The following is a 50,469-nucleotide window of genomic DNA, read 5'->3' on the forward strand; positions in this document are numbered from 1 at the left end:
ACAAGCAAAACTAGACAGAATTCAAGCAAAAAAAGATATTGAACAAGCAAAAAGGGATAGAATTCAAGCAATAGAAGATAGAAAACAAGTAATAGAAGATAGAAAACAAGCAATAGAAGATAGAAAGCAAGCATTACGAGATAGAAAACAAGCGTTAAAAGATACCCAAACAGCAATTATGAAAGCAAACTAGAAAAAATCCGCAAATTTAGCTTTAAAAAAGAACAAGGAGTGGAACTTCAAATCCGCAAAAATATAAATCCAATAAAGACGGTCTATCAAGACCGTCTTTTTTTATATCTTTGTCCAAAACAACACCTTATGTATAAAATCCTGGCACAAATCAACAAAGTCATTTTACCTAGTTTCACCAAGCAGCGATTGGATTTGGCTAAAGCCAAGAAATGGCAAATGGCAATTATTGGTTTTAGATATTACGTAACCACACGTGCATTAGATTAATACGTAATCGCAGCAAAAATTTCATTTCCTTTGATTTTTGCTCTTCCATTTAAGAAAGCTAATTCCATCAGGAAATTGCATTGCACGATTTCGCCACCCAACCGTTCCACCAATTCGCAAACCGCTTTGGCTGTTCCTCCGGTTGCCAAAACATCATCGTGAATCAGAATTCGGTCTCCTTTTTGAATCGCATCGGTGTGAATTTCTAAAGTATCCGTTCCATATTCCAAATCATACGTTGCAGAAATGGTTTCGTAAGGCAACTTGTTAGGCTTTCGAACCGGAATAAAACCAACATTTAATTCCTGTGCAATCAGCATCCCAAAGAAAAACCCTCGACTCTCCACTCCTATTACCTTGTCTATTCTTTTATCTGCAAGGGATGAAACCAATATATTCAAGCATTTTTTCCTTGCTTCGGGATCAATTAGCAAGGGAGTGATGTCTTTAAACAAAATTCCTTCTTTTGGAAATCCCTGAATATCACGTATATACTTTTCTAGTGGCATATTTTTTAATTTTTATCTAAAATTAGTCTTGCAATTTACATATTTATTCCTATATTTGCACCCGCATAAAGGCCTTGTGGCGCAACTGAATAGCGCACTTGATTACGGCTCAAGAGGTTACTGGTTTGAATCCAGTCAAGGTCACTCTAAAAATCCTTAAACACACTGTTAATCAGTCGTTTAAGGATTTTTTATTTCTTAACTTGTACGATTTTTGTATTGTGGCTTGGAAGTTCCTTTAAAAAGTACCTTTTCAACAAAAATAAATGTTTTGTTTAGAGTGCATATTTTACACTTTTTGCACTAAACAAAAAAACCGCTCATTTCTGAACGGTTTCAATTTATTAAAAAACATCTTTACTCTACTTTCATTATCATATTTCCAAGAATATCATTTTTGATACGATAACCATACACACGGCAATTTTCTGAAAAATCAAATAAATGGTAGTCCACTATTAATCCAAGTTCTTTTGCCCTTGCAATATCCTTAAACATCCGTTGGCATAGTTCATAGGCTTCAATTTGCTTATCTGAATTGGTGTAGATACGGTGCTTTTCTTTAATCGCTTCAATACTTTCAGACGTTGGCTTTTCTTTGCTCCAATCGTTGGTATTTAATATTTTGGTGGCTTGGTTGTAGTAGGCTGTAAATCCTAATGATTCAAGATTAAACTCTTTTGATGCGTTCGGGAATTGAAATTTATCTTTTAACTTTTCATTCAGTTGGTCAATACTTTCAATATTCTTTGCATCTAATCCCATTTTTACCAATAGGCTTTCTAATTTGTTCCAGTTTTCGTGCTGTCTTTCTGCTATTCCAATGTATTGATTAGCTGTAAACTCATTCTCATTTAATAATATTCTTTTTTTCATTTTTTTAATGGTTTAAGTGTTGATAATAATTGCTTAGTTTTAATTGCTTTTAATCTGTCCCTCCACGGTAAAGGGGTTTTTCTCTTTTCTGTCATTTTTTCAATTTTAAATTGTTATTTTTATTCATCTAATTTGTTAATTGCTTTTGCCCTTTCTATTAATTCGGCTGTAGTCATTAAACTAAGGTCTATCGGTTTTTGTTTTATTTCGGTTTCAATCTCGATATAATTTTGCTTTGGTATTAAGTAAGGCAGTAACTTAATGACTGCATCAAAACGATCTTTGGGTTCTAATTTGTCCAGTAAATCGCTTATATTGTCCAATTCATTACCAACTATCTTTTGAAGTAGTTCTTTTGTTTCTGCTGTGGTTTTGTTTACCGTCCCAACGGTTCGCCCGCCTGTTTTAATTCTTTTTGTCATTTATTATAATTTTAAGGTTCTACTTTTATCTACTTTAGATAATAATCTGCTAAATCAAAACCGTTTTCAAAATCGGTTTGCTCAATCAATTCACTAACTGCAATTTTAAAACCTATTGCGTTTAACTCGGTGGCTTTGTTTAACCAGTTGAAATATTCGCCTTTGTCAGGAAACAAAACAATGTTTCTTTTTTTGATAGGTTTCAATAACTCAAACTTTAAATTTTGTTTGCTTCCTGTGGCTATCCAAATGTAATCAGGAATAAAAAGGCTCATTATTATTGCTGTCTTTTCACTTTCCACAATTGCAACGGTCTTTTGATAGTCTTCATTAACTCGGTGCAACCCAAACAAACATTGGCAAAGATTAAAATCAGGCTCTTTGATTGCATTATGTAGCCAGTTAATGTGATTGTAAGGCTTTTTTATTCTTTTGCCCGTATGCCTATCGTATTGCATAATCTTACAAGCGTGAATTTTTTCTTTGTCATCAATTTGCCAAAACGCTGTTGAGTTGCTCCAAAAATGGTTTGTTCCTGTAATGAAATAATTTTGCGTTGCTTTGAAAACCTCATCTTTTGAAAAATGGATTTTTAGAAACTCGGTTAAATTGTCAATATGTGGCTTTTCAAAATACATATTGTCTAATAATTCCAAACTGTGAAAACTCGGGGCAATCTTGGGCGGTGGTTCTTTGGCTGTAATTACATTTACAAAACCTATTTCATCAGTATTAAAATATTTACTTTCGTTTGCTAAATATGGAATAAGACTATTTTTTAAAAACCATTCCGAAATCCAGCAATCATTTTTTGTTTGCTCCAGTATTTGTGAGTTTGGCACTATCGAAATAATTCCGTTTTCATCAGTCAATTTGTATGCTTTATCTGAAATACTTTTCAAAGACAAAAAAGGAATATTAAAAACTTTTTTACCCTTTGGTGGTGCTTTGTGATAACCGCAATTTGTCGAGCGGTCACAACGTCCAAAGTCATCAGTTAAATGATCGCCCATTTCATTGTCCACATACAAAACAAAAGCACGTTTGTTACAAGCGGGGCAAATATGTTTTTTACTGCTTTTATCGAGGGTGTATTTATATTGTTCCATAAAATAAATGTTTTGTTTTGAGTTCACATTTTACACGTTTTACACTTTTGATTTTTGCAGTAGTGTAAGAAGTGTAAAATATGCACCTCAAAAAACAATCTTTTTTTTGCGTTAATTAGATAAATAAGCTACATTACCCACGTTAATACGATTGACAAATATTTTATAATGATTCAATCGTTGTATAAACTTGGTCTTCCCTACGGGTCTGTAACCGTCTTCAATACAAAATGTTTTATACCTTGGGTACAATTCCGAAATTAAAATATAGTCAGTAGTTGAGGTTTTATATTCCATTTCAGTAATGAATAACTGAACACTATCACTTTGCTTTTCGTAATCGCTTCGGGCATTGTCAACGGCTTCGCATTTACTGAATTTTTTTTGCTCCATTACCCTGTCAAGTCCTTGCAAAATCCAGTTGAATACTCCCGAAAGTTCGTTTTGTATTATTTTGTTTGGCAGTTGTTTGTCCTGTTTGTCTTCGGGAATAGTAACATCAAAACCAATAATCATAAACCGTCTAAAATAGGCGTTCGTGTGTTCTACATCCTTTGGCAATTCGTTACAGTTGAATATTAACTTTGCGTATTCAGTCAATATGAAAGGTTCGCCATAAGGTAAACGTGCCTCAATAGGTTCGCCACTTGCCATTTGTTTAAAAATATCGGTTTCAAGTTTGCCGTTTATTTCACTTGCATAATTCACTAGCTTATTGCCTATTTTGGCACGAAAATAACCGTTATCATTAGTAAGACTTTGTAATGAATAGTTGCTTATGTTTTCAGTTCCCAAAAGGGCGTTAAGTATCTCAAAAAATACACTTTTGCCGTTTGCTCCAGTTCCGAAAAGGATTAACATTTTTTCAAGTTTTAATACACTTGGTTTGATAAAAATGTAACCGCAATATTCTGCAAATATTCTTTGTTTGTCTTTGTCGGGCAAAACCTCATCCAAATACTTTTGAAATAGCGGGGCGGTTGCTTCTTGGTCATATTCAAAGGGCAATTGGTGGGTAATAAAATCTTTTTGCTCAAAGTTCCGTAAACCTCTATTGTTTGGTGTTATTTCAAATGTACCATTCACCAAATTGATTAAAATACAGTTCAATTTTCCTTTAGGTGTTGGCAAATAAGCATCTGCCATAAATTGTTTAAAAAGATCTTCTTTGAACGTGTGAATTTTACCTTTGAATTTTTCAACTCCCATTTGTAACGCTACATTACCCAAAAAGAATTGAAAACGTTCTTTGTCTATTTCATTCCAGTAACAACCATTATACAAATAAATAAAGCCGTTCTTTTTGCATAAACCCCATTTATTTACTGTGGCAATTTTTAAAAGTTGCTCAATACAAAGGATTAGATAATGATTTTTTGTGAGTTTGAAAGTTTTTAACTTTTTAGCCAGTTTATCAAACTCAGCTTGTTGACTTTCGGACAATTCACCACTTTTTAAAAGAATTGATTCTAATACTTTGTATTGTTTTTGAACGTCTTCACTATCAGGAAACGCCAATAATTGAAAATCTATTATTCCGATACTTTTTATAAGTTCCTGTAAAATATCATCATTAGAGTTTTTAACTACTTCAATATTATCAGTTAATTGATTAGTATTTTTAATAATTAGGTCTTTTAGATTATCTTTGTCTTTGGTTTTTGATAAAGATTTTACGGGGGTTTGGGTGCTACTACTCATAACCCCTTATTTATTTAATGGTGTGATTGTAGCCATCAACTCGGAACGCTTATAATAACACTTGTTAGCAAATTTATAGACGGTAATACGTCCTTTATTCTGCCAATGCCACAAAGTTGAAGCGTTTATTTGTAATAGTTCCAAAACCTGTTCCCTTGTCATCAGGGTTTCGTTTTCGGTTTGAGTAGTAAACTCTTTTTTGAAGTCTTCCAATTGGGTTTTGAAGACGTTTGTAAGTAGTTCCGTTAATTGGTCAGTACTTACGCTTTGTAGGATTGTTGATGTTGTCATAATGCCGTATCATTTAATATTGATAGGGCAAAATTGCACTGATTTACAATGTTTTAACGGCACGTTTTTGTGCTTTTATTGTGCTTTTATCGTATTTGGTTGATACCTCTCTTTTATTGAATTGTACAACTTTGTTTTATTATTCTTTCCACTTTGTCGGCTGTCTATTTTTTCAATTTCTATATTGTATTTTTCTTCCCTCAAAAACTTAAAAAATTCAGTTCCAGTACAAACTAAAAAATCTTTTTCCATTGCATAAAATAAAAAGCTAAAATTTGCGAGTGTATTTTTATTGTCTTTATGAATTTCAAACATTTTAGTAAATATTGTAAACCCAATATCATTTTTAAAAATATCGTCAAACTCATTTTTAAAAACCTCATTGTTGTCGGATTGTTTAGTTTTTGGCATAAATTTAGAAAGTTGATTTTCTAAAAAGTATTTTATTTTTAAAACGTCCAAATACATTAAACACAACAAATAAACTCTTTCGTGTTCCGTAGTCCTGTTTATTAAAATCATTACACTCTTTAATCTTCTAATTGTGCTAATATCTCGTTTATTCCCTTTAAAATCATCAACAAAATTAACCAACCTACTATTATTAAAAATTATATCTTCTTCCTCTATATGTTTTTTGTAGCTTTCAATTTCGTGTTTACTAATTTGACGAAATTCAAAAACATTTTCAATCCATTTTTTATAATATTCTAAAACTTTTAATTCATTAATAATATAACTGTATTCACCATTTTTATTAATTTCTAAATCATAATAAAAAATTGAATTTGTATAATTTTCAAAGTTTAAATTGTTAATCCAAATGCCTAAATAGGTTTTGTTTTCCAATTTAATAACATTAGTATCTTTTGTATGTGGACAACCGTAAATATTAAATCCCATTTTTTTTTAATTTATGTATTCGTGTAAAAAGTGTAAAATATGCACCTAAAATAAAACTTTTATTTTTGTTAAAAGTAACTCGTTATTCCCATTGCTAAATCCTTGTTACTTTTACCTAAATAATTTAAAAACATTGCTTCGGTGCTATGCCCTGTTACATTCATTAAATAGGTTGTTGGGATTGTTCCGTAAAAATTAGTTGCAAATGAACGTCTTCCGATATGCGAGGTTATCAATTCCCATTTAGGGAACATTCCCGATTCTTTACGATACTGTTTAACGTCCTCTTTTTTACTTTTCTTTTTGTCTTCATCTTTATTAAGGTCATTTAATTTACTGCCTTTTATCTTTTCGGTAATTTTGGCAATTCTGCAAACTTGCTTTATGTACAAATTATATTTCGGGTCTGAAATTACCTTTGGGAAATTACCGTTTCTTTTCTCCAGTATCTCAATAACTTTCGGGTGTAATGCAACGGTCATAATTTTATCAGTCTTAACTTGAGTAAACTCAATAAACGGCTTTAAAACCCCGTCTTTGTTTTTCTCATAACGTATCATATCTTTTGTAAAACGCATAAAATCTGAAATTCTTTGCCCTGTATAGCATGAAATAATTAACCAGTCTTTTGCATTGTCATAATTATCATTTAACCGCCTTTTGTCAATTTCTTCAATCTTTAAAAGTTCCTCAAAGGTTAAATAAATTTTTTCTGTTTTATAGTTCGGGGTTTTAATTGTTTCAAGTTGGTGGCTTGTTTTTATCCCGTTATGTTTGGCATGGTTGCAAACGGTTTTTAAAGTCCTTAAATCCTTTGAAATTGTGTTTGGTGCGTAATTATGCTTTAAACAATATTTTTCAAAATCTAATCTGAATTTGTCATTTACATCAATTATTTGAATTGCTGTTTTTTTCTCCTGTTCGTACCGTTGCAATAAGTGTTTAGAAACATTATACTTTTTTAATGTACCGTTTGTAATTTCATTTTTTTTGCATTCAATAAAATAATCAAAGTATTTTAAAAGTCCTTTTGGTAGTGGTTCGGCTTCCTGTGGTGGGTTGTAGTAATGGTCAATTTCGGTTTGTAGCCATTCTTTATTTATTGCATCAGGACTGAACGCATTGAAAGAGTTTAAAACGTGGTTTTCAATTTTATTGAGTTCCGTATTAACTCGGGTCTGTTCATTGGTTATAATTATATCCCTTGACTTTTTTTTATGGTCTTTGCTCCAATAGTCTTTTGTAGTTTCAAACTTTGTATTTGCACCAAAAACAAAATCATTATCATTGAAACGGTAAAGTAATCTTACTTGCAAATTTGCTTTGTCTTTTGTTGAACGGTATAAAAAATTAACTGTTGCCATAGTATTGATATTTTGAACAATACAAAAATAGTAAATTTGTACGATAACCGTACGATTAAATGCAATTAGTTACATTTTAAAACAATCTATTGAACAAATTTATTTTTATAAAATCGCTGTAAGCATTGTATTTATTGGTGTTTTTTCAATAATCAAAATGCAATTGATTTTAAATGATTGCAATCTTTGTAGTTCAGTCAAGGTCACAAAACTAAAATCCCATTTCTAGCGAAATGGGATTTTTTTATGTCTTTTTCAGTATATTCAACAAACTTTTGTTGGATCAGGAAGCTCAATTGTACGGATGCAATAACGAACTTATTTTATCAGTACCCTTTTATATTTAGGTATGTTTTTTAAGACAGTACCAGTACCTCTAACCACGGCTCTTAAAGGATCTTCTGCGATAAAGACTGGCAAATCCGTCTTCTGCGAAATCCTTTTATCAAGACCGCGTAGCAATGCCCCACCTCCTGCGAGATACAAACCCGTATTATAAATGTCCGCAGCCAGTTCTGGTGGTGTCAATGAAAGCGTTACCATAATAGCGTCTTCAATTCTCTGTATTGATTTATCCAAAGCTCTTGCAATTTCTCTAAAGGCAATCCTGACCTCCTTAGGTTTCCCGGTAAGCAGATCCCTTCCACGAACCGTTATGTCATCAGGAGCCTCCTCAAGTTCTTCCATTGCAGCGCCAACATCAATTTTTATTCTCTCAGCAGAAGCATCTCCAACATACAAATTATGCTGCGTTCTCATATAAAACAATATATCATTGGTAAAAACATCCCCAGCAATTTTTATGGATTTGTCACAAACTATTCCTCCGAGGGCAATAACCGCAATTTCCGTAGTCCCGCCTCCAATATCAACGATGATATGTCCCTTAGGCTGCATCACATCTAAACCAATTCCAATAGCAGCAGCCATAGGCTCATGAATTAAATACACTTCTTTCCCGTTTACACGTTCGCAGGACTCCTTTACGGCTCTCATTTCCACCTCGGTAATACCACTGGGAATACATACAACCATTCGCAGTGCGGGAGTGAAAAAATTTTTCTTTAATTCAGGTATATTTTTTATAAACCAGCTGATCATTTTCTCTGAGGCATCAAAATCAGCAATAACCCCGTCTTTTAACGGCCGGATTGTTTTAATATTCTCGTGTGTCTTACCCTGCATCAAACTGGCCTCATTACCTACAGCAATAATTTTCCCATTTCTAATATCTCTGGCCACCATAGATGGACTATCCACTACTATTTTTCCGTCATAAATTATTAAAGTATTAGCTGTCCCTAAATCCATAGCTATTTCCACTATCATAAAATCAAATAAGCCCATAATATAGTTTTGTTTAAGAACGTTATTGTTGCTGTTTTATTCTCTACAAAGATGAAAATTCGAATATCGCGATTAAAGTCCTAATTTTGCTTTATATCGAAGGCGGGTTGATCGCATTAGTGGAAAATAACGATCAGATTGAGATCGATGCACTGAATAATACGTTTAATCTAAATGTATCTAGCGAGGTGATCGAAGAGCGCCGAAGAAGATGGATTATACCTCAAGCAAAAGTACAGAGTCTGAAGGATGTGCGACAGATGAGGCACATCACGAAGCTTTTCAACTTGCTCTTTCGTGTCAGATATAACCTATTTGTGCAGAGATGACGTAAAGGCCGAAACCATTATTGAGTTTTTATTAGAATCACCGAAATTTATTCATTGTATATGCTTTAGAGATATTCGAATCAAAATAATTTACAATCTAGCAATCCTAATTCAATAGTACGTTCTACTCAATTTTCTCAAATCATCTAAAAAAAGGTTCGAAAATTGTCCCGACAGAGTCACAAAACCCCAACAAAAGTTGGTTTTTTTTTATGCTTATACCCCAGTACCCTTACTCCAGTTAGTACTGCCAATTTAAAAAAAAGTAAACCAAAAAACAAATACGATTCCTTTTTCAGATGAAGGATATATAATCCAAACATATAAACAGTAATTTTACAGCATAAATATATAAATCTATGTTATTTCTAATCTTAAGTATTATTTGCAGTGTAACCGTGGGCGTGATATTTAAAGTCGCCCGTAAATATACCATCAGCCACACCCAAATAGTCACTTGGAATTATGTGTTTGCATGTATACTTTGCTATCTGTCATTCAGCCCAGATTTAAATACAGTTAAAACTACAGCGCCATGGTGGCTTTATATAACCATTGGTATTTTATTACCTTCCATTTTTCTTTTTTTGGCTGCATCCATTAAACATATGGGAATTGTAAAAACAGACGCTGCCCAAAGACTCTCATTATTCATTCCTATTCTTGCGGCTTGGCTACTATTCAAAGAACAATTCAGTATGCTGAAAATTTCGGCTTTCGTATTGGCAATCCCGGCACTCTTGTTTATTCTCACTAAAAACACCGAAAACACTAAAAACAAATGGGGTTATCCAGCAGTAGTTTTGATAGGCTTTGGAGTTATAGACATTCTCTTCAAACAAATTGCCACTTATACTAGTCTGCCTTATACCACTTCATTATTTGTCATCTTGGGAATAGCAATGGCTATAATGATTACTGTGGTTGCTTATGAAGTGATTTTAAAAAAAGCAACATTAAATATCCATAACATTCTTTTTGGCGGTTTAGTCGGTATTTTCAATTTTGGAAATATTCTTTTCTACCTTAAAGCACATCAGGAATTTTCAAAAAGCCCCTCAACCGTTTTTGCAGGCATGAATATGGGAGTGATTATTTTAGGCAGTCTTGTGGGTACTTTAATTTTTAAAGAAAAACTGAGTAAAATGAATTTTATAGGTCTTTTTCTGGCTTTAATAGCGATTGTCTTAATCGTGCTTTCACAACACTAAAAAATAAGATTTACGAACTTACTACTAAACTGTAATCACATTCATTAAACCTTCTTTCGGGCTACTATAAACCTATCAAACAGTTAAAAAATCAATTCGTTTCTTGAGTCTAATGAGATACCTTTGGGCTTACTACCTCTTTTTAAAGACTTGACTAAACAGTACAAAAAAACCGTCAAGTTCTTTTAACGAGACGGTTTCTTGTATGGTATATTAATTTTTTAAATTTCTATAGTATTCAACTTACTGTTTTTATGGCTAAAGCTAAAATAGACTACTAATCCAATTAAAAGCCAAATCCCAAAATAAATCCAGTTCCAAACGCTAAGCTCTGCCATCATATACAAACAGCAAATCAAACCTAATAATGGGATTAAAGATAAATTTTCTTTGTAAGACCAAACCATCAATCCAGCCAAAACAATTAGAAAAATCCACATTGGGATTTTATGCTTAAACAAGTCAAAGCCACTTTCATATTTAACAGAATCTGCAATTGGCAAACCAGCAATTACTGAAGCATATTTTGCATCATCTTGTTGGTACTGACTTAACAAATGCTCTAAATCCGGCGTTTCATCTGTACTGTTTTTAGCATCGATACGTACTAAATAGTCGTATACTTTTTGGGTTTCCTCTTTATTTAAAGATGTAATTATATCCGCAGAATTATTGATTTGAGTTTCATTAGTAATAAAATCCATAGTCGCTTTCTTATTGTATCCAAAAGCAAATACCAATCCGATAAGAAGTAAAACCGGCATAATAAATTTTGAATTTACATACGGTGTTTTGAATTTCCCTCTTGGAATATCAGTCTTATTTTGCAAAGCCAAAACTCCCGCACAAACCAATACAAAAGCAAATAGCGTTCCTATACTACACAAATCTGTAACCAATGTTAAGTTCAAAAACAAAGCTGGAACCGCCACTACAAAACCAGTAACAATTGTCGCATAAGAAGGAGTTTTATATTTTGGATGTACTTTTGAAAAACGTTTTGGAAGTAATCCATCACGACTCATACTCATCCAGATACGAGGCTGTCCCATTTGAAAAACCAATAAAACACTTGCCATAGCCACAACCGCACTAACCGCAATAATTCCTGACATCCATTTCAGGTCTAATTTTTCAAACACAAAAGCTAATGGATCTCCTACATTCAATAGGTCATAACTCACCATTCCTGTTAGTACCAATGCTATAGCAATATATAAAATGGTACATATAATAATAGCCCACATCATTCCTCTTGGCAAATCACGTTGCGGATCTTTACACTCTTCGGCTGTTGTTGAAATAGCATCAAACCCAATGTATGCAAAAAACACTGCAGATACTCCTTTTAAAACTCCTGTAACACCATTAGGTGCAAAAGGATCCCAATTAGCGGTATCTACATAGAAAACACCTACAGCAATAACCAAAAGAACGATACATAATTTCACCACAACCATGATATTACTGGCATTTCGGGATTCTTTCATTCCACGGTAAATCAATGCAGTAATTAAAACAATAATCAATAAAGCGGGAAGATCTGCTACAAAATGAAACGAACCAATAACTGGTGAAGTCGTCCAAGCGGTATAAGCATCTTGCAAAGCAGGACTCAAGTTCACAAATTCTTTTCCACCTTGCATCAATGCAGTAGCGTCATCAAATCCTCTGGAGGCGGATAAAAAATCCATTTGAACCCATTTTGGCAAATGAAGACCACCACTTTCGAGTAAACTTGTAAAATAATCACTCCACGATATGGCAACCGTTATATTACCTACTGAGTATTCCATAATCAATGCCCAACCAATAATCCAGGCTATAATTTCACCAAAAGCAACATAAGAATACGTGTAAGCACTTCCTGAAACGGGAACCATCGAAGCAAATTCAGCATAAGCAAAAGCAGCAAAACTACACGCTATAGCAGTAAACAAGAATAGAAAGATAACTGCAGGACCTCCATCGGCACTCGCTTTTCCAATGGTACTAAAAATACCCGCTCCTACAATTGCCGCAATACCAAAAGCTGTCAAATCACGCGCTGTCAAGTGCTTACCTAAAGCATTATGTCCATCGGCATCCCTTTTTTCAACCTGTTTTAAAATATCTTGTACTGTTTTCTTTCTGAATAAACCCTTTAATGCCATATTGTAAATTTTATCATTAAAAATTAATATACTGTAAATTATATGCTCTTATCTTAAAAATAATGCAGATTATCTTGAAAAATCAAAAGTATAAAACAAATTGAACTAATAAAGTTTCTCAAGCTTTTTTTTTATATTATTTTTTAAAAAAGACAAAATGATTTTTTTTGTTAATTTAAAAAGTCAAATCGAATATAATTCACCCCATAAAAGAAAAACCCTTTAAATAGACAGAGAATTACTATTTCTTTTAGAATTCATTTCAGGCTGAAAATTATTTCACACAACTTCTTAGAATAGTAATCGGATGCAAGGCCTTTCTACTGGTTCCGTCAAAAATCTGGTGACGACAACTGGTTCCTGCAGCAGCAATGGCTACATTAGGATCTGTAGCTCTAATTTTAGGAAATAAAGTATCTTCACCCATTTGCATGCTGATCTCATAATGTTCTTTTTCATATCCAAAAGAACCTGCCATGCCGCAACAACCCGAATTATAAATGGTAACCGAACTGTTTTTGGGTACATTCAACATCGCAAAAGTCGCTTCAATCGTACTCAATGACTTTTGGTGGCAATGTCCGTGAATTTTTATTGTTTTCTCCTCATCAGAAAATTGCTCCGGATGAATTCTACCTGAAGTAATCTCATTTTTGAAAAATTCTTCAATAGTAAATACATTTTTGGCTAATTTTTCGGCACTTTCTTTATCATCTGCCAATCGAATGTACTCGTCTCTAAAAGTCAATATCGCCGAGGGTTCAATTCCTATCAACGGACAATCAGCCGTAATATAATTCGAAAAAACGGCAACATTTATATTCGCAATTGCTTTTGCTTCTTCGAGAAAACCTTTAGAAATAAAAGCTCTTCCGCTTTCCTCGTGATCAACCAGAATCACTTCATAACCTAATGCAGTCAATAACTCATACGCATCAATTCCAACCGAAACATCATAAAAATTAGTGAATTCATCACAAAACAAACATACTTTCCCGTTTACAAAAGAATCACTTGGCGCCTGATTCCAATTTTTTTCATACCATTTTCTAAATGTCATTGGAGCCAAAAGCGGCACTTCTCTTTTTGAGGCAATTCCCATGCTTTTTTTCACCAAAGGCAAATTCACCATGAAATTAGTAATCGATGGAAAAATACTTCCTAGCCCATTCAATTTAGCATTAAAAGCAAATACTTTATTTCGCCATGAAAATCCATTTGCTTTTTGATATTGGTACAAAAACTCCGATTTTAAAGCTGCCACATCCACATTACTAGGACATTCGCTGGCGCAAGCTTTACAACTTACGCACAATTCAAATACTTTATACAATTCTTCGTGATCGAACTTGTTGTCTTTCTCTGAATGCGTCAGATATTCTCTCAGCGCATTGGCTCTGGCACGAGTCGTATCTTTTTCGTTTCGGGTTGCGCGGTAACTTGGGCATAAAGTCCCGCCAGCCGAAGGTAATTTTCTGCAATCGCCGGAACCATTGCATTTTTCGGCAGCGCGCAAAATCCCCATACTATCGGAGAAATCCTGAATTGTTTGTATTTCCGGCTCCTCCCTTCCGGCTTCCACCCGAAGGTTTTCGTCCATTTTGAAAGCATTTACAATTTTCCCCACATTCAAAATGGTGTTGGGATCAAAAGCATGTTTGATTCTTTTCAACAATTCATAATTCTGGTTTCCTATCATGAAAGGCAAAAACTCGCCGCGAACAATTCCGTCTCCATGCTCCCCGCTCAATGAACCTCTATATTTTTTTACCAAAATAGCCACTTCGGTTGCAATGTTTCTAAATTGATGTAATCCTTCTTTTGTCTTTAAATTTAAAATCGGTCGCAAGTGAATTTCTCCAGCTCCAGCATGTGCATAATAAATGGCACTCTGCCCGTGACGCTCCATCATGGCGGAGAATTCAGCAATATAATTGGGTAAATCACTCAACTCAACAGCGGTATCTTCAATAGAATCTGCGGCTTTATCATCGCCAACAATACTTCCTAAAAGCCCGAGACCTGCTTTTCGCAACTCATTTATTTTATCAATATCAGCTCCATAAATTTTAGGCAAAGCATACCCGAAATTATTTCTTTCCAAATCTGCAATCAAATCATCAGCTTGTCTTTCGGCATCTTCTATACTGTGATGCGATGCCACTTCGAACATCATAACCGCTTTTGGTTCACCTTGTATAAAAAATCTGTTTTTGGCTTGTTCCCTGTTGGTTTTGGTACAATCTAATATCGTGTCATCCATCATTTCGCAGGTATACAAATGATGTTTCATAGCTGTAACTACGGCTTCTAAACTTTCCTGAATGGTATGAAAATGGGCCACTACCATAACATTATACATTGGTGGTAGATGGTCCACTTTCAGCGTAATTTCTGTGGTAAAGGCAAGAGTCCCTTCGCTTCCGCAAAGGAGTTTCCCTAAATTTATAGTATTTTCTGTTCCTCCAAAAAGTTCCGATTTTAATAATAAATCGATCGCGTATCCGGTATTTCTTCTGTGAATTTCAGGTTTTGGAAATTCCTTTATAATCTCTTTTTGGTTTTCTGTATTCGAAAGTTCCTCATAAATGGTCTTATAAATGGAGCTTTCGAGCGTGTTTCCTTTTGTTTTTTCGATGAATTCCGCCGAAGTTATTTCTTTAAATACTGCCGAAGTTCCATCACTCAAAACCGCTTTAATCTCTACTATTTTATCTCGGGTAACGCCATAACGAATCGACGTAGTTCCCGATGAATTATTTCCCACCATTCCTCCTATCATACATCGATTTGAGGTCGAAGTGTTGGGGCCAAAAAACAATCCGTGTTCTTTTAAATATAAATTCAGTTCATCCCGAATCACTCCTGGCTGTACTGTAACCGTTTTTTTAATGGAATCAAAAGCAATTATCCTCGCAAAATGTTTCGAAACATCTACAATTATTCCGTTACCTACTGTTTGACCAGCTAAGGAAGTTCCGGCAGTTCTAGGCGTGATTGAAATCTTGTTTTTTGCTGCAAAGCGAATAATTTTGACAATATCTTCTTCTGATTTCGGAATCGCAACAGCAAGTGGCATAATTCGATACGCGGAAGCATCTGTGGCATACAATGTCTTATGGAGATCATCATATAAAAGTGTCCCTTCTAATGATTGGGATAATTGCTGTAATTCGAGAGAGTTTGACATTATTGATTCATTGGTATTAATTCAGGCAAGGATGTATATTTTAGGAAAATTAAATTTATAAAATCCATACAGCAACTACTATTTAAGCTGTTGTTTTTTCTTTAAGACTCCAATTACCCCATAATCATTGCCTGTACTAATTAAGGTTACTATAGCAAATATAAAAAAAAGAAAAATAAAACAACGCTAATTTATGCGTTAATTAAAATAAAACCACGTAATAACGCACAATAACGCATTACTATTGTTAAACATTACAATACATGGACTCCTGCCTTGACATATTCTTCTAATCTTGAGTCCTTAGGATTCAAATCCGTAATTATTGTATGCAGTTGATTCAGCTCACAAACAACATAAGGCATCTTGGTGTTTAGCTTTTCAGAGGTAACCATAGATACCACTTTATCTGAAGCTTGCATCATCGCTTTTTTTACAACCGAAACTTCATATCCCATCTCTGTAAGCCCTAATTTCACATTGATACTACTTGCCCCCATAAAACAAATATCTGCTTTTAGTGTTGACAATACCTGCACCACATCCATACCTATAGTAACCATTGCATTTTTTTGCAGTTTACCCCCAATAAATATCAATTCTACATTGGGATGTTGTGACAATTGCATCGCTATCGGCAAACTATACGTATATATAGTCGCCTTTAAATCGGATGGTATTAGTTTTGAAAAAGCCAAATTTGTAGTACCTCCACTCATTATAATCACCTGTCCATCAGATAATAAAGAAAGCGCTTTACTTCCTATTATTTTCTTTTTATCTTCGTTGACTATAACTATATCAAAAATATTAGCAGGCTTATCCGTTACAGGAAAAGCCCCTCCATATACTTTTACAAGCAGTCCTTTATCATTCAATTCATTCAAATCTCTTCTAATAGTATCTTCTGATAACTTCAATTCTTGAGCTAATTCAATAGTATTGACTTTCTGCTCTTTAAGAATTTTAGCCATTATATAATTGTGTCTTTCTACTTTTAGCATTTTTATAAAATAAATTATGATATTACAAATATATCAAAAATATGCTTTATTATTCTGCTTTTAGTTTTTTAGTCACTTTATATGCTTATATATGATCTAAAAATGTGAAATTTTTAATAATAAATAGATTAATTAATGCGTTATTTTGCGTTATTTAAAAATAAAATGTGAAATATTGCATTTATACGCAATAAATAAATATATTTGCTTTATAACCATAAAAAACCAACTAATTATGAAAAAATCATTCCTAATTTTATTGTTGTTTTTATTCGTACAAACTGCATTTGCACAAACAAAAACAATTACAGGAACTGTTAAAAACAAAGCTGATGGAATTCCTATACCAGGAGCTTCTGTGATTATTCAAGGAACAAAGAATGGCAGCGTGACGGACATGGATGGGAAATACAGTATCACTGTTTCCACAGGACAAACACTTAGCTTTAGTTCTATGGGTTTTACAACTTCAGCAATTAAAATTTCAGACAACACTACTTCTATAAATGTTAGTTTATCCGAAGAATTAAAAGCTTTGAACGAGGTTATTGTTCTCGGTTCTACGCTACGCGCAACTCGTAAAGAATTAGGAAATGCAGTGACTAGTATTAAGGCTCAGGACTTAACCAGAGCCCAACCCATAGGAATAACATCTGCTTTACAAGGGAAAATTGCAGGAGCTCAAATCTCCCAAAACTCAGGAGACCCTTCAGGAGGATTTAGCATCAAATTGAGAGGTACTTCTTCTATTCTTGGTTCCTCTGATCCTTTATATGTTATTGATGGTGTTGTTATGAATAATTCAACAACTAATGTTACTAACTTAAATGTAACTTCAGGAAACTCAAATATCCAAATTGGACAAAACAGATCTTCTGATATAAACCCGAACGACATTGAAAGCATTGAGGTGTTAAATGGTGGTGCTGCTGCGGCTATTTATGGTTCCCGCGCTGCAAATGGTGTTATCTTGATTACTACCAAAAAAGGAAGGTCTGGAGCTACAAAGTATACTTTTTCAACAAGCTTAACTACAAATTCATTGCGCAAAAAAGTATATACAAATTTGGTAGGCAAACAATTCATGAACCCACTTACTGCAGGGCTTTATCCTATCAATAATGCTTCTGCTACGCCAACAGCGAACACTGTAAATGTATTAGGAAGAAATTTAGACACGAGAACTTTTGATGTGACAAGACATGATTATCAAGATGATATTTTTACAACGGGTTTAGGAAATGACACCTATTTTTCTCTACAAGGGGGAGATGATAAAACAAAATATTCGGCTTCAATTGGATACATGAAAAATGAGGGGATTGTTAAAAATTCTGATTTTAAACGATTGGGTACTAAAGTAAAGTTACAACATGAATTCAACTCTAAATTAACGGCTTCTTTTGGTATTAATTATATTAATTCGAGTTCAAATGAAAAACCAGACGGAAATGTTTTTTGGAGCCCTATAAACTCTGTAATAATTACAAATAACATTTACGATTTAAACGAGAGAGATGCAAATGGTGATTTAAAAGCCGTAGAGTTGGGTAGAATAAATCCTCTTTCTGTAATTGAAACTTTTAAAATTACACAAGAAACGGACAGAATAGTTTCGGATTTTCAATTAAACTACAAACCTTTTAAAAATTTCACTGCTGACTTTATTGTAGGGGTAGATAATTTTAATCAAAAAGGAAATGTATTTATTCCAAGATATCCTTATGCAAATGTAAATCCAAGTTTTTTTGACAACGGATATGTTTCTGAATCTTCCAATAAAGTAAATCAATTAAATAACGACTTAAACTTAAGGTATTTATGGGAAATCAACCCAGATTATAAACTAACAACATCTGCTGGTTATAATATCCAGACTTACAGAGACAAATTTTTTGCTGTAGAAGGCAGGGATTTAAAACCATTTGTAGAAACTATAAATGCTTTTAATACTTTGATTGCCGGTTCACCAAGTTCAGGAGAAGCAAAATATAATGTTTGGGGATACTATTTACAAGAAACAATAGGAATTAAAGATAAATTATTTTTTACTGCGGCTGCCAGATTGGATGCCTCAACGGTATTTTCTAAAGAAAATCGTTCTCAATTTTACCCGAAATTAAGTGCGAGTTACGTATTGTCTAACGAAGATTTCATGAAGGATGCTTTTGTCAGTTCTGCACGTTTGCGTGGTTCTTGGGGTGAATCCGGAAGTTTAACTGCAATTGGGCCTTACGCCCGTTTTACAAATTATGCTACAGGAAACTTAGTTGGTAACACTACTTTTACTATTGAAGGAAACAAAAAAGGAAATTTAGATTTAAGACCTGAAAAAAGTTCAACTTATGAAGTTGGTGCTGATGTTGGATTATTCAATGACCGCATAAATGTATCTTTAAGTTATTACAGGGCAGATATAAAAGATTTATTGTTACCGGTTCAATCTGCGGCATCAACTGGATCTACAAATACAATCCAGAATGTTGGAAAAATGAATAACAAAGGAGTAGAAATAGGCTTTAAATACAATGCTATCAGAAAAGAAAATATTAATCTTGATTTAAGTTTTAATTTCAGCAAAAATAAAAATGTTGTAACAGATTTACCGCAACCAAGATTTCAATTGGATAGTAATCCTGCTGGAGCACCCGTTTTTGTTGAAGTTGGCAAGCCTATAGGCATATACTACGGAACTTATTATGCTAGAAATGATGATGGAAGTTTTTTACTAACACCGTCAGGATATCCACAAGGTGAAAAAGGAAATCCTACAACAGGAGCAGCGCAGAGAGATGCATCGGGTCAGCCTACAGGAACTTTTCTTAACAAACAAATTGGAGATCCAAATCCTGACTATATCCTATCATTTGGAGCAAATTTAAATGTAAAGAAATTTAATTTTTCTGTATTATTTGATGGTGTTCAGGGTGTAGATGTTTTTGATGCAGATTATAGAACACGTCAAGGTGTTGGAACTGGGGAATTAGCAGCAAAAGAACTTACTGGTGAATTGCCAAGGGGATACATTTGGTCTATCTATCAAATACAAGAATTTAGAGTAGTTGACGGAAGCTATATAAAATTAAGAGAAGTTTCTTTGAGTTATTCTTTTGGTAAATTAAACAGCTTTTTTAATGATTTGACTATAAACGCTAGTGGTAGAAATTTATATTCTTGGGACAAATTTACTAGTTATGATCCAGAAACGAACTCTGGTGGGCAATCATCTGTAGCAAAATACAACTTTGGATCTATTCCAATTCCTAAATCATATTCATTAGCATTAAAATTTCAATTTTAATTTAAAACAACACTATCATGAAAAAAATAATTTTATTATTCCTATTTTTAGGTCTCTCTTTAACCTCATGTGATGATGAGTTTTTAGACCCTACAAAACCAACTGAAGAAGATGTATTTTCGAGCAGATCCGGTTTAATAGGAGCAGCAAACGGATTACAAAGTAAATGGAGCGTAGGAAGACAAAGTCCTGTATATACAATAATAACTGGAAGCGGCTTTACCACAAACGAATTTCGTTTATTAAACGCAGGTAATGCTGATGAAGCTGAACTTTTAGCAGGAGGCGTATCTGTATCTTCTAAAAATGCTTTGATCAATAACCTTTGGTCTCAAAGTTTGGTTATTAATGCCGAAGCTCAAAAAGTATTAGATAAAATTGATATTATTACTGTCCCTGCTGAAAAAGCAAGTGTGTTTGTACATGCTTCAATTTACAAAGCTTTAGCAATTGGAACACTTGTTCAATTCTTTGAGCAAGTGCCATTGGAAACCATGAAAAATGCGACATTCAGCTCAAGAGCCGAAGTTATTGCAGCAACTATTGCTACTTTGAAATCAACCGAACCGTATTTAGCAACTGCGAATGGCTTTTCGGGCTTAGTGGGTAATATCAAATACAAGAATACGGTTAATGCTCTTTTGGCTCGTTTTTATTTAATGGCCGGCGATAATGATAATGCTTTATTGTATGCAAACTTGGTTGATTTAACCTCTAAATCTACTTTTTTATACGATGCCATCAGTAATAATCCTATTGCAAACGTTGCTATCTTGACACCCAATAATTACCAACCTATTGATCGTACTTTTGGTTTGCCAGCAGCACTTGCCCCTACTTCATCTGATGGTCGAGTTAATTTCTATATAACACCAGGTTCTAATCCTACAACTGGAGCCGGTTTTTTTGATTCAAATTCAAAGCTGATTCCTTTATACCTTCCTGGCGAAATAATGCTTATTAAAGCGGAGGCATATGCACGAAAAAATCAATTACCAGAAGCTATTCTAGAGCTAAACAAAGTGCTGACAAAAACAGCAGCAGCTGATGCATTTGGTGTTGGCGCTAATTTACTTCCTTATACCGGTACTGTTAATCAAACCAGTATTTTGACAGAAATTTATAGAAATCGTTGTATCGAATTATACATGTCTGGTCTAAAACTGGAAGACAGTAAAAGATTTAATCGTCCTAATACCGAAAGAAATCGCGATTGGTATCCTTATCCCGATTCAGAAAGGTTTAACAACCCAAATACTCCAGCTGACCCGGCTAATTAAAAATGTAAAACACAAACGAGGCATTTAATCCGTTATTTCGCCTCGTTTTTTCATACAATTAACACCTTAAATGGCTATTTTAGTATACAAAAGTTAGCAATAACTTTCTATAAAAAATAGTTTTTAGAGGTCGTTTATGCCATTTTTTTTACAAAAAAATGAACATCCATTTTCTCCAAATCAATTAATTTACAAAGAAATGAAAAAGAACAACCCTGATACAGAACAAGAATCCCTTTATTCGAATTTAGATAAGATGAGTACTCATGAATTACTTTTAAACATCAACAAAGAAGATAAAAAAGTAGCGGATATCATTGAAAAACAAATCCCTAATATTGAAAAACTGGTAGACAGTATTGTATCCAAAATGAAGCTGGGTGGCAGACTATTTTATATTGGAGCAGGCACATCCGGAAGAATTGGCATTCTTGATGCATCAGAATGTCCTCCAACTTTTGGGGTTCCTGACAATTGGATTATTGGCATCATAGCCGGAGGGGATTCAGCCATTAGAAAAGCCGTAGAAAATGCCGAAGATGATATCAATCAAGCTTGGAGAGACTTATCAGCTTATGCCATTTCAAGTTTAGATGTAGTAATAGGAATTGCCGCTTCTGGAAATACACCTTATGTTATTGGCGGTTTAAATAAAGCTCGAGAAAATAACATCGTTACAGGAAGTATTTCTTGTAATAGTGAAAGTCTGATTTCTAAAGAAGCTGATTTTCCCATAGAATTAATTGTAGGTCCTGAATTTCTTACCGGAAGTACACGAATGAAAGCCGGAACATCTCAAAAACTAGTCTTAAACATGATTTCAACATCCGTTATGATAAAACTTGGACGGATTTATGGAAACAAAATGATTGACATGCAATTGTCTAATAAAAAATTAGTTCAAAGAGGTGTCGAGATGATTGTAGAAGAATTAAAAATTAATGAAAAATTAGCTTCTCAATTATTAAAAAAACACAAAAGCGTTAGAGCAGTTTTACTCGCTGAAAATAAAAATCTGGAGATTTAACCTCCACTATTTAAAACACTAACCATCTAAAACTTATAAAATGACTCCAAGTGCAATCCTAATCCTTATCATCATTTACTTTGGTCTATTGTTTTACATATCGCATAGAGTCAGCAAAAAAGATGACAGTAACGAAGCGTTTTTCAAAGCTAATAAAAATTCAAAATGGTATTTAGTAGCTTTTGGAATGATAGGAACGGCACTATCCGGAGTAACATTTATATCGGTTCCTGGAGAAGTTGGTGCTCCAAGTGGGGAACAATTCAAATATTTTCAGTTTATATTGGGTAATGCCATAGGATTTATAATAATTACAAAATTACTATTACCACTCTATTACAGAATGAATTTAACCTCAATATATGGTTATATAGAACAAAGAATGGGATCCTATAGTTACAAAACAGCAGCAACTATTTTTTTAGTGAGCAGAACCGTTAGTTCTGCATTCAGACTTTATCTAGTAGTAATCGTACTGCAACGCTATGTTTTTGATTTCTATAAAATTCCGTTTTCTTTGACAGTATTACTATCGTTGCTTTTAATTTTTTCTTACACCTACAGAGGAGGTCTTAAAACAATAATCATTACAGATACTTTGCAAACTTTTTTTCTGGTAACTTCTGTCTTTCTTACCATTTATTTCATTTGTGACAGTCTTGATTTAAATGCAATTGGCGCTTTTAATGAAGTAAAAAACAGCGACTATTCAAAAGTATTTTTCTTTGATGATTTTATGACGAGTAAATTTCATTTTGCAAAACAAATCTTAGGAGGCATGTTTGTTACGATAGCAATGGTAGGTCTTGACCAGGATTTGATGCAAAAAAATCTGAGCTGTAAAAACATTGGCGAAGCTCAAAAAAACATGTTTACCTTTACAGGAATCTTTGTTATTATCAATATTTTCTTTCTAAGTGTTGGCGCACTACTTTATATATATGCTGATAAAAATGGAATTGCAGTTCCTCTTGATCTCGTTACAAACAAACCAAGAACTGACTTGTTGTTTCCTGAAATTGCATTAAATCATTTATCAACAATTCCGGCCATTGTATTTTTACTAGGAATTATTGCGGCTACTTTTGCAACTACCGATTCTGCATTGACAGCACTTACAACCTCTTTTTGTGTTGATTTTCTGGGTATGGATAAAGCCGAAAATAGAAGTAAACAAAATGTGGTAAGAAGAAGACATTTAGTGCACATAGGATTTTCAGCATTAGTTTTTTTAGTAATACTAATTTTTAATTCAATTAACGACAGCTCTGTTGTAGGGATGATATTCAAGGTTGCTTCCTACACTTATGGCCCATTATTAGGGTTGTATTCTTTTGGTTTATTTCTAAAGTCAAAAAAAGTAAATGACAAACTAGTTCCTTTAATCTGTATAGTATCGCCTGCTTTAACTTATATCATTAGTGAAAATTCTAAAACATTATTTTTTGGATACGTATTTGACAATGAATTAATCCTACTAAATGGGCTAATTACATTCATTGGGCTTTACCTGATCAGTAAAACTTCTGATGAAGTGTTAGATTTTTAAAAAGTGGTATTTTAGACAGAAATATATTAAATTAAATAATGCCCGAAAATAAAAATAGTCCTCTAAAAATTTAATTATGAATGTAAATCTAGAATTGCTATATAAAATTGCTCAAAAACCTGCCCGTATGATTATCGGTCTTATGTCTGGTACTTCAATGGATGGCCTCGATGTCGCTTTATGCGAGATTTCAGGTGCTGGAGAAAGTACAAAAGTTACAGTAGTACAATTTGATACGGTTGAGTATTCCGAAGAAATAAAAACAGAAATTCAAAAAGTTTTTGCAAAACAAACCATTGATTTTCATGATCTTGTACTCTTAAATGAATGGATTGGCATACTGCATGCCAATATGATTTTACAATGCCTGAAAAGTTGGAATGTATCGAGTCATGACGTAGATTTAATTGCTTCACACGGACAAACAGTATTGCATCTCCCTAAAATTTTGCACCAGCAAGAAAAATTCCCAAATGCTACGTTACAAATTGGTGATGGTGACCACATTGCTGTAAAAACAGGAATTATAACCCTTTCCGATTTCAGGCAAAAACACCTCGCCGCAGGTGGTGAAGGAGCTCCTTTGGCGGTTTACGGTGATTATTTTATTTTTGGAAAAAAAGGCGAAAATCGTATTATGCTGAACATGGGCGGTATTGCAAATTTTACATACTTACCCTCAAGTATGAACCCCGAAGAGGTTTTTGTAACAGACACAGGAACTGGAAACACTTTAATTGATGCCTGTATCAGGCTATTTTATCCTGGTAAATCCTATGATAAAGATGCCGAAATTGCAAAACTTGGTGCTGTAAATCAATCGCTTTTGGAGGCATTAAAATCAAATAAATTCTTCAGGGATTCTTTCCCAAAAACTACGGGTCCGGAACTTTTTAATATCGAGTACGTTAGAAAAGCCCAAGCCCAAAGTAATACGGAAAACATTTCTCTTCCTGATGTATTGGCAACATTAACCAGATTTAGTGCCGAAACTATAGCCGAAGCAATTCAATATGCTATAGAAAACACAGAATACGATTTAGAAAGTTTTACTATTTATATGTCAGGTGGCGGCATGCACAATCCATTATTAGTAAGTTGGTTAAAAGAACTATTGTCTTGCCCTTTTTTAACGACTAATGACTTAGGGATTTCTGGTGATGCAAAAGAAGCAGTATTATTTGCTGTTTTAGCCAATGAAACGATTTCGGGCGGAGGCTCTGATTTTGGTTCACGCAAAGGAATTCCTTCGGTTTCTATGGGGAAAATATCATTTCCAAATTAAGAGCTCAACTGAAAATCTATTTCATTCATAAAGGAAGATAGAATTTTTACAGTAACAGAGGCATCGTAAATGATTAATTCAAAACAAACTAATTTTTAAAGTGTAACATTTATAGCTCATCCAATAGTAAATATTTTGAAAGAAAATTTACTTTAAACCGACATAGAAAAATTTTGGCAAAGAAATTGCGCTAATGAAATAAGTCAAATTTTATCTGGATTTTAACTGATAAATTTCGCTAAAAAAACTATTTTTGAATACTTTATAAACACAACAATAATGAAGAATTACAAACATATAGGATTTCTTACCATGTTTCTTTTACTTTCGTTTTCGAATGTAAAAGCGCAAATGATGGCTACAAATCCAAAAAATGAATTTAGAGCAGTTTGGATTGCCACAGTTGTTAATATTGACTGGCCAAAAAGTAGTACGGACAATGTTAACAAACAAAAAGCGGATTATATTGAGATTTTAGATACGTATAAAAAACTAAATTATAATGCCGTAATTGTTCAGATTCGAAGTGTTGGTGATGCTTTTTATCCAACAAAACTAGCACCTTGGTCTCGTTTTTTGACCGGGAAAGAAGGACAAGCCCCAAAACCTTATTTTGACACATTAGCTTGGATGATTGCTGAAACTCATGCCCGTGGATTTGAATTTCATGCCTGGTTAAATCCGTACCGCGCTACAATGGATTACAATACCTCGCTTTTAAGTCCGGAACATGACTATTTTAAGTATCCGGAATGGATGATCAAATACGGCGGAAAATATTATTATAATCCTGCATTACCCGAAGTTCAAAAGCATTTATTGACGGTTGTCGAAGAAGTTGTTCAAAATTATGACATTGATGCCATTCATTTTGACGACTATTTTTATCCGTACAGAATAAAAGGAGAAGTATTTAACGATACGGATTCTTTCAAAAAATATGGAAACGGAATGAGTTTAGAGGATTGGAGACGTTCGAATGTGAATACTTTTGTGAAGGATGTTTCGGTTTCGATTAAAAATATAAAACCTTGGGTACAATTTGGTATCAGCCCGTTTGGAGTTTGGAGAAATAAATCAGTGGATCCAAAAGGTTCCGAAACAGAAGCGGGACAAACTAATTACGATGATTTATTCGCTGATCCGTTAGCGTGGATGGAAAACAAATGGATTGATTACCTTGTTCCGCAATTGTACTGGAGCATGGACCATCCTAAAGCTTCGTATTCAAAATTATTGCGTTGGTGGTCTGAAAATTCAACAAATACCGCAATCTACATTGGAAACGGGACTTATAAAATCAACACTGATTCTGATAAAAGATGGAATAATCCAAATGAAATTCCGAATCAAATAGACATTACAAGATCCTACAAAAACATTCAGGGAAATGCTTTTTTTAGTGCCAAATCATTTTTGAACAAAAATCAAAGTGTGACTAAATTACTAACAGAAAACCAATACAAATATCCTGCTCTTCCTACTGTGGTGCCTAGTTCTGTAAAAAAAATGGCCATCGTACCCACAGCGAACAACATTTTGATAGATCCTATTTCATCAAGATTTAATGTCACCTATCCTTTATACAGTAAAGTGCGTTACGTTATGGTTTATGGCGCAAAATTTAATTCAAAAATTGATGTCAACGATCCAAGCCAAATTATTGATAAAATAGCATTTAAAGATAACATTGATACTGTTGAAGTTGTGATACCAACTTATAAATTAGACAAAAATACAACCTGCGCCATTACATTCATTGATTTTTATGGTAATGAAAGTGAAGCAACTTTAGTGAACTTTACGCTATAAAATTTAATCGAATATAATACGCTAAAAATGAAAACAGACAATAGACCTTGGTATTGGATTCCCGTTTTAAACTTTGCTTCCGGCTTGCCTTATGCCATCATTATTTCGGTATCGGTGATTATGTATAAAAACCTCGGAATCAATAATAAGGACATCGGAATTTATACCAGTTTACTCTATTTACCGTGGGTAATTAAACCGTTGTGGAGTCCGTTTATTGATCTCTATTCGACTAAAAGAAAATGGTTTTTAAGCATGCAATTGCTAATTTCCCTTGCTTTTTTAATTGTGGGTTTAACAATTCCTTTGAGTAATTTTTTCGTTATCAGTTTAGCCGTTTTTTGGGTTGCCGCATTTGCTTCGGCTTCTAATGATGTGGCCAGCGATGGATTTTATATGTTGGCTTTAGAAAAAGACCAACAATCCTTTTTCCTTGGGATTCGAAGTACTTTTTATAGACTTTCCATGCTTACCGGAAACGGATTAATCGTGGTTATTGCCGGTTATCTGGAACAAGAATATGGCGATAAACAAAAAGCATGGTCGTATACAATGGTAGTTGTAGGATTAATTATGACCGTAATTACAATTTACAATTATTTTTCGACTCCAAAAACCGAAACAAAAATCGTAGAAACAAAAACGGAATCTGTTCCAAGTAAAAGTTTTGGAGCCGTTTTCGCTACTTTTTTTCAAAAGAAACAAATTGGTTTAGTTTTGGCTTTCATTCTATTATTCAGATTAGGGGAATCTCAACTATTAAAAATGCTAACTCCTTTTTTAATCGATCCGATAGCTGCAGGCGGAATGGGTTTAACCACTCAGGATGTTGGCGTTATTTATGGAACTTTTGGAGTGATTTCACTTACTGTCGGTGGTATTTTGGGCGGCATCGTCATTTCTAGAGATGGATTAGGAAAGTGGATGCTACCGATGATTTTAGCCATGCACTTACCCATAATAGGATTCATTTTATTGTCTCATTTTCATCCTGGCTCTGTTTTCTATATTTATGCAACGGTAATTGCGGAACAATTTGGTTATGGTTTTGGTTTTGCTGCTTTCATGATGTACTTGATTTATGTAGCCGATGGCGAATCTAAAACGTCCCACTACTCGATCGCAACCGGATTTATGGCTTTAGGAATGATGCTTCCGGGAATGTTGAGCGGGTTTATCCAAGAATATTTGGGCTATGGAAATTTCTTTATTTGGGTGTTTTTGGCAACCATTCCAGGATTAATACTTTCCAGATTTTTAATCTTTCCTGCCGATTTTGGAAAGAAATCCGAACAAGAATAAACAAACTAGCTTTTTTTTTAACATATAAGTCATATGAGTTTATTTAAGTAAGTAAGACTCTCTTAAAATAACTGTTTTTTTACAACCACTTTTATGTAATTATTTATTCTGTATAATTTAACTTACATGACTTATATGTTTAAAATTAATATCATATTCATTTCAAAATGACATTAGAACAAAAAATAGGACAATTTTTCTTCCCAGCCGTTTTCATCAATGATACAGAAGAAAACATTCAAGCTACCGAACGATTAATTAGAGAGTATAATATAGGCGGACTGACCTTTTTTCACAGCCGAGCCAGCGCTGCGACGAATTATGAAACCAAGAAAAAAATAGTCTTGAATGATGATAGTTTTAAGCGTCTAAAAGAACTCATCGTCAGGTATCAAAATTGCGCTACGACTCCGTTATTAATGAGTATTGATGCCGAATGGGGATTAGCCATGCGCGTCGAAAAAACACCTCAGTATCCGTATGCGATTACCCTTGGCGCTTTACCGAATAGTGAAAAACATTTGGTTTACGAAGTCGGGAAGCAAATTGGTTTAGACTTAAAATCGGTTGGGATTCATTATAATTTAGCGCCATTGGCGGATATCAATAATAATCCTAATAATCCTGTAATTGGATACCGTTCTTTTGGTCAAAACAAAGAAAAAGTAGCTGATTTTGCTCTTGAATATCTCAGAGGAATGAATGATGTCGGGATTTTAGGTTGTCTCAAACATTTTCCCGGACACGGAAATACGAATGTCGATTCACATTTAGGACTACCAGTTTTAAAAGAAACACTGGAAGAATTATTAGCCAATGAATTAGTTCCTTTTATAAAAGGAATCGAGAATAATGTCGATTCGATTATGATTGGTCATTTGGCAGTTCCTGCTTTAAATGAAGGAAAAGACACTTCGGCGACATTATCAAAATCAGTAATCGAAACACTTTTGCGAAAGCAATTGGGGTATGATGGTTTAGTGATTTCGGATGCGTTGAATATGCACAGCGTTTCTAAATTATATGACCAAAAAGGACAACTGGAATGGGAAGCTTTCAATGCCGGAAATGATGTGTTATGTTTTGCCGAAAATGCGCCCGAAGGAATCCAGGAAATCCTAAAAAATGCAACCTCCGAAAGAATTGAAGCCAGTTTTCAACGCATCTGGAAATGCAAAGAAAAAGCAGGAATTGTAGATGGAAAACTAAGTTTGCCAAACCTTTCAGGAAATGACTTTGATTTTGAAACTACCTCGAAATTAAATCTAAAAATTGCTCAAAACTGCATTACAAAAATAAAAGACAATCACAATACCGTGACCGTTTTTGATGCTAAAAACAGAGAGGATCTTGCCAAAATCAGCATCTATAAGAATACCGATAATTCATTTTTCAAGAACTTATCTGCTGCTTTACCTTCACCTGAATTTAGTTATGAAACTGGGGGGAATTCCGTTCTGAATGAATTAGAAAAAAACCTGAATAAATTTGACACGCTAGTCATTTCTTTATTTGTTCCAAAGGCAAAACCTTTAAATAATTTTGATATTGAAGAATCCGTACTTCAATTTTTAGGCAACTTATTTACGACCAAAAAATGTGTGTTGTATGTTTTTGGGAATCCGTATGCCCTACAAGTTATCCCAAATCTGGAACATGCTTTAGGAATTGTAGAAATGTATCAAGATTTTACAGAATTTCAAGAAACCGCTGCTGAGCAACTTTTAGAAAACACAAAATGCAAAGGAACTCTACCTGTGGTGGTTAGTGGTCTATAGTTTACCGTTTACATTTCGCAAAAAAACAAGCATAAGAAATACTTATTTTAAAATAAATATTTATAATCATAATTTATAACAATTGCCTTTTGTTTGAGCTATTTTTGCACCATCAAAAAAAATAACTAAAAAGTAAATAAAATGTCATTAGTAGGTAAAAAATTTCCAAGTATTGCAGTAGACGCTATTTCTGAAATGGGTGATAATTTAAAAATCAACATTTTTGAAGAAGCTACAAAAAACAACAAAAAAGTACTTTTGTTTTGGTACCCAAAAGATTTTACATTTGTTTGTCCAACTGAATTACATGCTTTTCAAGCAGCTTTACCAGAATTCGAAAAAAGAAATACAATTGTTATAGGTGCATCTTGTGATACGAATGAAGTACACTTTGCATGGTTAAATACTCCAAAAAATAATGGTGGAATTGAAGGAGTTACGTATCCAATTCTTGCTGATACTAACAGAAACTTATCTAATATTTTAGGAATCCTTGATATTGAAGAAACTGGTTATAGTGAAGAAACAGATTCTATCATTATTGAAGGTTCAAATGTAACTTACAGAGCTACTTACCTTATCGATGAAACTGGAAAAATTTTCCACGAAAGTGTAAACGATATGCCATTAGGTCGTAATGTAAATGAATATTTACGTATGGTTGATGCTTACACGCACATTCAAGAAAAAGGTGAAGTTTGTCCTGCAAACTGGGAAGCTGGAAAAGAAGCAATGAGCGCTGACAGAAAAAGTACTGCAGAATACTTGAGTTTAAACTAGTTCAATAACAATTTTAATGGCAATAATCAATTTCAATACTACATATTGATTATTGCTATTGATTTTTGAAATTTTAAAAATATGTTAATCGAATTAACCGAAGATACGTTACAGGATTTAATTACAAAAGACGAAAAAGTAGTCGTTCAATTTTCGGCATCATGGTGCGGAAATTGCCGAATTATGAAGCCTAAATTCAAAAAATTAGCTTCAGAAAACGAAACAATCACTTTTGCTCTTGTTGATGCTGAAAATTTTCCAGAATCCAGAAAATTAGCGAATGTGAGTAATTTGCCAACTTTTGCCACTTTTGTAAATGGTAAACTGGTAAACGAAACACAAACCAATAAACAAGAAGTGCTGATTGAATTAGTAAACGAAATCGTTTAAAAAAAAGTTAAAAGTTAGCGGTTAGGAGTTAGATGTTTAAATATTCCCCACTTCTAACTCACAACTTATAACCTCATAACTTACATCTAATGAAATTACCCGTAATTAAGCATTTAACGCAGTTTATAGAAGAAAATGATGAAGATTACATCATAGAAACAATCGAAGTTCTGGAAGCAATGACTGAAATTTCGTCATTGAAAGATGAAGAATTAGATGTTATTGGGGAATTAATTTCTAATATGTATGGCGCTTTAGAAGTTAATAAGCTGGTAAAAACCGGAACTGATAAAAAAGAAGCTTTAAACACTTTCATGAAACGTGTTCTGGGTTCTATCGATAAATAAAAGAATTTTTAATTCAATATTTCTAAAACGCACTCCATTTCTAAAACGCACTCCGCAACGAGTGCGTTTTTTTATACAATAAATTAAAAACACATTGGAATCTTACGGTTGATAATTTGAGCCAAAATGATAAACTTATCGCGACATTTGAGAACAAATTCTTAAATAATTTTCATACTTTTGAACCTCATTAAAAAACAAACATTATGGCTTCAATAACATTAGGAGGAAATCCAATACATACTTCAGGGGAATTACCAAAAGTAGGCACAAAAATCGCTGATTTTAAATTAGTTAAAAGCGATCTTTCCATTGCTACATTAAGCGACTTTGCCGGTAAAAAATTAGTATTGAATATTTTTCCAAGTATCGATACCGACACCTGTGCCATGTCAGTTAGAAAATTTAACGAAAGTGCAAGCAAATTAGAAAACACTAATGTATTATGCATTTCCAGAGATTTACCTTTTGCCCAGAAACGTTTTTGTGGTGCTGAAGGACTTGCAAATATTGTTAATTTATCTGATTTTCCAGAAGGAAATTTTGGTAAAACTAATGGTTTAGAAATCACTGATGGTCCATTAGCAGGATTGCATTCCAGAGCTATAATTGTAGTTGATGAAAACGGAACAGTTACCCACACGGAACAAGTTGCTGAAATTGCAGATGAGCCAAATTATGAAGCTGCATTAGCAGTACTTTAAAAAGATCTGAATGGAATTTCAAAAAGATACTACTTTCTTTACCGGAAGATTAAAAAGCGTCACTTATGCTATTAAGGGTGCCGGAAAATTGATTACTACTGAGCACAGTGTTATGGTTCAATTTTCGATAGGAATATTGATGACTATTGCTGGTTTTTATTTTGGCATTTCTAAAACAGAATGGCTTTTTCAGACCTTGGCTATTGGTTTAGTTTTAAGTGTTGAAGGTTTAAATACAGCAATTGAAAAAATTGCTGATTTTATTCATCCTAATTACCATGAAAGAATTGGTTTTATAAAGGATATTGCTGCAGGAGCTGTACTTATGGCAGCTATGACGGCAATAACAATCGGTTTAATCATATACATCCCAATATTACTTTAGATAATAGTATAATCAAGAATGGCAAAAACAAAAAAAACAGCACCTTTGGATAAAAAAAATGATGCTAAAGCTGAGGGAAATAATCCGTCAAAAATCACCAAACAACACAAAATTGTTTTTGGTTCTCTTTTGGTATTGTTTTCAATAGCGTTACTATTTGCGTTTATTTCCTTTTTCATTTACGGACAACAAGACCAAAGCGCTGTTAGAGAATTAACTAATAGAGCTGAAATAGTTCACAATTGGTTGGGGAAATTTGGCGCTTTTTTAGCCGATTTACTTGTTTATAAAGGTTTTGGAATTGCCGCATTTATATTCGTACGCTTATTTTTCCTTACCGGCATATATATGATTCTTGGTATTTCTTTAGGAAAGCTTAAGAATATTTGGTTTTGGGATTTATTCGTGATTATAATCTTATCCGTTTTATTTGGATTTTTTGCCACTTCAGTCCCAGAATTAGGAGGAACTATTGGATATGAATTGAATTTATTCCTGCAAGATTACATTGGAAAAACAGGAACACTATTGATTTTGTTTTTCGGACTAATCATCTATATAATTTTCAAAATCAAGCTTTCACCGGAGAGTATTCAGGCCTTTTTTGATACCACCAAAAAAGAAATGAAAGCGGTTTCAATCACCAATCCGCTAAATAATGGAAAAAGTGGTTATAATCTGGAAGAATTTGCTGTTGTTGAGGAAAATCTGGATGACATTCATTTAAAAATGAATGGTTCACAATTCGAAATCAACAAAGAAGCGTTGAAACCAACCATCAGCAATTCATCTGATATTAACAGAGATCCCGTTGCAAAACCGCTTGCCATGCAAGTTACGCCAGTTGCAACTCCCGAAGTTATTTCGAATGCTGACGATTCTTTTGTAATAGAAACGGCTCCGGAAGAAGATATTATCGAAGAAAATTTAGCCTCTCGATTGGTCGCTGATTTTGGATTATTCGACCCAACTTTGGATTTATCCAATTATAAGTTTCCTACGATTGATTTGTTAAAAGAATATTCGACCGGTGGAATTACCATCAATCAGGAAGAATTAGAAGAAAATAAAAACAGAATTGTCGATACGCTTCGCAATTATAAAATTGAAATTGCACAAATAAAAGCGACCGTTGGACCATCGGTTACCTTATATGAAATTGTACCGGAAGCGGGAATTCGTATTTCAAAAATCAAAAGTTTAGAAGATGATATCGCGTTGTCACTATCCGCATTAGGAATTCGTATCATTGCTCCTATTCCAGGAAAAGGAACCATAGGAATTGAGGTTCCTAACAAGAACCCAACGATGGTTTCTATGAAAAGTGTCATTGGCTCAGCTAAATTTCAGGAAGCTGAAATGGAATTACCAATCGCTCTTGGAAAAACAATTTCGAACGAAACTTTTGTGGTGGATTTAGCCAAAATGCCTCACTTATTGATGGCAGGTGCTACCGGACAAGGAAAATCGGTTGGATTGAATGCCGTTCTGACTTCGCTTTTGTACAAAAAGCATCCAGCCGAAGTTAAATTTGTATTGGTCGATCCTAAAAAAGTAGAGTTAACACTTTTTAATAAAATTGAAAGGCATTATTTAGCGAAACTTCCAGATATGGATGATGCTATTATTACCGATAATGCAAAAGTGGTGAATACCCTAAATTCGCTGTGTGTGGAAATGGACAACCGCTATTCTTTATTGAAAGATGCGATGGTGCGTAACATCAAAGAATACAACGATAAATTTAAGGCTCGAAAACTGAATCCTGAAAACGGTCACCGATTTTTACCTTATATTGTTCTTGTTGTAGATGAGTTTGCTGATTTGATTATGACCGCTGGAAAAGAAGTTGAAGTTCCTATAGCCCGTTTAGCACAATTAGCGCGAGCTATTGGAATCCACTTAATTATAGCAACACAAAGACCATCGGTGAATGTAATTACAGGTTTGATAAAGGCAAATTTCCCTGCGAGAATAGCTTTTAGAGTTACCTCAAAAATTGATTCCCGAACCATTCTGGATACTCAGGGTGCAGATCAATTGATAGGGCGTGGTGATATGCTTTACACTAACGGAAATGATGTGGTGCGTGTACAATGTGCCTTTATCGATACTCCCGAAGTAGAAAAAATTACTGATTTCATAGGTTCACAAAAAGCGTATGCAACGGCTTATTTACTTCCGGAATTTGTAGGAGAAGAAAGTGGCATTAATCTTGATATGGATATCTCCGACAGAGATACTTTGTTTAGAGAAGCCGCCGAAATTATTGTAAATGCACAACAAGGCTCCGCTTCATTGTTACAAAGAAAACTAAAATTAGGCTACAACAGAGCAGGTCGATTGATTGATCAACTGGAAGCTGCAGGAATTGTAGGCCCGTTTGAAGGAAGCAAAGCACGTAGTGTAAATATTCTGGATATGAGTTCTCTTGATCAATTTTTCAACAATGAACAAAATAATTAATACCATGAAATCAAAAATTCAAGAATCTAAAAAAAACAATACAGAAAGTATGGGTAAAAAACTCCTTTTAATTGCAGCATTATTATTTTTTAGTTTCTCAATACAAGCACAAGACAAAAAAGCAAAAGAACTTTTAGATCAAGTTACCGCTAAAGTTAAAAACTACAATACAATCGTAATCGATTTCAAGTATTCTTTGAATAATGCTAAGGAAAACATCAATCAGGACAGTAAAGGAAATGTAACCATGAAGGGAAATCAATATGTTTTGAATTTCATGGGAGTGACTAAAATTTTTGATGGCAAAAAAACATACACTATTGTTCCCGAAGATGAAGAAATTACTATTTCTAAAGTTAACGAAAAAGACGATAATGCCATTACACCTTCAAAAATGCTAACTTTTTTCAATACTGGCTATAAATACAATATGGATATTTTACAGAACGTAAAAGGTCGAAAAATTCAGTATATAAAATTAGTTCCCACCAATTCGAAAGATCAAAGAAAAGAAGTTTTACTAGGAATCGATATCCAAACAAAACACATCTATAACTTAATAGAAATAGGTAAAAAAGGTACAAAAACAACTTTAACGGTTAATTCTTTCAAAACCAACCAACCTTTGTCAAAAAATCAATTTACATTTGCGGAAAGTAAATATCCAAATTACTACATCAACAAATTAGATTAATCTATTCGGTGAAAATTCTTGACAAATACTTATTAAAAACATTCTTGACTACATTTACCACGGTATTTGTAATCCTATTTTTCATTTTTATACTTCAAACAGTCTGGTTATTCATATCTGAATTGGCCGGTAAAGATTTAGACTTACTAATGATTATTAAATTCCTGGCATTTTCTATGCCTCGAATTGTACCATTGGTATTGCCTCTTTCTATACTATTGTCTTCAATAATGACTTTTGGTAACTTGGCCGAAAATTATGAATTTGCAGCGATGAAATCCTCCGGAATTTCGTTGCAAAGAGCCATGAGAAGTTTAACTGTTTTTATATCATTATTAAGCATCGTTGCTTTTTTGTTTGCAAATAATGTGATTCCTTATGCTGAATATAAATTCATTAATTTCAGAAAAAACATTGCACAGGTAAAACCGGCATTGGCAATAGCCGAAGGTCAGTTTAACGATGTGGGTTTTTACAATATCAAAGTGAATAAAAAATCCGGTGAACAAGGTAATATTCTTACCGGAGTAACAATTCACAAAAAATCGAACATTGGTGACGGAAGCAAAACCGTGATTAAAGCAAAAGATGGTGAGTTAATCAGCAGTGAACAATCTAGTATTTTACAATTAGTCCTAAACGATGGATATTACTACGAAGATATTGTTCCAAAAAAATATGAAGATCGCAGTAAAATGCCTTTTGCAAAAAGTTCCTTTAAGAAACACATCATCAATATTGATTTGTCTGAATTAAATAAGACAGATGTAACAGATGAAAGTGTTGCTAATACGAACACCATGCTAAACGTTAATGAATTAAAGTATACCTTGGATTCCTTAAATAAGAACATAAAAAACGACATTATTTCATTTTCTGAGAACAGCAATCTGCGAGTTGGTATTCCTTTAAATAAAAAACTGGAGAAAGCAACAAAAAGAAAACCACTTCCTAAAGATATTTTGTCATTATATACTTTAGAACAAAAATCGGATATTTTAAAAATAGCGGTTAGTAATCTTACCAGTACAACCTATTCCATTGATACTACTAAAGCAGAATTAGACAATAAACAAAAGAATATCAATAAACATTTATTGGCCTTTTACGATAAATTTGTAATTGTTTTTGCTTGTTTTCTAATGTTTTTCATCGGAGCACCATTAGGAGCAATTATCAGAAAAGGTGGTTTGGGACTTCCAATTGTTTTTGCTATTCTAATCTTTATAACATTTCACTTTATAAATACTTTTGGAAAAAGAATTGCGCAGGAAAATGAAATGACTCCTTTTATGGGAGCTTGGTTATCCTCATTAATTCTAACTCCATTAGCTGTTTTATTAACCTACAGAGCCACAAACGACATTGGATTAATAAACATGGATGTTATTTTAGCTCCATTCCAAAAAATAATTAAAAAAATACTACCATCACAAAATTAACAACACAAATGGTTATAAATAACATACAACTCAACACAATTGAAGAAGCGATAGAAGATATTCGTCAAGGGAAAATTATTATTGTTGTTGATGATGAAGATCGAGAAAACGAAGGTGATTTTTTGGCTGCAGCCGAGAAAGTAACCCCTGAAATGATTAATTTCATGGCAACACACGGACGAGGATTGATTTGTGCTCCACTGACGGAAAGCCGATGTAAAGAACTAGGTCTTCATGTAATGGTAAGTAACAATACTGATCCAATGGAAACCGCTTTTACCGTTTCGGTAGATTTAAGAGGTAATGGAGTAACTACAGGAATCTCTGCCGCTGACAGAGCAAAAACTATTTTGTCATTGGTTGATTCTAAAACTAAACCACATGATTTAGCACGTCCAGGACACATATTTCCTCTTATTGCAAAACAAGGTGGCGTATTAAGAAGAACAGGGCATACCGAAGCTGCTATAGATTTCGCAAGATTAGCAGGATTTAAATCAGCAGGTGTGATTGTAGAAATCATGAACGAAGATGGTTCGATGGCTCGTCTCCCGCAATTAGTGGAAGTTGCTAAAAAATTCGATTTGAAATTAGTTTCAATTGAAGCTTTAGTGGCGTATAGAATGCAACACGATAGTTTGATTGTTAAAAAAGAAGATTTTGACATTGAGACCCGTTTTGGTACTTTCAGACTACGAGCGTATCAACAAACGACCAATAAACAAATACACATTGCTTTGACCAAAGGGACTTGGAATTTGGGAGAATCGATTTTAACAAGAATCAATTCCTCACAGGTGAATAATGATTTGTTAGGCACATTGACTAATAATGCAGACCAACAACTGGATGACATGTTCCAAGTAATTAATGAGGAAGGAAAAGGTGCTGTTATTTTCATCAATCAGGATATGCAATCCGTAAATTTACTAAATCGCATAGCTGAACTTAAATCATTACAAACTCAAGGAGTAATGAAAGCACCAAAAATTATCATCGACAGTAAAGATTTTGGAATTGGAGCTCAAATATTGCATGATATTGACATCTCAAAAATTAGATTGGTATCTAATGCTGAGCAAACCAAACGTGTTGGAATGATAGGATACGGGTTAGAAATAACAGAATATGTAAAGTATTAAACCCATTTATTAATTTTTTGCAAAAATAAGTTTCATCTAAAGTAAAGAAAATGAAACCTTTAAAAAGTAGTCCTGAAAATAGATGCTTTTTTTATAAAAATAGATTTGCATAACCAAAAAAGGTTCTTATATTTGCACTCGCAATCAGGTAATGAAAGCGACATACTGGAGAAATGGCAGAGCGGTCGAATGCGGCAGTCTTGAAAACTGTTGACTGTAACAGGTCCGGGGGTTCGAATCCCTCTTTCTCCGCAAAAAAAACCCGAAACGAAAGTTTCGGGTTTTTTGTTTTCAAGCCTGCGCTAAAAGTAGACTTGAAAACAAAAAACAAACCAAAATTCATTTTGGTTTAGGTTTTCTTTGCACGGTTCTCCATTCACAGGATCAACGGAATCAATGTCTCTCCACCAGTAGAAATAATAAAAGGGCTTCTCACATTCCCCCTCCTTCCTATTCCGGAAGAATTAATTCTGAAATATGCCAATCATCCACAATGCATAAATGAAGATAAACTATTACCCGTTCTAACCAACCAAAAAACGAACAGCCATCTAAAGGAAATAGCGGATGTCTGCGGCATCAAAAAAGATCTAACCTTCCACAATTTCCAGACATACTTTTGCAACCACTGTAACACTTACAAATGGCTTTCCCATAGAAAGTGTGAGCAAAATATTGACAACAACGTTTCTTTATCCTGCTTTGCAGTCCCCGAATGAAAAGTTGTCACTAAAAAGCCAGTCACTAAAAGATTTAAGCATCCGGAATTTCCAGCTCAACTAATTTTGCCAATTTCTCTAATGATTCCTGCCAACCTAAATAACACATTTCTGTTGGTATAACTGAAGGAATACCTTCTTGAATAATTTTAAGTTCTGTGCCGCAAGAAACCTTTTTGAGCCAAACCGAAGTCTTCATTTCACCAGGCAAATTAAGGTCTTCAAATTTGTCAGTATATTTAATAAATTCATTCGGCTTCAATTCCAGATATGTTCCGCCAAATGAGTGCCCATTTCCTGTGGAGAAATTAATAAAAGACATTCGGTAATTCCCGCCTTGTTTTACATCCATGCTATGAACAACACATAAAAAACCATAAGGAGGAAGCCATGATGCCATAGCATTAGCATCAGTAAACGCACGATAAATTTTTTCGGGAGATGCTTTAAGAACTCGATGTAATGATACGCAATTATTTGCCATAGTATTGATTTGGGTTAGTGATTATTAATGAAGAGGATGACTTGAAACATTAAACATCCAGCTGATTCCGAATTTGTCTTTGCAAGTTCCCCAGTAACCCCAGAATTCATCATGAGGTGCAACACTGTCTGTTCCACCTTGAGAAAGTTCTCTATACAAGCGGTCAGCTTCTTCTTTAGTATCTGGATTTAAACTGATTGTAACATTATTACCTTCAATCAATTTATGTCCCATGCTTTCAGGCATATCGGTTGCCATAATTTCTGTCCCGCCAAGTATTGGTAATGCAACATGCATTACTTTGTTCTTGTCAGCTTCTGAAAGTTCAGGCATACCCGGTTGAGCTGGAATGTCTTTCATTCTCATTATCGGAACAGAAAATTCTGTTTTGAAAACTTTTTTGTAGTAGTTAAATGCTTCTTCAGCGTTTCCCATGAAGTTGAGATAAATTGATACATGTCCCATGATGATTTGTTTTGCTTATCGTTATTGTAAAGATAAAGAATAATATCAAATGAATTATGCAACTGACACTGAGAACTATATGATTTATTATTTGTGAAATAAAAATATTTTATCTTGAAAGATGTGTAATAAAAAAAGGGAATTCCATTTTTGAAACTCTCTATTTAATTAGATAAATTTTTATCCAAATGCGTTTTACTATAACCGTAATTGTTTAATTTTTTCTAATGGAAGCGAAAAAGAGTTACAGTTTTTGATTTTAATTTTTCAAAGAAGCTACTGGAATAGGTTTTTATTTTAAACATTATAATAATTTAAAAAAACAACCAAAATATTACTGAATAAAGAAAGACAGAAATAAAAAGCAACAATAGTTTAAGGTTTTATATATTTATATAGGAGAGTTAATGATTCGTTAAAACTATGATTTACAGTTATTATGGAAAAAGCAAACTGTATCTTTGAGTGTGGTTTTGATTAATCACTTGAGTAAAACTATCTGAAAAGAAAAGCTAATTCAAATAGTCATTTCATACTGAACGGTATGAGTTGATAAATGGTAAATCAGAATCTACAATCGGAGGCCCTTTAAAAAGGCCTCCTTTTTTTAGGATTAATGTTTTCCCATTTCATGACTTTTCTTCGTCAACAATTAGTTTCAAAGAATTGATATAATCAGTATCAAATTCTATAACTCTTATTTTGTTTTGCTTGAAACTCATTTCACCCTCAAATTTCCCTTCGGTTCCCAAAAAATCTATTACCAGTTCTTCCTCATTTTGTGCTATGAGTTTACCGAGATAAACAGCTTTATCTGACTTTGTTGCAATCTGAAAAATCTCATATTTATTCGCTAGAAAATTTATAATTGAAGACAAATCTTTAAGCGGAATTATTTCGGCTGCGCTTGTTTTTAAACCTTTAAGTTTAATTACTCTTTCTGTGAATTCATGATCCTTGTCTTGAATAATTGACTTTACATTTTTGTTTTTTAATATCGTATAGCCATCAATTATAAAATCAACAGGATTATTTTTCAGTAAAATCCAATCTTCAGTCCAATCAATAAGAAAACCACTAAAAATTTCTTTTTTGTCGTCAAATTCTATTGAAATTAATTGTCGTAAGTATTTTTCCATTATGCTTTTTTAAGTTTCAAGAGCAGTTTTCCGCCAACGTCAGTTCTCCCGAAGCGTCGGGATAAAAACCTCTAGCCGAGTCAATTTTTGTTCACCAGAGGGTGAATACATTTAATTTAAACTACAATTATATCCTTTGTAAAAAAGACTTTCAATTAAGGCAATAATAATAATAATAATAATAAGGACGTCTAATCAGTTCCGTTCAACACAGGTTTACCTCATTAATTTTATTTATATTGATATTCGGTGATTGCAATTCATTCTTCATTTGCTACTTAGCCGTTGTGTACAGTTATTTTTGAACCCTTGCTAATAGCATTGAATTATTTTCTGAAAAATTTCTAGGGCTGTTTTCCTTAACCGTTTCGATCTTAAAAGAATTATCATCAATTATTTCTGCAATAAATGATAATTTTTCAGTTTCTTCATAACCTTCTGAATGCATGATAAAATCAATATTGATCGGTTTTGTTGTAGTATCGATACTATAAGTAATCGTTGCTTTTTTTCCGTTTATATAATAATCTTTACCGCCTAAAATGTTATCACCAATTTTTATCGATGCAGTTCCATCTTTTTCAAAAATAATATATCCGGTTTTACCTTTGTCGGTGCCTTTCCATTTTCCAATGAAATTGTATTCTTCTATATTTTTATAGGAAAAAGATAAAACGGTAAAACAAATTAAAAGTAATAAAATTCTTTTCATAGTTCAATTTTTCTAATTGTACACAACCCGTATAGATGCGAAATAAACCTTCCCATATACACCTATTTTGAGGTAGATTAGCGAAGGTTTGTTTCGCTTTATACATTTTCAAAAATAATCAAAAAAAAGATTACAAATCATCAAAAAGTTTTTGATTTCTCTACATCTTTCACCACCCACACAATTTGAGTCGGTGTTAGCCTAGAGCTGTCTTTCTTATTTGCCTTGTCCATAGATTTAATTTTCATTGGGATTTTATTAACAGCTTAGCCTCCTTAAACTCCAATAGTACCTGTCTTGACCTCACCAGCTCGCTTGTAGTTGGCAATAATCACTCCAGTTGGCGTAGCCAAACTCTCCGTTAATGTAAATGCTGCCGGAATCGTGCCATCGTCAAACAACTTTTTTCCTGTTCCAAGAGTCAATGGGTAAATTTTGAGCCTGAGTTCGTCCACTAAATCATTCTTAAGTAACAGCTGAATAAGTTTACCGCTGCCCCAAACTTGAATATCAGAACCTTCTGAATTTTTGAGCTTTTTAATATCTTCCAAACTTTCGATAAATACGGTATTTTTCCAGTTTGCCTTTTTCATAGTCTTGGACATAACGTATTTTGTGCCATCATTGATGCCAGGCCAAATATCTGCATGTTCAGGCCAGAAGGAGGCCCAAATCTCAAACGTTTTCCTGCCCAAAAGATAATCTGCTGATTGTTTCAGCTCTTTTTGCACCACCTTACCTCCAACTTCGTCATCATAAGGAGCAACCCAACCGCCATATTTGAAACCGCCTGATGTATCTTCCTCAGGTCCTCCGGGTGCTTGCAGTACTCCATCTAATGTAATCATTGATAAGACGATTATTTTTCTCATGTAATTACAGTTTTTAATTGTTAGTAATTATTGTTTGAATCTAAATTGCATCTTGCAAGCGGCAGCCAAACGGCTTTGCAGAAATTGTCTGCGGTTACTGTCCGCTGTCAAATTTAAAAGTTGAGCTGTCGTTATACGGTTGGGGCTAACTTATTTACTTACTCCATTTTTAGATTAAAAATGGAGTATATCTGTTTATTTTTTGTTACACACACAACTCTCTAGCTGAGTTTTGTATTTCAAGTCCACAAAACCATTTCTACTATGCTCATGGTCTTTCTCATTACCTTAAAGACACTAATTTTATGTAAAAAAAGACACCTCATAGCCTCATTTTCATATATTCTTATTACAGTCTACGAAATCCAGTAGCTTAAAAACAAACCTCGCTTAAAAGGACTTAAACGAGGTTGTTTTTATGTTGGTTTGTACCGATTTAGATTTTTAGAACGGCTGTACAACAGCTACCGATGTTGTGCGTTCGGCTTTTTTTCACGCCATTACCGCTATCATTTTTAAAGTCTGTTCGCCCAAAGTTCTGTCCCCTATGATTTCAACTGTATCAAATACTTGTTCAGGTTTCCAACTTTTTGAAAACAGTTTCCAAGCTGTATTTGGATCAATTGTTACTTGACAATTAGCATCAAGATTATCGTCTTTGCTTACTATCCAGCTATCATCTGTTTTTATGATGCTCCACAGTCCACCAATATCTGTTGAAACTTTGAGTGATACAACTGTTCTAATTTCTGCAGAAACATCACTAAAAGTATAAGGAAAGGCATACATAAATGTATCAAGGAATGGATAATATAGTTCTTTAGTCATAATTCCTGGCTTCCCAACTGCATCTCTAATTTGTTGTTGATGCAAAAATTTTTCGGTGTATTCCCTTGCAATGTGAAACCAATTTTGAGATGTTTCTTGTCCTGCCCAAGCAACTGAAAACACAGAGTTATCATATGGATTTAACGTTTGAAGATGTTCAAAATATTCATTTCCTGTTATTTCTAAAAGATTTGTCAATACTTGTGGACTTAATCTTTTTGTAGCATTTGTCCAAGTCGCATTCAAATGATTTAAAAAGGCAACAAGATCTTGATAAGAGTTTATGTTTTCGGGTTTTTCTCCAAAATAGCCGTCCCTTGATGTTGATAAGGATCTCAGATTTCCGTCAAGCAGGTGAGAAGCTACATCTTTTACTTTCCATAGTTTTGCAATTGTTTGAGCATTCCACTCTTCCTCTGTTAGAGATTTTAAAAGTTCAATTAGCATCTTGTCCAATATTGGAAAAAGATGTAAAGTCTGTATTTTGATTTCATCTTTCATTTTCTACGCTCTCGTTTTAAGCTGACGCACAACGTCAATCCGTCTAAAAACCTTCAAACGAACTGATTTTATTAATTATAAAGTAAATATATGAGATTTAAACTATATTTTTTTTCTTTCTGGAAAAAGTCACTTTCTCGTTTTTAAAAGACAAACGCCAGAAAAAACAACCATTTATCACTGCGAAAAAAAAAGACTATAAATCCTCTTGATATTTTATCCGAAAACTTTACGAAAACACCATAGTGTTAACGGACTTGTAACTGGTTCCATTTAACACGAGTTTCATTGTTCGTACTGCGCACGCAACAAAACTCTAGCTGTTACCTGTAGGCATTTTAATCTCACTCAATTTATGTATCAAAGAATGTCTATTAATTCTCTATATTTTTTGTTTGTCATATCTGTAAAGACCATAAATAACTATACCAATTATAATTTCAATTAAGCCTCCTGTCAATGCAGAGGGAAAGCCTCCTGCTTCCATTCTAAAAAGAGTATAAGCTGCCAATCCCAGAATAGTTCCCAAAACCCAATAAAGGCGTATACCGTAAATACTTGCAAAGGTTAGGTATCGTCCAGCAATTATCATCAACATTCCTTGAAAAAACCATTCAACTTTAATCAGAGACAAACCATAAGCTAACGGAATACACATAATCATCCATATTGTACCTTCCATTGCAAGTTTTCCAAGAGGGTTATTCTTATTATGTCCGCCTTTAATACCCATTAGTTTTCCAATTAATGCTGCCATTGGGAAGATGAACATTCCTCCAATAATTAAAGTCCAGATACCTTTTTGTGATGAATGGTAATTCACAATTAAGCTCGAAAATACCCAAACAATCCCTGAAACAAAAACACCGATTGAGCCATAGCCGTAGCCATCTCTCATATCACCTTGAGCATCTTGTAAATTACCGATATTTAAATTTTTATTTGTCATAGTTACGTTAGATTCTTGAGTCTGTTTTTTGCTTGAAGTTTGACGTTCCCTTGCTACAATAGGTTTAGGACTAAATTAAGATTTATTTTTCGGTTATAGCTAAACTTCCAAACGTAAAACCAACTTTAAATTAAGCCTAAACCCGCCATATTGCCAAACAGCGGTTGGCGATAGTGTTTATTAATCTGTTGTATTTTTAATTTAGTCAATTATTCTGTTAAATATTATACTTAATACTACTAAAATTGGCAATGCTAGCCAAGCAGTAAACACTAATTCGATTCCATTTTGTCCGCCACTTCCATAACATAATATTTTACTATTAGAAAATAAACTTCCAATGCTTGATTGAATACAAACATATTCAACTAAATTAAATATTATCAATTTTGTTTTTAAAGTTTCTAATTTCTCAATAGTAATGTTTCTAATATATTTTATGAAAGTAATTGGCAAAGCTATTCCAATAATTGTTGTTAAAGTCCAAATTACTTTCCACGAAATAGAGCATTCTATTCCACCTGAACTCAATAGCATTTGCGTTCCAATTAATCCAATAGCAGTAAATCCAGGAACAAAAATTCCAATTACAGAAAAAATAATTGTTGGTTTTAAAAAGTCAAAATTTATGTTTTCCAATTCTATTGTATTTTATAGTTTTTTCGAGTAACATAACTGCCAACTTGTACATACAAGCCATAAAATGGCTTTTTTATTGTTTAGCTAATATATAGTTTTTTTATTACAAATGATTAAACGGACTTTTTATTTGTTGCATCCTTTAGGGTCGGGGTAAAATGAAAATTTTATAAGGTATAGAGAATTACTCTTTTATCATGAAAGTAAAAAACAATTCACTGTCATTCTCAGCTTGTCAAAGGACACCACTCGCAATTCACTAAAAAATACCTAGTCAATTCTCGAATCACACACTATACTGTTTGTTGCTACCATTATAAAACTATAGGTTTGAGGTCTTAATCAAATCTATAGTCACAATCCAGTGGTACGAAATTCTAATAGCAATACCGGTCATAATCGCTGGTACCTACATACATGGTAAAATTTATGAGCATAAAAAGAACTGGTTTAAAAACGATAGCTGGAGAACTAGACGAAAGAAATGAAAATATATTGGTAGCGTCTTTGTTTATCATACATTTTTTTCTGATAATGTGGAAAACCATAAAGGATAATAGAAATGTTTTTGTATGTTTGGTATAGCCCAATAAAAAACCATTTTATGGCAAAAAGTCAACCTAATTTGGATGGATTTAAGCCAATTTGTGGCTGGTATAGACAAGTTGACAATAATTATGAACCGTAATAATACCAAAAGAATATAATAAATGGATAAGATTAATTTATTAGTTATTGTGACAATAATCTCCTTGTTTATTTCATTATTTCTTGCATTTTTTCTGGTTACAGTTAAAACAAAGCACAAGATAAGTAATTCTCTTTTTGCTATTTTTCTACTACTAAGTGCAATAGATAACATTGATCCTTTATTAAGCTTAGTAGTTAATAATCCCTCAAATTTGGGAATGCTTAGAAATACATTTGCTTTTTTCCAAATTCCTGTTTTTTATCTCTATGTAGTATCGGTTTGTTATTCCGATTTTAAGTTTAAACCAAAATACATCATACATCTACTTCCGTTTTTAATTGCGAATGTAATTTTATTACCTCGTTTTTATATAGTAGATCTTGCTTCTAAAATTAGTTTTCTTAAAAACCGTCAAAATATGATAGAACTACAGTTCACTCATATTCTTATACATATTCAAATAGTTATCTATTTTATTGCCGTTTTTATGATATTGAGAAAAGCCAAAAAGCTATATCTTGAAAATCATGCAGGTACAAGTGTTAATTCCTATAATTGGTTGTTTCAGTTTACGATTGTGCTGACTATTTTATATTTGATTACCCTCGTAAAAAACATTTTTAAATTTTCGGATTATCCAAACATCTCTGAATGGATAAAAATTGGGCTCCTGGTATTTCAGCTAGTTATTGTTTGTTGGTATTTATTTAAAGCATTAAATAATCCTGGTTTATTTAGAAATATCGATTCAAAATTAAAACTTGTTTCCGATATTATTTTAGAAGAAAAAAATAGTTTGCCATTAGCTATAAATGAAAAAGAGTACAATGAGGAGTTATTGAAATTGCAGCAGTATATGATTGAAGAAAAGCCATTTCTTAATCCTTCCCTAACAATTCAAGATATTTCTAACAATATTGAAATTCCTGTTCGAGACTTATCTCTTTTAATTAATCATAAATTAGAGCAGCATTTTTACGATTTCGTTAATACCTATCGTATAGAGAATGCTATGGATATTTTAAAAGATGTTACAAAAAGTAAGCTAACTATTTTAGAAATTCTATACGATGTAGGTTTTAATTCAAAATCTTCTTTTAATACGGCTTTTAAAAAACACACCGGTAACACACCTACTACTTACCGCAAAACATTACAAAACAACACTTTGTAATTACTCGTACTTCCTTTATACATAACTCGAACGCATTCTTTTGATTAAATGCGTTCGAGTTATTTTATTCGGTCGCACAGCACCAGACTCTTTCTCAAATTTGTATCGAAATAATTTTTTAACCTAAAACACGATACAATGAAAACTTCATTAACATTTTCGGCAGTGCTATTATTAATAAGCACATTTTCTTTTGGACAAGACATCTCTAAAAAGATTGATTCAATAATAAAGGATAATTATCAAAAAAATCCGGACGTAGGTATTAGCGTTGGTTTTATCAAAAATAATGAAGAGTACTATACAGCATATGGTAAATTAAATAAAGAAAGTCAAATTGATATTAATAAAAATTCCATATTCGAAATTGCATCTATTACTAAAATTTTGACTTCAAATTTAATTGCTCAAGCGGTTATTGATAATAAAATAAATTTAGACGATTATATAGACAACTACCTTCCTTCTGCCTATGTTTTACATGAAAATCTTAAAAATAAAATAAAAATATCAGATTTAGCTTCTCATCAATCCGGTTTACCTGATATAGATTTTGGAAAGTTAATAGAACTAAATCCGCAACAACCTGTAAGTAATGTAACAGAAGAAACATTGACCACTATAATCAATAATTGTACTGAACTAAAAGATTATGGAAAATATCGTTATTCAACCATTGGCTATACTTTACTTGGGCAAATTTTAGAAAAGGCTTATGGTAAGAATTATGATGAAATAATTCGTAAAAAAATAGTAAAGCCATTACAAATGACAAATACATTGACTAAAGATTTTAATGTAAAAAATAGAACAACTGGTTACAACCCCAATGGCGGTATTCAGGAATTCTTCAATTGGAATGTTACTGCATCTGCCGGATTAGTAAAATCTAATGCTTCTGATATGGTTACCTATTTGAAAGCGGTCTTAAATAAAGAAACTACAATAGGTAAAGCTGCCATGGTTACGGAAAAAATCTTCTATAAAGATGAAAAAAGAGAAATGGGATTAGGCCTGAATATTAGTACCGATGACCAAAACACCATTTATTTAAAATCAGGAGATTCTATGGGACAATCTTCGATTATATGTTACAATAGAACTAAAAATTGGGGAATTATCATACTTCTAAACCAAAGGAACTCAAAAATGAGACAAGACCTGTTGAATAAAATTAATGATACAGTCTTGAAATAAATACAATCGCCAGATAACAGCGGCTTCACACAAAATCGCAAATACAATTTTAACCTAAAACACAATACAATGAAACATATTATTTATTTACTACTTCTTATAGTAACAATTGCAAGTGGTCAAACAAACAAAAAAGTATTGTCAAAAGAAAGAGACTACAGCTTTCTTACGGACAGTTTAAATATTGAACAACAATTAGAAAAACATAAACTAGCAGGATTTAGTCTTGTGGTTTTTGAAAACTACGAGATCGTCTATTCAAAACAATTTGGTGTGAAATCAATCAATTCTAAAGAAAAGATAGATCAAAATACTGCTTTTTCTACAGCATCAATTTCAAAACCAATAACAGCACTTCTTTGTTTTATGCTTGAAGAGAAAGGATTGGTTAATTTAGACGATCCAATAGATGGTTATCTAAAACGTTGGCATTTGCCAAAGAGTAAGTTTACCGAAAATAACAGCCCAACCTGGAGACAATTTCTTAATCATACCGCTGGTACAACCCAAGGTGGATTTGCAGATTACTATGAAGGCGATACAATCCCGACAATAAAACAAAGTCTTTTAGGAAAGATTCCGCGATATGATAAAGAAATTGAGTTCTTGTTTACCCCTGGCACTAATTGGGAATATAGTGGTGGTGGTTATGTAATTGTTCAAATGGCATTAGAAGATACTTTTAATAAACCTATTGCAGAACTTGCTAAAGAATATATATTTTCACCTCTTGGTTTGAAAAACACAACAATGATACAGCCTAATGAAAATGGATTCCTGACAAATGTAGCTCTAGTTCACGATGAAAATGAAAAAGTTATTAAAAACAGGCTTGCCAATCACGCCACAAGTTGGAGCATCAGGAATGTGGTCCACGCCGACTGATTTAGCTAAACTTTCCATTGAGATACAAAATGCTTTACGCAATAAAAATAACAAAGTGATTTCTCATAGTGTTGCAAAAAAAGTAACAGAAGTAACCGCTTTAAAAAATGCTGTTGGTGGCTGGAGTTATGGATGGCAAAAGTCTTTTGGTTACAATAACTATGATTGGTTTTCGTGTAATGGTTCCAATACTGGAGTTGGTGGTAACATTTTGGCTACGATGACAGATGGCAACGGATTAGTATATCTTGCCAATGGCGAAAAACCGAATCGTTTTCCTGTGATGAACTATACTCGAAATAAAATTCTGGCAGTGATGAACTGGAACAAAACATCTAATGATGACATTCAAGAAATACCTTTAAGTCTAAAAGAAAAACTAATTGGAACTTATGACGATTTTCTTTATGGACAGAAAATGGAAACCAAAATAGTAGAAAAGAATAACCGTCTCTATGTTGAATCTCCAATATTGGAACATTTTAAGGGAAAAAATGATAATGAGTTGGTGTATCTGAAAAATGGATCATTTAAAATTATAGATTATCCTAACTTGCTAAAATTCGATTTCAGCGCTGGAAAACCAAATTCTGTAATCTTAACAAGAGATAATCTGAATACTAAAATCCAACTAATTGATAAAGTAAAATAACTAGTGC

Annotated in this window: 45 protein-coding genes and 2 tRNA genes (1 of these 47 only partly in view); 27 read left to right on the forward strand and 20 right to left on the reverse strand. The window is 33.3% G+C overall.

Annotated features, from left to right (window positions below):
* Nucleotides 1–193: the end of a M56 family metallopeptidase gene (locus E0I26_RS08900; protein WP_131916133.1), read on the forward strand. 1,535 nt of this gene lie to the left of the window's left edge; the window shows 193 of its 1,728 coding nt (coding positions 1,536–1,728); its start codon lies beyond the left edge, outside the window; the stop codon is at nucleotides 191–193.
* Between the two features lie 128 nt (nucleotides 194–321).
* Complete coding sequence (locus tag E0I26_RS08905; RefSeq protein ID WP_091170625.1) at nucleotides 322–462, forward strand: SsrA-binding protein; 141 nt, start codon at nucleotides 322–324, stop codon at nucleotides 460–462.
* Here the strand turns inward: E0I26_RS08905 and E0I26_RS08910 are convergent.
* The gene (locus E0I26_RS08910) at nucleotides 459–971 is read right to left on the reverse strand and encodes an adenine phosphoribosyltransferase (RefSeq protein WP_131916134.1); all 513 of its coding nucleotides are present in this window, start codon (nucleotides 969–971) and stop codon (nucleotides 459–461) included. The genes E0I26_RS08905 and E0I26_RS08910 overlap by 4 nt on opposite strands.
* Nucleotides 972–1,041: 70 nt before the next feature.
* On the opposite strand from E0I26_RS08910, the gene E0I26_RS08915 reads away from it, so the two are divergent.
* Nucleotides 1,042–1,115, forward strand: a tRNA-Arg gene (locus E0I26_RS08915).
* Nucleotides 1,116–1,328: 213 nt separating this feature from the next.
* On the opposite strand, the gene E0I26_RS08920 is transcribed toward E0I26_RS08915, so the two are convergent.
* The 8 genes from E0I26_RS08920 to E0I26_RS08955 form a co-directional block, all read right to left on the reverse strand.
* Nucleotides 1,329–1,847 (reverse strand): hypothetical protein, encoded by a 519-nt coding sequence (locus tag E0I26_RS08920; protein ID WP_131916135.1) that lies wholly within the window; start codon nucleotides 1,845–1,847, stop codon nucleotides 1,329–1,331.
* 119 nt (nucleotides 1,848–1,966) lie between these two features.
* Nucleotides 1,967–2,269 (reverse strand): hypothetical protein, encoded by a 303-nt coding sequence (locus E0I26_RS08925; protein ID WP_131916136.1) that lies wholly within the window; start codon nucleotides 2,267–2,269, stop codon nucleotides 1,967–1,969.
* A 29-nt stretch (nucleotides 2,270–2,298) separates the two neighbouring features.
* On the reverse strand, nucleotides 2,299–3,378 hold the full coding sequence (locus E0I26_RS08930) for a DUF6371 domain-containing protein (protein ID WP_131916137.1): 1,080 nt from the start codon (nucleotides 3,376–3,378) through the stop codon (nucleotides 2,299–2,301).
* Between the two features lie 111 nt (nucleotides 3,379–3,489).
* Entirely contained in the window at nucleotides 3,490–5,079 is a 1,590-nt protein-coding gene (locus E0I26_RS08935; RefSeq protein ID WP_131916138.1) for a DNA primase family protein, read from the reverse strand.
* A 6-nt stretch (nucleotides 5,080–5,085) separates the two neighbouring features.
* On the reverse strand, nucleotides 5,086–5,370 hold the full coding sequence (locus tag E0I26_RS08940; RefSeq protein ID WP_131916139.1) for a helix-turn-helix domain-containing protein: 285 nt from the start codon (nucleotides 5,368–5,370) through the stop codon (nucleotides 5,086–5,088).
* A gap of 75 nt (nucleotides 5,371–5,445) precedes the next feature.
* Nucleotides 5,446–6,273 carry a hypothetical protein gene (locus tag E0I26_RS08945; RefSeq protein ID WP_131916140.1) on the reverse strand — a complete coding sequence of 276 codons (828 nt, stop codon included), beginning with the start codon at nucleotides 6,271–6,273 and terminating at the stop codon, nucleotides 5,446–5,448.
* A 68-nt stretch (nucleotides 6,274–6,341) separates the two neighbouring features.
* Nucleotides 6,342–7,637 (reverse strand): site-specific integrase, encoded by a 1,296-nt coding sequence (locus E0I26_RS08950; RefSeq protein ID WP_131916141.1) that lies wholly within the window; start codon nucleotides 7,635–7,637, stop codon nucleotides 6,342–6,344.
* A gap of 318 nt (nucleotides 7,638–7,955) precedes the next feature.
* Nucleotides 7,956–8,984, reverse strand: a complete 1,029-nt coding sequence (locus E0I26_RS08955; protein ID WP_131916142.1) for a rod shape-determining protein — start codon at nucleotides 8,982–8,984, stop codon at nucleotides 7,956–7,958.
* Between the two features lie 107 nt (nucleotides 8,985–9,091).
* Here E0I26_RS08955 and E0I26_RS08960 point away from each other — a divergent pair, with 107 nt between their 5' ends.
* On the forward strand, nucleotides 9,092–9,313 hold the full coding sequence (locus tag E0I26_RS08960) for a dihydroxy-acid dehydratase domain-containing protein (protein WP_262712054.1): 222 nt from the start codon (nucleotides 9,092–9,094) through the stop codon (nucleotides 9,311–9,313).
* Between the two features lie 359 nt (nucleotides 9,314–9,672).
* Complete coding sequence (locus E0I26_RS08965; protein WP_131916143.1) at nucleotides 9,673–10,524, forward strand: DMT family transporter; 852 nt, start codon at nucleotides 9,673–9,675, stop codon at nucleotides 10,522–10,524.
* A gap of 221 nt (nucleotides 10,525–10,745) precedes the next feature.
* Here E0I26_RS08965 and E0I26_RS08970 read toward each other — a convergent pair whose 3' ends face one another.
* From E0I26_RS08970 to E0I26_RS08980, 3 genes are all read right to left on the reverse strand, one after another.
* Complete coding sequence (locus E0I26_RS08970; protein ID WP_131916144.1) at nucleotides 10,746–12,677, reverse strand: amino acid permease; 1,932 nt, start codon at nucleotides 12,675–12,677, stop codon at nucleotides 10,746–10,748.
* Nucleotides 12,678–12,951: 274 nt separating this feature from the next.
* Nucleotides 12,952–15,867: an FAD-binding and (Fe-S)-binding domain-containing protein gene (locus E0I26_RS08975; RefSeq protein ID WP_131916145.1), complete on the reverse strand. Its 2,916-nt coding sequence runs from the start codon at nucleotides 15,865–15,867 to the stop codon at nucleotides 12,952–12,954.
* A 254-nt stretch (nucleotides 15,868–16,121) separates the two neighbouring features.
* The gene (locus tag E0I26_RS08980; protein ID WP_131916146.1) at nucleotides 16,122–16,871 is read right to left on the reverse strand and encodes a DeoR/GlpR family DNA-binding transcription regulator; all 750 of its coding nucleotides are present in this window, start codon (nucleotides 16,869–16,871) and stop codon (nucleotides 16,122–16,124) included.
* A gap of 235 nt (nucleotides 16,872–17,106) precedes the next feature.
* On the opposite strand from E0I26_RS08980, the gene E0I26_RS08985 reads away from it, so the two are divergent.
* The 18 genes from E0I26_RS08985 (at nucleotide 17,107) to E0I26_RS09070 (ending at nucleotide 38,807) form a co-directional block, all read left to right on the forward strand.
* Nucleotides 17,107–20,172 (forward strand): SusC/RagA family TonB-linked outer membrane protein, encoded by a 3,066-nt coding sequence (locus E0I26_RS08985; RefSeq protein ID WP_131916147.1) that lies wholly within the window; start codon nucleotides 17,107–17,109, stop codon nucleotides 20,170–20,172.
* 17 nt (nucleotides 20,173–20,189) lie between these two features.
* A complete protein-coding gene (locus tag E0I26_RS08990) occupies nucleotides 20,190–21,452 on the forward strand; it encodes a RagB/SusD family nutrient uptake outer membrane protein (RefSeq protein ID WP_131916148.1) in 1,263 nt (420 codons plus the stop codon).
* A 199-nt stretch (nucleotides 21,453–21,651) separates the two neighbouring features.
* Entirely contained in the window at nucleotides 21,652–22,479 is an 828-nt protein-coding gene (gene murQ / locus E0I26_RS08995) for an N-acetylmuramic acid 6-phosphate etherase (protein ID WP_131916149.1), read from the forward strand.
* Between the two features lie 40 nt (nucleotides 22,480–22,519).
* The gene (locus tag E0I26_RS09000; protein WP_131916150.1) at nucleotides 22,520–24,028 is read left to right on the forward strand and encodes a sodium:solute symporter; all 1,509 of its coding nucleotides are present in this window, start codon (nucleotides 22,520–22,522) and stop codon (nucleotides 24,026–24,028) included.
* A 76-nt stretch (nucleotides 24,029–24,104) separates the two neighbouring features.
* A complete protein-coding gene (locus tag E0I26_RS09005; protein WP_131916151.1) occupies nucleotides 24,105–25,313 on the forward strand; it encodes an anhydro-N-acetylmuramic acid kinase in 1,209 nt (402 codons plus the stop codon).
* Between the two features lie 279 nt (nucleotides 25,314–25,592).
* Nucleotides 25,593–27,125 (forward strand): glycoside hydrolase family 10 protein, encoded by a 1,533-nt coding sequence (locus E0I26_RS09010; protein ID WP_131916152.1) that lies wholly within the window; start codon nucleotides 25,593–25,595, stop codon nucleotides 27,123–27,125.
* A 27-nt stretch (nucleotides 27,126–27,152) separates the two neighbouring features.
* Complete coding sequence (locus E0I26_RS09015; protein ID WP_131916153.1) at nucleotides 27,153–28,427, forward strand: AmpG family muropeptide MFS transporter; 1,275 nt, start codon at nucleotides 27,153–27,155, stop codon at nucleotides 28,425–28,427.
* Between the two features lie 167 nt (nucleotides 28,428–28,594).
* Nucleotides 28,595–30,205, forward strand: a complete 1,611-nt coding sequence (locus E0I26_RS09020; RefSeq protein WP_131916154.1) for a glycoside hydrolase family 3 protein — start codon at nucleotides 28,595–28,597, stop codon at nucleotides 30,203–30,205.
* A 141-nt stretch (nucleotides 30,206–30,346) separates the two neighbouring features.
* Complete coding sequence (locus E0I26_RS09025; protein ID WP_131916155.1) at nucleotides 30,347–30,985, forward strand: peroxiredoxin; 639 nt, start codon at nucleotides 30,347–30,349, stop codon at nucleotides 30,983–30,985.
* An 81-nt stretch (nucleotides 30,986–31,066) separates the two neighbouring features.
* The gene (locus E0I26_RS09030) at nucleotides 31,067–31,375 is read left to right on the forward strand and encodes a thioredoxin family protein (protein WP_131916156.1); all 309 of its coding nucleotides are present in this window, start codon (nucleotides 31,067–31,069) and stop codon (nucleotides 31,373–31,375) included.
* An 89-nt stretch (nucleotides 31,376–31,464) separates the two neighbouring features.
* Nucleotides 31,465–31,722 carry a DUF6952 family protein gene (locus E0I26_RS09035; protein WP_091172168.1) on the forward strand — a complete coding sequence of 86 codons (258 nt, stop codon included), beginning with the start codon at nucleotides 31,465–31,467 and terminating at the stop codon, nucleotides 31,720–31,722.
* Nucleotides 31,723–31,928: 206 nt separating this feature from the next.
* Nucleotides 31,929–32,426, forward strand: coding sequence for a thiol peroxidase (gene tpx, locus E0I26_RS09040; protein WP_131916157.1), 498 nt, complete (start codon nucleotides 31,929–31,931; stop codon nucleotides 32,424–32,426).
* A gap of 10 nt (nucleotides 32,427–32,436) precedes the next feature.
* Nucleotides 32,437–32,811 (forward strand): diacylglycerol kinase family protein, encoded by a 375-nt coding sequence (locus E0I26_RS09045; RefSeq protein ID WP_131916158.1) that lies wholly within the window; start codon nucleotides 32,437–32,439, stop codon nucleotides 32,809–32,811.
* An 18-nt stretch (nucleotides 32,812–32,829) separates the two neighbouring features.
* On the forward strand, nucleotides 32,830–35,277 hold the full coding sequence (locus E0I26_RS09050; protein WP_131916159.1) for a DNA translocase FtsK: 2,448 nt from the start codon (nucleotides 32,830–32,832) through the stop codon (nucleotides 35,275–35,277).
* A gap of 4 nt (nucleotides 35,278–35,281) precedes the next feature.
* On the forward strand, nucleotides 35,282–35,971 hold the full coding sequence (locus E0I26_RS09055) for a LolA family protein (protein WP_131916186.1): 690 nt from the start codon (nucleotides 35,282–35,284) through the stop codon (nucleotides 35,969–35,971).
* A gap of 8 nt (nucleotides 35,972–35,979) precedes the next feature.
* The gene (locus E0I26_RS09060) at nucleotides 35,980–37,413 is read left to right on the forward strand and encodes an LptF/LptG family permease (RefSeq protein WP_131916160.1); all 1,434 of its coding nucleotides are present in this window, start codon (nucleotides 35,980–35,982) and stop codon (nucleotides 37,411–37,413) included.
* Nucleotides 37,414–37,421: 8 nt separating this feature from the next.
* Nucleotides 37,422–38,555 (forward strand): 3,4-dihydroxy-2-butanone-4-phosphate synthase, encoded by a 1,134-nt coding sequence (gene ribB / locus E0I26_RS09065; protein ID WP_131916161.1) that lies wholly within the window; start codon nucleotides 37,422–37,424, stop codon nucleotides 38,553–38,555.
* A 167-nt stretch (nucleotides 38,556–38,722) separates the two neighbouring features.
* Nucleotides 38,723–38,807 (forward strand) — tRNA-Ser (locus E0I26_RS09070).
* A gap of 501 nt (nucleotides 38,808–39,308) precedes the next feature.
* On the opposite strand, the gene E0I26_RS09080 is transcribed toward E0I26_RS09070, so the two are convergent.
* The 8 genes from E0I26_RS09080 to E0I26_RS09115 form a co-directional block, all read right to left on the reverse strand.
* The gene (locus E0I26_RS09080) at nucleotides 39,309–39,758 is read right to left on the reverse strand and encodes an SRPBCC family protein (RefSeq protein ID WP_131916162.1); all 450 of its coding nucleotides are present in this window, start codon (nucleotides 39,756–39,758) and stop codon (nucleotides 39,309–39,311) included.
* Between the two features lie 24 nt (nucleotides 39,759–39,782).
* Nucleotides 39,783–40,223 (reverse strand): VOC family protein, encoded by a 441-nt coding sequence (locus E0I26_RS09085; RefSeq protein ID WP_131916163.1) that lies wholly within the window; start codon nucleotides 40,221–40,223, stop codon nucleotides 39,783–39,785.
* A 629-nt stretch (nucleotides 40,224–40,852) separates the two neighbouring features.
* On the reverse strand, nucleotides 40,853–41,362 hold the full coding sequence (locus E0I26_RS09090; RefSeq protein ID WP_131916164.1) for a hypothetical protein: 510 nt from the start codon (nucleotides 41,360–41,362) through the stop codon (nucleotides 40,853–40,855).
* A gap of 295 nt (nucleotides 41,363–41,657) precedes the next feature.
* Nucleotides 41,658–42,074, reverse strand: a complete 417-nt coding sequence (locus tag E0I26_RS09095; protein ID WP_131916165.1) for a hypothetical protein — start codon at nucleotides 42,072–42,074, stop codon at nucleotides 41,658–41,660.
* A 275-nt stretch (nucleotides 42,075–42,349) separates the two neighbouring features.
* Entirely contained in the window at nucleotides 42,350–42,946 is a 597-nt protein-coding gene (locus E0I26_RS09100) for a dihydrofolate reductase family protein (RefSeq protein WP_131916166.1), read from the reverse strand.
* A gap of 492 nt (nucleotides 42,947–43,438) precedes the next feature.
* Nucleotides 43,439–44,275: a maleylpyruvate isomerase N-terminal domain-containing protein gene (locus tag E0I26_RS09105; protein WP_131916167.1), complete on the reverse strand. Its 837-nt coding sequence runs from the start codon at nucleotides 44,273–44,275 to the stop codon at nucleotides 43,439–43,441.
* A gap of 382 nt (nucleotides 44,276–44,657) precedes the next feature.
* Nucleotides 44,658–45,224 (reverse strand): DUF7010 family protein, encoded by a 567-nt coding sequence (locus tag E0I26_RS09110; protein WP_205728787.1) that lies wholly within the window; start codon nucleotides 45,222–45,224, stop codon nucleotides 44,658–44,660.
* 201 nt (nucleotides 45,225–45,425) lie between these two features.
* Nucleotides 45,426–45,863, reverse strand: coding sequence for a hypothetical protein (locus E0I26_RS09115; protein ID WP_131916168.1), 438 nt, complete (start codon nucleotides 45,861–45,863; stop codon nucleotides 45,426–45,428).
* 710 nt (nucleotides 45,864–46,573) lie between these two features.
* Here E0I26_RS09115 and E0I26_RS09120 point away from each other — a divergent pair.
* The 4 genes from E0I26_RS09120 to E0I26_RS09135 all read left to right on the forward strand — a co-directional run bounded on the left by E0I26_RS09120 (nucleotide 46,574) and on the right by E0I26_RS09135 (nucleotide 50,462).
* Nucleotides 46,574–47,728, forward strand: coding sequence for a helix-turn-helix domain-containing protein (locus tag E0I26_RS09120; RefSeq protein ID WP_131916169.1), 1,155 nt, complete (start codon nucleotides 46,574–46,576; stop codon nucleotides 47,726–47,728).
* A 138-nt stretch (nucleotides 47,729–47,866) separates the two neighbouring features.
* Nucleotides 47,867–48,925: a serine hydrolase domain-containing protein gene (locus tag E0I26_RS09125; protein ID WP_131916170.1), complete on the forward strand. Its 1,059-nt coding sequence runs from the start codon at nucleotides 47,867–47,869 to the stop codon at nucleotides 48,923–48,925.
* A gap of 69 nt (nucleotides 48,926–48,994) precedes the next feature.
* A complete protein-coding gene (locus E0I26_RS09130; RefSeq protein ID WP_131916171.1) occupies nucleotides 48,995–49,810 on the forward strand; it encodes a serine hydrolase domain-containing protein in 816 nt (271 codons plus the stop codon).
* On the forward strand, nucleotides 49,734–50,462 hold the full coding sequence (locus E0I26_RS09135; RefSeq protein WP_165929431.1) for a beta-lactamase family protein: 729 nt from the start codon (nucleotides 49,734–49,736) through the stop codon (nucleotides 50,460–50,462). The genes E0I26_RS09130 and E0I26_RS09135 overlap by 77 nt, the downstream gene beginning before the upstream one ends.
* Nucleotides 50,463–50,469 lie beyond the last annotated feature (7 nt).

This window comes from Flavobacterium rhamnosiphilum, from assembly GCF_004349195.1.
Taxonomy (GTDB): domain Bacteria; phylum Bacteroidota; class Bacteroidia; order Flavobacteriales; family Flavobacteriaceae; genus Flavobacterium; species Flavobacterium rhamnosiphilum.

Excerpts from the sequence above, each read along its gene's own strand:
- E0I26_RS09005 (WP_131916151.1), top strand. The coding sequence starts at position 24,105 with ATGAATGTAAATCTAGAATTGCTATATAAAATTGCTCAAAAACCTGCC.
- E0I26_RS09010 (WP_131916152.1), top strand. The coding sequence starts at position 25,593 with ATGAAGAATTACAAACATATAGGATTTCTTACCATGTTTCTTTTACTT.
- E0I26_RS08935 (WP_131916138.1), bottom strand. The coding sequence starts at position 5,079 with ATGAGTAGTAGCACCCAAACCCCCGTAAAATCTTTATCAAAAACCAAA.
- E0I26_RS09045 (WP_131916158.1), top strand. The coding sequence starts at position 32,437 with ATGGAATTTCAAAAAGATACTACTTTCTTTACCGGAAGATTAAAAAGC.
- E0I26_RS09020 (WP_131916154.1), top strand. The coding sequence starts at position 28,595 with ATGACATTAGAACAAAAAATAGGACAATTTTTCTTCCCAGCCGTTTTC.
- E0I26_RS09085 (WP_131916163.1), bottom strand. The coding sequence starts at position 40,223 with ATGGGACATGTATCAATTTATCTCAACTTCATGGGAAACGCTGAAGAA.
- E0I26_RS08930 (WP_131916137.1), bottom strand. The coding sequence starts at position 3,378 with ATGGAACAATATAAATACACCCTCGATAAAAGCAGTAAAAAACATATT.
- E0I26_RS08925 (WP_131916136.1), bottom strand. The coding sequence starts at position 2,269 with ATGACAAAAAGAATTAAAACAGGCGGGCGAACCGTTGGGACGGTAAAC.
- E0I26_RS09055 (WP_131916186.1), top strand. The coding sequence starts at position 35,282 with ATGAAATCAAAAATTCAAGAATCTAAAAAAAACAATACAGAAAGTATG.
- E0I26_RS09110 (WP_205728787.1), bottom strand. The coding sequence starts at position 45,224 with ATGACAAATAAAAATTTAAATATCGGTAATTTACAAGATGCTCAAGGT.
- E0I26_RS08985 (WP_131916147.1), top strand. The coding sequence starts at position 17,107 with ATGAAAAAATCATTCCTAATTTTATTGTTGTTTTTATTCGTACAAACT.
- E0I26_RS09105 (WP_131916167.1), bottom strand. The coding sequence starts at position 44,275 with ATGAAAGATGAAATCAAAATACAGACTTTACATCTTTTTCCAATATTG.
- E0I26_RS09025 (WP_131916155.1), top strand. The coding sequence starts at position 30,347 with ATGTCATTAGTAGGTAAAAAATTTCCAAGTATTGCAGTAGACGCTATT.
- tpx (WP_131916157.1), top strand. The coding sequence starts at position 31,929 with ATGGCTTCAATAACATTAGGAGGAAATCCAATACATACTTCAGGGGAA.
- E0I26_RS08910 (WP_131916134.1), bottom strand. The coding sequence starts at position 971 with ATGCCACTAGAAAAGTATATACGTGATATTCAGGGATTTCCAAAAGAA.
- E0I26_RS09030 (WP_131916156.1), top strand. The coding sequence starts at position 31,067 with ATGTTAATCGAATTAACCGAAGATACGTTACAGGATTTAATTACAAAA.
- E0I26_RS08980 (WP_131916146.1), bottom strand. The coding sequence starts at position 16,871 with ATGCTAAAAGTAGAAAGACACAATTATATAATGGCTAAAATTCTTAAA.
- E0I26_RS08940 (WP_131916139.1), bottom strand. The coding sequence starts at position 5,370 with ATGACAACATCAACAATCCTACAAAGCGTAAGTACTGACCAATTAACG.
- E0I26_RS09015 (WP_131916153.1), top strand. The coding sequence starts at position 27,153 with ATGAAAACAGACAATAGACCTTGGTATTGGATTCCCGTTTTAAACTTT.
- E0I26_RS09080 (WP_131916162.1), bottom strand. The coding sequence starts at position 39,758 with ATGGCAAATAATTGCGTATCATTACATCGAGTTCTTAAAGCATCTCCC.
- E0I26_RS08920 (WP_131916135.1), bottom strand. The coding sequence starts at position 1,847 with ATGAAAAAAAGAATATTATTAAATGAGAATGAGTTTACAGCTAATCAA.
- E0I26_RS08990 (WP_131916148.1), top strand. The coding sequence starts at position 20,190 with ATGAAAAAAATAATTTTATTATTCCTATTTTTAGGTCTCTCTTTAACC.
- E0I26_RS09095 (WP_131916165.1), bottom strand. The coding sequence starts at position 42,074 with ATGAAAAGAATTTTATTACTTTTAATTTGTTTTACCGTTTTATCTTTT.
- E0I26_RS09135 (WP_165929431.1), top strand. The coding sequence starts at position 49,734 with ATGAAAAAGTTATTAAAAACAGGCTTGCCAATCACGCCACAAGTTGGA.
- E0I26_RS09130 (WP_131916171.1), top strand. The coding sequence starts at position 48,995 with ATGAAACATATTATTTATTTACTACTTCTTATAGTAACAATTGCAAGT.
- E0I26_RS08955 (WP_131916142.1), bottom strand. The coding sequence starts at position 8,984 with ATGGGCTTATTTGATTTTATGATAGTGGAAATAGCTATGGATTTAGGG.
- E0I26_RS08965 (WP_131916143.1), top strand. The coding sequence starts at position 9,673 with ATGTTATTTCTAATCTTAAGTATTATTTGCAGTGTAACCGTGGGCGTG.
- E0I26_RS09120 (WP_131916169.1), top strand. The coding sequence starts at position 46,574 with ATGGATAAGATTAATTTATTAGTTATTGTGACAATAATCTCCTTGTTT.
- E0I26_RS09035 (WP_091172168.1), top strand. The coding sequence starts at position 31,465 with ATGAAATTACCCGTAATTAAGCATTTAACGCAGTTTATAGAAGAAAAT.
- E0I26_RS08905 (WP_091170625.1), top strand. The coding sequence starts at position 322 with ATGTATAAAATCCTGGCACAAATCAACAAAGTCATTTTACCTAGTTTC.
- E0I26_RS09000 (WP_131916150.1), top strand. The coding sequence starts at position 22,520 with ATGACTCCAAGTGCAATCCTAATCCTTATCATCATTTACTTTGGTCTA.
- E0I26_RS09100 (WP_131916166.1), bottom strand. The coding sequence starts at position 42,946 with ATGAGAAAAATAATCGTCTTATCAATGATTACATTAGATGGAGTACTG.
- E0I26_RS08945 (WP_131916140.1), bottom strand. The coding sequence starts at position 6,273 with ATGGGATTTAATATTTACGGTTGTCCACATACAAAAGATACTAATGTT.
- E0I26_RS08975 (WP_131916145.1), bottom strand. The coding sequence starts at position 15,867 with ATGTCAAACTCTCTCGAATTACAGCAATTATCCCAATCATTAGAAGGG.
- ribB (WP_131916161.1), top strand. The coding sequence starts at position 37,422 with ATGGTTATAAATAACATACAACTCAACACAATTGAAGAAGCGATAGAA.
- E0I26_RS09050 (WP_131916159.1), top strand. The coding sequence starts at position 32,830 with ATGGCAAAAACAAAAAAAACAGCACCTTTGGATAAAAAAAATGATGCT.
- E0I26_RS08970 (WP_131916144.1), bottom strand. The coding sequence starts at position 12,677 with ATGGCATTAAAGGGTTTATTCAGAAAGAAAACAGTACAAGATATTTTA.
- E0I26_RS08950 (WP_131916141.1), bottom strand. The coding sequence starts at position 7,637 with ATGGCAACAGTTAATTTTTTATACCGTTCAACAAAAGACAAAGCAAAT.
- E0I26_RS09125 (WP_131916170.1), top strand. The coding sequence starts at position 47,867 with ATGAAAACTTCATTAACATTTTCGGCAGTGCTATTATTAATAAGCACA.
- E0I26_RS09090 (WP_131916164.1), bottom strand. The coding sequence starts at position 41,362 with ATGGAAAAATACTTACGACAATTAATTTCAATAGAATTTGACGACAAA.
- murQ (WP_131916149.1), top strand. The coding sequence starts at position 21,652 with ATGAAAAAGAACAACCCTGATACAGAACAAGAATCCCTTTATTCGAAT.